Origin of the sequence: Flavobacterium sp. XN-5 (assembly GCF_008033395.2) — a bacterium.
Lineage (GTDB): Bacteria > Bacteroidota > Bacteroidia > Flavobacteriales > Flavobacteriaceae > Flavobacterium > Flavobacterium hiemivividum.
The window spans coordinates 1-57,671 of the sequence record NZ_VOGZ02000003.1 but is presented as its reverse complement, the minus strand read 5'-3'; the positions used below and the strand labels follow the sequence as shown (position 1 = coordinate 57,671).

Below are 57,671 nucleotides of genomic sequence, written 5' to 3'. Positions count from 1 at the left end.
TTAATACACGTAACATCACTAACGCGCATTGGTCAGAAATGTACAGAGACGTAATTCTAGATTTAGCTACTGCTAAAGAAAACACGGAGGCAACTCCCGTAACTGCTAGTTTTACTCAAGAAACTAAAGACACAAGAAAAGCTCAAATAGAGATTTTAAGTGTTTATGCTTGGGCTAATTTAGTTGAGACATTCGGAGACGTACCCTATTCTCAAGCGTTAGACCCAGGGAAATACGTTTTACCTGTATACGACGATGCGGCTACAGTTTATGCTGATCTATTTACACGTTTAAATGCTGCTATTCCAGCTATAACTAACGACGGTTTCGGTTCTGCAGATCCAATTTATGGCGGAACAGCTAGTGCTTGGAAAAAATTTGGTAACTCATTAAAATTAAGAATGGGTATTCGCGTGATCGATGTTGCTGCAATGTCTACAACAGCACGAGCTGCAATTACAACAGCAATTAGTGGTGGTGTATTTACTTCAAATGCAGATAATGCTTCAATGGCGTACTCAAACGCATCTCCTAATACGAACCCTGTATGGGTAGATTTAGTGCAATCAGGAAGATCTGATTTCGTTGCTGCTAATACATTAGTAGATTTCATGAACAATCTTGCTGACCCTAGAAGAGAGGTTTTCTTTAAACAAAATTTAGGAGCAGGAGTATACAAAGGTGGAACCTATGGCGCAGTAAGTAGTTTTACTACGAACACTCAACTAGGAGATAAAGTATATGACCCTACAAATCCAGCATCTTTGATTGACTATGCAGAAGTAAGTTTTTACCTAGCAGATGCTGCTGAACGTTCTATTTCAGGAACTCCAGCATTAGCAGCTGGATTTTACAACAATGGTGTTACAGCTTCATTCGACGATTGGGGAGCTACTGGAGTTATCGCTTACTTAGCTAATCCTAACGTAAACTATCTTACAGCACCTGGATCATGGAAAGTAAAAATTGGTAATCAACTTTGGTTAGCTATGCACAATAGAGGTTACGAGGCTTGGACAGCTTGGAGAACTTATGACATGCCAGGTTTTAACCTACCGGCTGTATCTGGACTTCCAGTTCCTACAAGATATACGTATCCTATTAGTGAGCAAAACTTGAACAAAACCAACTATACTGCAGCTTCTACTGCAATAGGTGGTGACAAGCAAACAACTAAAGTTTTCTGGGATAAATTCTAAAAATCCAATAAATATTATTAAAACCACCACCTTTAAAAGTGGTGGTTTTTTTTATATCTTTGCACCATGGAAAAAGAACATCAAATATTTGGGATTAGAGCTATAATCGAAGCGATTCAAGCCGGTACAACAGTAGATAAAGTCTATATTCAAAAAGAAGCGAGCAGCGAACTGATGAAAGACTTAATGAAAGTGATGAAGCGCGCCAATGTAAACTTCTCTTACGTTCCTGTAGAAAAACTAAACAGATTAACGCCTAACAATCACCAAGGTGCGGTAGCTAGCATATCCCCTATTTCCTTTTTTGACTTAGAAACCTTGATTGACACAGTAGTTGAAAACGGAAAAAAACCATTATTCCTTATACTAGATCAAATTTCTGACGCCCGTAACTTTGGAGCTATCATCAGAACTGCCGAATGTACTGGAGTAAACGGTATTATAGTTCAAAAAGCTGGCTCAGCGCCTGTAAATGGCGACACAGTAAAAACATCAGCAGGAGCAGTATTTAATATCCCTATTTGTAAAGTAGAACATATTAAGGATGCAATCTTTCTTTTGCAAGCAAGCGGAATTAAAACAATTGCCGCAACAGAAAAAACAGAACAAACCATTTATGATATTTCTCTAAATGAAGGAGTAGCCATCATTATGGGTTCTGAAGATCGCGGAGTAAACCCATCGGTTTTGAAGATCGTCGATGAAAAAGCTAAACTACCCATGTTTGGAACTATCGGTTCCCTAAATGTATCAGTTGCTTGTGGAGCTTTTTTATATGAAGCGTTGAGACAAAGAATATAATTCCCCCATAGCCCGCGAACCGGGAACTAGCCTTCAGTGGAATAAAATAGAAAACGAATCAAGACTCTGGCCTTGATTCGTTTTTTTCGTTTACTACGATATCATAATCGACAGTGAAATTTGAAGTGAAATAACTTGACAGTGGCTCAGCTTCCTCCTCTTCTATTTCTACAACTGGTAAATTCACAAAATTACCATTCGCATCAAACCGTTGCATGAACTTATCTTCCGCGGGATCAAATTCAGGCCGTTCCCATTCATATTTAATCGGTTTTTTAAATTCTGGAGTCTTATACATTATAGATAGCACCAACCCGCTAATCAATCCTGCTAAATGTCCTTCCCAAGAAATAGTATCATCTACTTCTGGAAAAATATACCAAAGCATTCCTCCATACAACATTATAACAGCGAGTGACAATGCTACCAAACGATAGTAGCGCGTCAATATTCCTTTAATAAAGATAAACGACACTAATACATAAATCAAACCGCTCGCTCCAATATGGTAATTAGATCTTCCTATAAACCAAGTCAAAATCCCCGACATTAAAATTCCAAATCCTATTACCGCATAAGACTGTTTTGCATAAAAGAATTGTAAAGCAGCTAACAGGACTAATAAAGGCAAGGAGTTATTATAGAGGTGCTTCAAATCAGAATGGATAAACGGACTAAATAACACGCCTTGCAATCCTGAAAATGTTCTTGGATAAATTCCATTTCGAACAAAATCAAAATCAAAACGAATTTCCAGCCAATAGATGAACCAAAGCATCAACACAAAGAAAAGTGGCCCTCCTAAAACAGAATTGGTAAATTTAAATTGATTATCCATCTAGTAATTTTTATTTTAAAAGCTAAATCAAATATTTATCCAAAAGCAATTTAATGCTATTTTGTCAGATAAACGAGAATCCAATCTAAAAATGAAGCATAAAACCAATTAGCGCCTAAGAAATGGAGAAAAAAGCGAACTTATCGCATGGTTTCCTTTCGAAACAAAAGATATAATACAGACCCGGAATAGCTAAAATAAAAATAGTAATTTTGTAAAATGGAAGCACCACTTGCAGAACGCATTCGACCTCAAAAACTAGAAGAATACATCAGTCAATCCCACCTTATAGGAGAAAACGGATCGTTGACTCAACAAATAGCCAAAGGAATTATTCCCTCCTTAATTTTATGGGGACCACCAGGAACAGGTAAAACTACCTTAGCACAAATTATTGCTCAGGAATCAAAACGTCCTTTTTACATATTAAGCGCCATCAATTCGGGTGTGAAAGACATTCGGGATGTTATCGAAAAAGCCAAACAAAGCGGCGGTCTCTTTACCACTAAGAATCCTATTTTGTTCATAGATGAAATTCATCGTTTTAGTAAATCACAACAGGATTCCTTGCTTGCTGCAGTCGAAAAAGGATGGATCACTTTAATAGGTGCCACAACAGAAAACCCAAGTTTTGAAGTTATTCCCGCCTTATTGTCCCGTTGCCAAGTTTACATATTAAACGCTTTTACAAAAGACGATTTAGAATCTTTATTACAACGCGCTTTGAAAACTGATACCTATATGGCATCTAAAAACATCGAGCTACGAGAAACAGAAGCGCTATTGCGACTTTCTGGGGGTGATGGACGAAAGCTATTGAATATATTTGAATTGGTCGTAAACGCATCCGCTGAAGACCAAATAATCATCACTAACGACCGTGTGTTTGAACTAGTACAGCAAAACACCGTTTTGTATGACAAAACTGGCGAACAGCATTATGACATTGTTTCTGCATTTATAAAATCGATTCGTGGAAGCGATCCTAATGGAGCCGTTTATTGGTTGGCTCGAATGATTGAAGGTGGAGAAGATGTCAAATTTATCGCCAGACGAATGCTCATTCTATCGAGTGAAGATATAGGAAATGCAAACCCTACAGCTTTTATAATGGCCAACAATACATTTCAAGCCGTGGCAACCATTGGTTATCCAGAAAGCCGAATCATACTAAGTCAATGTGCCATTTATCTAGCAACTTCTCCAAAAAGCAATGCTTCTTATCTTGCCATTGGAACTGCGCAGCAACTTGTAAAACAAACTGGAGATCTCCCCGTTCCTATTCATTTGCGAAATGCTCCAACTAAACTAATGAAGGAATTAGGTTATGGAGACGAATATAAATATTCACATGATTACGCCAACAATTTTGCCGATCAGGAGTTTCTACCTGATGCAGTAAAAAACACTCCTTTATATGTTCCCGGAACGAACTCCAGAGAAACAACAACCAGAGAATTCTTGAAAAACCGCTGGAAAGGTAAATACGGCTATTAAATAAAAAGGTTCTAAAAAGCATCATTTAACTGTACTTCTTAGAACCTTTTTATTTTATCATAAATTGCATTAAAACTTAACCGCTATTTTTTCTGAAATAAGATTTTCATTTTTATAGTATTGAAAAATCCAACCTTCTTCAGTCCCAAGTAAAACACCCTCGTTATCTCCTTTTATTGCGATGAAACAACTAGGATTGGCCGTTTTAAACAATTTCATCACCACTTTTGGAGTTGTATCGATCAATTGAAATCCATTAGCAACTGGCTGCGCATATAAGTATTTAACTGATGTATCTGTATTGCTTACGGCATTTGCTACAGCAGCTTTCTCAACTGCCACCGCTCTTACTTCAATTACTTCCTGCTTGACTGGCTTAGCGTCCACTTTAGCTTCAGCATTTGCACCACTGTATTTATAATTTAAGGCGTCTATAGAAGCAAAAGCCTGATTTAGACATTCATTATAAGCAGTTTCATAGTCTTTCTCCTTACTTTTCCCAGTAACCGATTGATAGATGATTTTCCCATTACAATCTTTTAAGGTTATGAAAAGCTTAGTAATCAAAAAACCGCTTTCTTTTTGCAAATCAAAATACAGTAAATCGCACCTTTCGCTAAAACCCTGTGGAGTCGTTTCATTGCTATAGAAAGCTTCAAAACCAGCTTTCTTCAAATTGAATTTGGACAAGGTAGTAAGACGGTATTGATTTTCCTCTTTTTGGAAATCAAATTTCACGGGAACAATTACTGCTTTGTAATCATTTACAGACTGTGCATAACTCTTTCCTGCAACAACTAATAGGAGTAATAAAATATATTTTTTCATAATTTAAAGGTAATTTTTAAGTTCTAATAAATGATTTATTTGTTTGATATTATTGCCCACTTGGGTCTTGTTTTCATTAAAATATATGGCATCTAATCCCATGTCTAACGCTCCTTGCACATCAGCATCTAGAGAATCACCTATCATAATACTGTTTTCTTTTTTGGCTTTGGCCAAATCTAAAGCATATTCAAAAATAATCGGATTGGGTTTCTTCACACCTGCCATTTCTGAATTAGTTATAGTTTGAAAATAGTCATGTAGCTTAGAATTTTCAATTTTTCTCTTTTGGACATCAGCAAAACCATTAGTGATAATGTGCAGCTTATAATTTTTATTTAAATAATCTAAAATCTCAAATGTCCCATCAAAAAGATGATTATTATCTGGTAACAAATGAATATACTCATTAGAAATACTATCAATCTGTTCATCTGAAACAGCGTAATTAATAGCATCAAATGAATCTTTCAACCTGTTGTATCGCAACTCCTCATGAGAAATCTTATCGTACTGATACAACTTCCAGCACGCCTGATTTATGGGTACGTATTTTTCGATGAATGTTTCAATTTCAATTTCGGGATGATTATTTTGAAAGATTCGTGCAAAGGTCATCTCTGAATTTTTATCAAAATCCCAAAGCGTATGATCTAAGTCAAAAAAAACATCTGTAATATTGGTAATCTTCATTATAATTCTCTTTTAAAATATTCCTTCGTCAACAAAACTAAAATAACCAAATTCGGTCACAATTAAATGATCCAATACTTTTACTTCTAAGCTGTCACCAGCCGTTTTTAACTTCTTCGTGATTTGCTTGTCGGCATCACTTGGCACTAAGGTTCCCGAAGGATGATTGTGACATAGAATCAAAGCAGTAGCACCTATTTCAAGCGCGTTTTTAAACACGATTCGTACATCTACTAAAGTTCCCGTTATACCACCTTTGCTCAATTGCAATTTGGATAGAATCTTATTCGAATTATTCAAATAAATAATCCAAAATTCTTCATGTGGCAATTCTCCAATGATGGGTTGCATAATTTCGAAAATCATTTTGCTAGACGTAATTTTGATTAATTCGACTGCATCTTCAGACCTTCTGCGCCTTCCTAATTCTAAAGCCGCAATAATAGAAATCGCTTTGGCTTCTCCTATGCCTTTAAAATTCATCAACTGAGCAATCGACAACTTACCTAAAGCATTTAGATTGTTCTCCACGCTTTTCAAGATCCTTCTACTCAAATCCACTGCCGATTCACTTCGACTACCTGAACCAATTAAAATAGCGATTAACTCGGCATCACTCAAAGCACTTTTACCTTTCAGCATTAGTTTTTCTCGAGGCTTATCGTCTTCGGACCAATTGGTAATAGGAAAAAAAGCATTTTCATCCATACTGTCGTCTTAAAATTAGTCCATCTTAAAAATATTTATTTCTCAATCATTCCTTTTACCTCATCAAAATTTAATCCACCATAATTTCCTGAACTCATCAACAGTAATGCCGAACTATCCAAATTTAAATTAAACAAATACTCTTTGAAGTCTTTTGGATTGGTGTAAATAACCAAGTCTTTTCTATTAAAAGCAGTTGCAATTTGGTCGTAGGTAACTTCTTCTAGTTGCTTAATTTTTACTGCGTCTGGCGAATAGAAAACTACAGCAACATCTGCATGTTCTAAGGCGCCTTCGTATTCTTTCAAAAACTCTGAATTTAAACTACTATAAGTATGCAATTCTAAACAGGCCACGAGTGTTCTATTTGGATATTGTTCTTTTACTGCCTTTGTGGTAGCAGCCACCTTACTTGGGGAATGCGCAAAATCTTTGTAAGCTACTGTAGTTTTACTTTCAGCAATTTTTTCTAATCGTTTAGAGGCTCCTTTAAAACTAGCAATCGCTTCATAAAAATCAGCTTCATCCACGCCCATGTTTTGGCAGATCCATTTGGCTCCAGCCAAATTATTTAGATTATGCGCTCCAAATACTTCGATAGGCATATCACCTTCTGGAGTTTCTAACAAGGTCGTTCCGTTTTCTACTTTATAATTTGGAGTTGTATAACCTAATTTACGAGTTGGATTTACAGCTGCTTCCGATACACGTTTCACTTCGGCATCGTCTTCATTATACACTAGAATTCCTCCACGGGTAATTTTTTCGACGAAAATCTCAAATTGTTCTACATAATTTTCATAGGTAGGAAAAACATTGATATGATCCCATGCAATTCCAGATATCAAAGCAATATTAGGTTGATATAAATGGAATTTTGGTCTTCTGTCAATTGGTGAGGACAAGTATTCATCCCCTTCTAAGACAATAAAATCATTTTCCTCAGTAAGATGAACCATAGTATCAAAACCTTCTAACTGCGCTCCCACCATATAATCCACCGCGATATCATTGTAGTGCATAACATGCAAAATCATTGAGGTGATTGTAGTTTTCCCATGAGACCCGCCTATAACGACACGTGTTTTATTTTTAGACTGCTCATATAAAAACTCAGGATACGAATATATTTTCAGTCCTAATTCTTGTGCTTTTAAAAGCTCTGGGTTATCTGCCTTAGCATGCATCCCTAAAATTACGGCCTCAATGTCGTTTGTAATTTTTTCTGGAAACCAACCTAATTCTGCAGGTAAAATTCCTTTTTTATCCAATCTTGATTTAGAGGGCTCAAAGATTGCATCGTCACTTCCAGTTACCTTGTATCCTTTATTATGTAATGCTAATGCTAGGTTGTGCATAGCGCTTCCCCCTATGGCGATGAAATGTGTTCTCATTTATATTTATTCAATTGTGCGTTTGTATGTTATATTAATCAACTTAATTATCAGTTAATCTCTTGACTTCTTTTCTTGTATTCCGCTAAGGTTATTCTCGCTCTTTCAGGATCATTCATCTTGTTTTTATATAAATCAGCAAGCTTTTTATAGCTTTTTGCAGAATCCCCTATTTCAATGGCTTTCTTATATTGCACCTCTGCTGCTTTATATCTTTTATAATATTCTTCGATGCGAGCTCTTGACATATAACCATCAACAGCTGACAATTTTAGCAATTCATTCGAATATCGTATCGCCTTACCTTCGCTTCCGCCCACAATCCTTGGCAACTGAATATTTAGCTCAATCAAAGCCCACCTAGCATCAACATGTTTTGGGTCTAGTTGAATTGCTTTTTCGAATGAAGTTCGAATATCATCTATCATACCAAGCGCTTTAAATTTATTTACCTCCAAAGCACGCATACCTGTCGCACCTCCATATTTATAAAAATAATCAGCCTCCGAAGGCTTTAAGTTTTTCAATTTTTCATAATAGCTTATCGCTTCTTCCCATGACTTACGACTCCCGGCAATGTCGCCTAAATACTCCAGCACCTCAAGGTTAGACGGATTAGTTTTTAGAAGCGCTTCAAAAACAGGTTGCGCCTGATCGTACTTTTCAGCTTTGAAGAGTTTTTCAGCTTTTTCGAAATTAGATTGCGACCAAATCATCATTGGTAAAAATAAAAAGAGGATTACAATGTGTTTCATTCTTCAAAAATAAGGAATTTCTAATTGTAATACCGATTGTACATTCAATATAGTCCAATTGTATTGCACTATTTTCATATTACATTGGCATTATACCAGAGAACTTTAGTATCAAAAAAAAAAATGTTTGGTATAAACTATTATCTCGTCCAAAAGCTTTTACAATAAAAAACCTCTTAACTTGATTTAAACACAAGATAAGAGGTTTTTCTGAAAATTAAAACAGTGTGTTATTTCACAATTGTCATTTCATCAACAATATGCTTAGCACCAGCATACTTATCAATTATCCAAAGTACGTAACGAATATCTACACTAATTGTTCTTTGCAATTTGGCATCAAAAATAACGTCTCCCGCCATTGCTTCAATGTTTCCATCAAATGCGATACCAACTAGTTCCCCTTTACCATTCAACACCGGAGAACCAGAGTTTCCACCTGTAATATCATTGTCAGTTAAAAAATTAACTGGCATATACCCATCTTTATCAGCATATTGTCCAAAATCCTTTGCCTCGTTCAATTCCAATACTCGAGCTGGCAAATCAAATTCTGGATCACCTGCTTTATACTTTTTAACCAAACCGGTCATAGTCGTATAATTATTTACTTTTGCATCATTGCGCTTGTCAGCAGGCAAAGCACGTACTTTTCCGTAAGTCAATCTCAAAGTTGAGTTAGCATCAGGATACTTAATTGAATTCATTTTAGATTCACGTAAACCTTCTACTAATGAACGGAATGCTTTCGCAAAATCATCATCTGCTTTTAATTGCGCATCCGATTTAGCTCTAATTTTAGTCATTAAATCATTCGACACTACATACAAAGGATCATTTGCGATATATTCTGGTTTTGGATCTTTCATGAATGCCAAAACACTTTCTTTAGTGGCAAAAATACTTTTGGCAACAGCGTCATTTACATAAGCAGTAAAATCACCCTTATTTTCTTCTTTTAATTTTGCAATACTTTCAGGAAGTCCGTAAGCAGCCGCTTTTGTAGCGTATAAATTTAATTGTGCTGTAAAAACATCTTTCTCTAATGGAGCGTGAAATTTCCCGTAAACACCATCAATATATTGAGTAACTCGAGGTAACATCTCTTGTCTCTTAGCTTCATTCTCTTTGTAATAAGCGATTAAGGTATTTCCTATATTAGCAGGAGCAGCTCCATAAGTAGCCGTTCTTATTAGTTGAGTTAAATAATTATCATGCGTTGTTTTTAAGTTATTTTGAGAATAGTAGTTGTTAATCGTAGCGATTACATTACCATATTTCGCTTTATTTGCTTTCTTGTTAGCCCAAGCATTGAATTTAGTTTCTTCTTTTGTCTTAGTAGCTGAAGTTCCCGCTTTTGTCAAAGCATCAATCATTCCTTGACGGTTTTTCCAGTAGTTAGCAGTTGAAGCGTACTTAGAAGCGTAATCTAAATTAACTTTTTCATTCGCATCCATATATACCTTCATTCTATCCATTCCGGTTTTTGCACCTTCAACCCAAGCAGGATAAGCAAACTTTACGTTTTGTTCAATTCCCCCCGCTGGCATCCAACGATTTGTGCGCCCTGGATAACCTAAAATCATAGCAAAATCATTTTCCTCCACGCCTTTTAAACTTACAGGCAAATGGTGTTTTGGTTGCAATGGTACATTATCTTTAGAATACTCGGCTGGGTTTCCATTTGCATCAGCATACACTCTAAACATAGAGAAATCTGCGGTATGTCTTGGCCATTCCCAGTTATCAGTATCACCACCAAATTTCCCTAAACTTTCAGGTGGTGTTCCCACTAGACGAACGTCTTTGTAGTCTTGGTAAACAAAATAGTAATATTCATTTCCTTCAAAGAAAGGACGAACAGAAACAGTATATTTTCCGCCTTCGTTATTCTCTTTTTCGATCAAAGCCATTTCTTGCTGAATCGCTTTGTTACGTTCAGTTTCTGTCATTTTATCATTTACTTTCGATAAAATTCTTTTAGAAACGTCATCCATGCGCACAAAAAAGCGAACGTATAACGATTTTGGTTTCATCTCTTCACTCTTGTCTTTTGCCCAAAAACCATTTTTTAAATAATTTTGTTCTTCAGACGAAAGCTCAGCGATCGCACCGTAACCACAATGATGATTTGTTAAAACAAGTCCTTCTCTTGAAACGATTTCGGCAGTACACCCACCGTTAAATTGAACAACTGCGTCTTTCAAACTGTGGTTATTAATACTATAGATTTCCTCAGCTGTAAGTTGCAATCCCATTTTCTCCATATCTCTATGGTTCAATCTTTCGATAAACATCAAAAACCACATTCCTTCGTCTGCTTTCACCGGAAAAGTCATCAGACACATGGTCAAGAATAAAATTATTTTTTTCATAATTTAAATATTTTTTTGTGCTGCGAATATAAATCATTTTCGCAATTTTAAGCATTATCTGTCTTAAAAAACAACAACTACACATCTGGTTTTAACTTAATTTTATGGATTTAATAATTGTTTAAATAAAAAACCGTTTCAATTGCTTGAAACGGTTTTTCTTATATCAGTAAAATGATTACTTAATCATTCAACATTTTCCATAATTTGTCTTTCAACTCTGTCAATCCTTGTTGAGCAACCGAAGAAATAAACATATAAGGAATCCCCTTGAAGGAAACATCTAATTCTGCTTTCAGTTCTGCTTTTAGATCATCGTCTAGCATATCACATTTAGAAATAACAACCATACGCTCCTTATCAAGCATTTCTGGGTTGTATTTTGTCAATTCGTTTACCAAAATATCATATTCTCCTTTAATATCTGGTGTATCAACAGGAACTAAGAATAATAGTGTTGAATTTCTTTCGATATGTCTCAAGAAATAATGACCTAGGCCTTTTCCTTCTGCTGCACCTTCTATAATTCCAGGAATATCTGCAATTACAAAAGATTGAAAATCCCTGTAAGCTACAATTCCAAGATTTGGCTTTAAAGTAGTAAACGGGTAGTCTGCAATTTTTGGCTTAGCCGATGTTAAGACAGACAATAGTGTTGATTTTCCAGCATTTGGAAAACCTACTAAGCCTACATCTGCCAAAACTTTAAGTTCTAAGATAACATCCATTTCCGTTCCTGGTAATCCAGGTTGAGAATATCTAGGAGTTTGATTTGTAGCACTTCTAAAGTGCCAGTTTCCTAAACCACCTTTACCACCTCTAGACAATACTTGTTTTTCACCATCTTCGGTAATTTCAAACAAGGTTTCACCAGTTTCTTTATCTTTTACAACAGTTCCTAAAGGAACTTCGATAAACTTGTCATCACCATCGGCGCCAGTACTTCTGTCCCCACTACCGTCACCACCGTTTCCAGCTTTGATATGACGAGCAAATTTAAGGTGAAACAAAGTCCAAAGTCCTTTGTTCCCTACAAGATATACATGACCTCCACGTCCTCCATCACCTCCATCAGGACCACCCTTTTCAATAAATTTTTCTCTATGCAAATGCGTAGATCCTTTTCCTCCTTTACCGGATGAAACAAATATTTTTACGTAATCTACAAAATTCCCCTCTGTCATTTTTTCTACTATTCAATTTTCAACTCTATCAATAAAACTCATTTCTTATTGATACAAAGCTATTATTATATACGTAATGCTTTCACCATTACTTTATCAATCTTCACGCCATCCATATCAATTACTTCCAACTCAAACTTTTGCCAAATCAACTTCTCTCCTTGTTTTGGAATATGCGAAAGTTCTGTCATTATTAATCCGCTCACCGTAGTAACTTCATAATCATTGATTAATTCGTCCAAATCAAAGTACGTTAGAAAATCATGTAGTGAATAATGTCCGTCTACCATCCATGTTCCATCTTCTCTTTTAACCAATTGGAATTCTTCTCTATAAAAATCAGACACATTTCCGACTAAGGCTTCCAGAATATCATTTAAGGTGATCACTCCTTGAAAAATACCGTATTCATCAGCGACCATGGTATAATGAACACCTGTTTTCTTGAAACGTTCTAAAGCCTTATAAGCAGTCGTTTGTTCCATCATGAACGGAGCTTCTGTCATTAAATTTGCCAAATTGAAATTTTCATCATCAATATGTGCAAAAATATTTTTCAAATTTACCACTCCCACAATATCGTCGTAATTCTGATTGTAAACTGGGTAAACAGAATGCAACTCAAGTCTCATTAACGCCTTCACCTCTTCTTTATTCGAATGTAACGGCAAATAAACCACAGATTTTCTATGGGTCATTAACGAATTTATTTTCCTGTCTCCAATGTAAAAAACGCGCTCTACAATGTCTTGTTCAATCTCTTGAACTTCTCCAGTTTCCGTTCCTTCTTTTATAATTGCCTTAATTTCTTCTTCGGTAATTTTTCCGTCAGATGAAGGTCTAATTTGAAGAATATCTAATAAAAACTCTGTAGAAGTTGTCAGTAACCAAATAAATGGAGCAGTTACCACAGAAATTATTTTCATAGGCATCGCAAAAGTTTTTGCGATCGCTTCAGGATGATTTAAACCAATTCTTTTGGGCAGTAACTCCCCTAAAACCAAGGAGAAAAAAGTCAATATTACGACAACAATACCTACTGCAATCGTCTCAGCATAAGGTTTTAAAATCTCGAATCCCACAACGAATGTTTCAACATCAGTCGTGATCTTATCCCCACTGTAAATACCAGTAAGAATACCTATCAAGGTAATTCCTATTTGAACTGTCGACAGGAATTTATTTGGCGAATTAGCCAAATTAAGTGCAATTTGAGCACTTTTATTCCCCTTCTTCGCCGAAGATTCTAATCTGCTTTTTCTAGCCGAAATTAATGCGATTTCAGACATGGAGAAAACTCCATTTAATAAAATCAGAAAAAGTATTATTAATATTTCCATTTACACTATTTAAAGCCAAAAGTCAATTGATACGATATCTAACTTCGACTTTTAAAAAAACCTAATTTCACTACAAATTATCGATAACTGCACTTAAACGTTCTGTAATTTCTTGAACACTTCCTATTCCGTTTACAGCGTGAAATTTCCCTTGATCGTTATAATACTGCATTAAAGGAGCCGTTTTTTGATTGTATTCCTCGTACCTGTTTCTAATTTTATCTTCATCTTGATCATCAATTCTACCACTGGTTTTTCCTCTTTCGAGTAAGCGTTTAATCAAAATTTCATCATCAGCTTCTAAGGCTACTGTAGCAGTCACTTTAGAACCAATCGACGACAAAAACTCATCTAAAGCAACCGCTTGTGAAATCGTTCTTGGATAGCCGTCAAATAAAACACCGTTAGTATCTGTATGTTTATTTACCTCATCAATAAGCATCTTAGTAGTCAATTCATCAGGTACTAAATCTCCAGCATCCATATAAACCCTCACTTGTTTACCTAGCTCTGTATCGTTTTTTAGATTAAAACGAAAAACATCACCTGTAGATATGTGTGTTAATTTATATTTTTCTTTCAAAAATTCCGCTTGAGTTCCTTTTCCTGCTCCTGGTTTTCCAAATAAAACAATGTTGATCATAATGTGTGTTGCCTAGTTATTCTTTTAGTTTATATACTTCTGGTAAGTTTCTTCCTAACCCGTCATAATCAAGACCAAAACCGACTATGAATTTATTTGGAATCCTGATTCCTACATAATCTATTTTAATGTCTTTTTGATATGCTTCTGGTTTAAAGAAGAGGGTAGCTATTTTAAAATGCTTTACGTTTTGCGCTTTGAATAATTGTTTCAATTCAACCAATGTATTTCCGGTATCAATGATATCTTCGAGAACAATAACGGAGCGCCCGGTTAAATCCTGATTCAATCCTATCAATTGCCTTACTTCATTTGTAGAAGAAGTTCCTTCATAGGAAGACATTTTTATAAAACTAACTTCACATGGCTTTTTATACGCTTTCATAAAGTCAGAAACGACCATAAAAGCACCATTTAAAACTCCCACAAACACAGGAATATCATCGGCAAAATCGGCTTCTATCTGTTCGGCCATTTTTGTTATCGCAAACTGTATTTCTTTGGCAGAAATAAACGGAACAAATTCTTTATCGTGAAGTTGAATCATGATTATTCTATTTAAAATAATTGGCAAATATAGGAATTTCTGAATTGAGAACTCCGTTTTAAACCCATAAGAATACCGTACATTTGAAAATAATATGTTTTTTTAGCCTTAGATGAATAACGACCTTTATAAAAATATCGCAAACAGCACTGCATATAGATCTAGTAGAGACGAAAACGCCCAGCATATTTTAACCAATTCCAACTTATTTCCTGATTTACTGCAAATTGCTTTAACAATCGAGGATAAAAACCATCACAAAGCCTGTTGGATCTTAGAATTAGTTCTAGAAAAACAACTCCATTTACTTACAAATCATCTTCCAGTCTTCTGTACTAGTCTTTCAACATTTACAAATGAAAGCGCCTTGCGCTCTATTTCGAAAATTTGTATGTTCTTAAACCAACACCTCAGCTTAACCAACATACAAGAACAACAAATTACCGAAAGCTGCTTTGATTGGCTCATTAACGAAAACGGGAAGGTAGCCACAAAAGCCTACGCCATTCGAGCTTTGTATGAATTGGGTAAAAAATACGATTGGATATACCCTGAATTGAAGCGTATTCTTAGCGATGATTACCATAAACATTCAGCAGCTTACAAAGCCGTTGCAAGAGAAATATTGAAGAAAATAAAATAGCATTTTCCTATTCAATCATTATAAAGTATCTTTGTCCTGAACAAACTTTCAATACAATGAATTATTTTTCTTCCGATTTTAAACTAGGAATATTAGGTGGCGGACAACTGGGTAAAATGCTTTTGTTTGACACTAGAAAATTTGACATACAAACCTATGTTCTGGATCCAAGCGATGAAGCACCTTGCAAAATCGCCTGCGATCAGTTCTTCAAAGGAGATTTGATGGATTTTGACACCGTTTACAATTTTGGGAAAAAAGTCGATGTTTTGACTTTCGAAATTGAGCTTGTCAATTTGAGCGCCTTAGAAAAATTAGAAAACGAAGGTGTAAAAGTTTTCCCTTCGCCAAAAACACTAAAACTAATTCAGAACAAGGGAGTTCAGAAAGATTTTTATACAAAACATAATTTACCAACAGCAGCTTACAAGCGTTTTAACGACTTAAAAAGTTTAGTAGTTCAAATATTAGATTCTAAGTTAAGAATGCCTTTTGTATGGAAATGCACTGAATTTGGTTATGACGGAAATGGGGTAAAAGTTATTAGAGACATTTCAGATTTAGAGAATCTACCAAACGTTGAATGCATTGCAGAGGAAATGGTACCATTCAAAAATGAATTGGCAGTTATCGTTTGTCGTAATCCTACTGGCGAAATTAGAACGTATCCTGTAGTCGAAATGGAATTTCATCCAGAGGCTAACCAAGTAGAATATGTAATTTGTCCTGCAAGAATTGATAATCTAGTTGCCGAAAAAGCGAGAGCAATCGCCCTGGAAGTTTCTGAAAAATTCAATCACGTTGGATTATTAGCTGTCGAAATGTTCCAAACGGAAGATGATGAAATTTTAATAAACGAAGTAGCGCCAAGACCACATAATTCAGGACATTACTCCATTGAAAGTAGTTATACTTCTCAATTTGAAAACCACCTTAGAGCCATTCTAAATTTACCTTTGGGTAACACAGATAGTAAAGCAGCTGGAATTATGGTTAATTTAGTAGGTGCTGAAGGTCATTCAGGAAACGTTATTTACGAAAATATCGAAAAAATATTAGGCTGGAATGGTGTTACACCACATATTTACGGAAAAAAACAAACACGACCTTTCAGAAAAATGGGACATGTTACTATTGTAAACTCCGACATTAAAGAAGCACGAAGAATTGCCGAAGAGGTTAAAAACACAATAAGAGTAATCAGTTTGCAGTAAATAGTTTACAGTTACAATCCATAACTTTAAACCTTAAACTTTATACAAAAAAAAACAATGAGCAAAGTAGCTATAATAATGGGAAGCATCTCAGACATGCCTGTAATGCAAGAAGCCATAGAAGTATTGAAAGGCTTCGGAATAGAGATCGAAGTGGATATCGTTTCGGCACACAGAACTCCTGAAAAATTATTCGATTTCAGTCAAAACGCACATACTCGTGGAATTTCGGTCGTTATCGCTGGTGCTGGCGGAGCAGCTCATTTACCAGGAATGGTCGCTTCCATGTCTCCACTTCCAGTAATTGGAGTTCCTGTAAAGTCAAGTAATTCAATCGATGGCTGGGATAGTATTTTATCAATCTTACAAATGCCAGGCGGAGTTCCTGTAGCCACTGTTGCTTTAAACGGTGCTAAAAACGCAGGAATCTTGGCAGCTCAAATTATTGGTAGCCATGACAAAAACATATTAGACAAAGTAATCCAATATAAATTAGGTCTGAAAGAATCTGTAATTATTGCTTCTGAAAGTCTTCTTAAAAATAATTAATAAACTAAAAAAAGCTTCTCATCACGAGAAGCTTTTTTAATTTTAAAGACTTTATTTTTTATTCAGAAATTAGTCCTACGCTTCAATTTCTTCAAGAAGACTCTCAAATTCAGATGCAGTTACATCTTCATTATTAATCCAATTTTCAGAAGTAACCAAACTGAAATTTATATTATCGGCTGTATTTAACTCCCAAATAATTCCTTCTGCTTCTGGAAATGGAATATTCTGAGTCATTTGGTCTTCAAATAATCTCTTAATCAAATTTCGATCAGACAATCCATTATTCAATAATTTCAATATATCTTCAGCCCTTAGCTCTTTCACTTCGCCATTAGTTGGCGTCATTGAGAAATGAACCACTGATGCTTTGGTATTAGGAAATTTTCCGTTATAGGCTTTAAAAAGCAACTGATTTACATGAAACAATCTTCCCTGCATATGAATTTCAGGATATTCCTCACATACTTTATCAATTAACATATTGTGCGAAATTTGCTCAATTTGTCCTGCATTTAATTCTTCACCTAGCTTATAAGCAAGTACAATTTCGGCAGCTTCATTTGGCTCATAATCTGATATAGCCATTTCTAGTAATTCAGGCAAATTCTTTTTTTCTGCTGTAGCTGCATCTGGAAAATTAAATTTTTCCAATAATTGAATATAATCTTCGTCTGACCAATATCCTTCTACTTCATTTACAGTATCAATACGTTTTATTATAATTTGATAATTCATTTTTTTTTATTTTAAAATTGTTTACGATTAGCTCTTATATAAAACTCTAATCGGATTTTTTACAATTTAAGGCTTTTAAAAACTCCCACGAAATAAATAACATTTAAATAACAGAATCATTCACACTCCTATACAAATTGAATCAATTCTATAGGAGTTGCTAAATTTTTATAAATTACTACCTTTACACATCTAAAAAAATTTGATTTCTAACACTGAAAATAATTATATACTAATGAATGTTATAACTTCAAAGTTTGCCACAAAACACGATACCGCTCCTTTTTCGAAAATAAAAAACGAGGATTTCCTTCCTGCTTTCATCGAAGGAATAGCATTGGCAAAAGCCGAAATTGACGTGATTGTAAAAAATGAAGCTGCTCCCACTTTCGAAAATACCATTGAAGCTTTAGATTTTAGCGGTTACACACTAGATCGTATTTCGAGTATTTTCTTCAATTTAAATTCAGCAGAAACGAACGACGAAATTCAAAAAATCGCTCAGGAAGTTTCTCCTTTGTTATCTGAGTTTGGAAACGATGTGCGTTTGAATACCAAATTGTTTGCGAAAGTAAAAACGGTCTACGAGCAAAAAGCAGCTTTGAACCTCAACGCAGAGCAAACTACTTTATTAGATGAAAAATACAAGAGTTTTTCTCGAAATGGAGCAAATCTCGCAGAAGCCAAAAAGAGTATACTTCGCGAAATTGACAAAGAATTATCAAAAACCAGTTTACTCTTTGGCGAAAATGTATTAGCCGAAACTCAAGCTTTTCAATTGCATCTTACCGATGAAAAAGATTTATCTGGTTTACCGGAAGGTACAATCGAAGCCGCTCGTTCTTTGGCGAAAAGCCAAGAAAAAGAAGGTTGGATTTTTACTTTAGATCACCCAAGCTATGTTCCGTTTGTGACTTATGCTGACAATCGCGAACTGCGCAAGAAGATGGCAATTGCTTTTGGAGCCAAAGGTTTTCAGAACAATGAATTAGACAACCAGCAAAATGTTTTTAAAATAGCCAAACTGCGTTTTGAAAGAGCGCAACTTTTAGGATATGCAACTCATGCGCATTTTGTGCTGGAAGAAAGAATGGCTGAGAGTCCAGAAAAGGTTATGACATTCGCAAAAAATTTATTGGAAAAAGCAAAACCAGCTGCCCTAAAAGAATTTGCTGATTTAACGGCTTTCGCCAAAAAACTAGACGGCTTAGATCAACTAGAAAAATGGGATGGCGCCTATTACTCCGAAAAATTGAAACAGGAATTATTCAATTTAGACGACGAGAAATTAAAGCCTTATTTTCAACTTGAAAAAGTATTAGAAGGTGCATTTAACATCGCTGGTAAACTATACGGCTTGACTTTTACCGAAGTTTTTGATATTGATAAGTACCATGAAGAAGTGACTACTTATGAAGTAAAAGATCATAAAAATGAATTGGTTGCGATTTTTTACGCCGATTTTTTTCCTCGAAAAGGAAAACGCAATGGCGCTTGGATGACTTCGTACAAATCACAATTTGTAAAAAACGGAATCAACGAAAGACCGCATATCTCTAACGTATGTAATTTCACTAAACCTACAGAGACAAAACCTTCCTTATTAACTTTTAATGAGGTGCTCACTTTGTTCCATGAATTCGGACATGGATTACATGGTATGTTAGCAGATACTACTTATCCAAGTTTGTCTGGAACTTCGGTATATTGGGATTTTGTAGAATTACCAAGCCAGATTATGGAAAACTGGTGTTACGAACCTGAAGCATTGGCTATGTTTGCCACACATTACCAAACAGGAGAAATCATACCTATTGAATTTGTCCAAAAAATTAAAGAAAGCTCTAATTTTCAAGAAGGAATGGCAACCATGCGTCAGTTGAGTTTTGGGATGTTAGACATGGGATGGCATGGACAGGATCCTTCTAACATAAAGGACATAAAAACATTTGAAACAGAGCAATTTGCCGAAACGCAATTGTATCCTGATGTGAAAGAAAATGCTATGAGTACCGCTTTCTCTCATATTTTTCAAGGCGGATATTCCGCTGGCTATTACAGCTACAAATGGGCCGAAGTATTAGATGCAGATGCTTTCGAGTTTTTCCAAGAAAAAGGAATTTTCAATAAAGAAGTCGCTGATAAATTTAAAGACAATATCCTTTCTAAAGGCGGAACAGAACATCCTATGATTTTATACAAACGTTTTAGAGGACACGAACCAAGTCCAGATGCTTTATTAAAAAGAGCAGGATTATTATAGATAACTGAAAAACCGAAGTAACAATGCTTCGGTTTTTTTTTATGAAAAGAATAGTTCACTAATCATTCTATTCACCAATTTTATAGTGTTTTCGGTGAACGTATTCACCAAAATTGACTTTTTTAATAGAAAACCACCATCAACCACCAGAAAACAGGAATGCTTTCAACCCAAAAAGAAGTATAATACCTGGACCTTTTTTCATTGGCAAAAATTAAAAAAAGAGAAAGAACTACAACTAAAACCAAGTTTACTATCAATTGTTTTTCGATAAAATTAGTTTTAAAGAACTCTAAAAGATAAAACGGAATCAATAATAACAAACCAACTATTTTGGTTTTTTTTACTCCTATTTGTTGCGGTACGGTTTGTAAATGCGGATCATCATTAGCCAAATCAATAATTTCGAAAATTAAAATCAATACAAAAACTAAAATAAACCGTTGAACGAATTTGAGATAAAAATCAAGCCCTAATGAAATGCCTGCATTAACTAACGGCAATACCAATGTCACTCCCACCCAACACAAAGCAACAATATAAATTTTTACACCAGCCCAATTTCTAGCATTCTTTCTATTTGGGAAAAACGGCAACGTATAAAGTAATGTTAATGCTAAAACACCAACGGAAACTAGTTGTGTAATTGACTGCAATTGGAAAAAATAATAACCCACGCCCACTAATGAAAAAAGACTCAATGCCGAAATAATTTTCAATTCGTTTCGCATTTTATTTTTTTGAAATCTGGCTAACGTATCATACTTCACAAAATTATAACCTACTATTGTTCCAAAAAAAGCAAAACTGGCGATAGCTTGATCATCAGAAATGTCGAACATAAAATGCGTCATTCGAACCAGCGCATAAACGGACAAAGCCACATGAATGCTACTTCTAATGTAAAAATCGAATACTTTTTTAAAACTAACCATTAAACAAAATTAATCAATTGTGAGTAATTACATCCTCTTGCTGAAAATTTGATAAAAAATCAATCGAAAAACACGAAATAGATTGTTTATAATACTTATTTTTGCACCACTAAAAAAACACAACATTACTAAACATACATGAAAACAGACTCATTTGCTTTAAGACACTTAGGACCAAGAGATAATGATTTACCGAAAATGCTTGAAACTATAGGTGTTGAAACTTTAGATCAACTAATAGACGAAACAATTCCAACTGATATTCGTTTGAAAAAACCGTTGGAATTAGAGCATATAATGACAGAATACGAATATGCAAATCACATTCGAATATTAGGTCGTACTAACAAAGTTTTTAAATCTTACATAGGATTGGGTTATCACCCAACAATTGTTCCACCAGCGATTCAAAGAAATATTTTTGAAAACCCAGGATGGTACACTGCTTACACACCATACCAAGCAGAAATTGCTCAAGGTCGTTTAGAAGCAATATTGAATTTCCAAACAACAGTTATCGAGTTAACTGGAATGGAAATTGCCAATGCCTCACTATTAGACGAAAGTACTGCTGCTGCTGAAGCAATGGCTTTATTATTTGATGTTCGAACTAGAGATCAAAAGAAAAACACTGTGAATAAATTCTTCGTTTCTGAAGAAATATTACCACAAACATTATCTGTTCTACAAACGCGCTCTACTCCAGTGGGTATCGAATTAGTTGTAGGAAACCACCAAGAATTTGATTTTTCGAATGAATATTTCGGAGCAATACTTCAATATCCTGGAAAATACGGTCAGGTTTACGATTATGCTGACTTTATAAAACAAGCTGCTGAGAACGATATAAAAGTAGCTGTAGCCGCTGACATTTTATCATTAGTAAAATTAACGCCTCCAGGAGAAATGGGAGCTGCAGTAGTTGTGGGAACTACACAACGTTTTGGAATCCCAATGGGGTATGGTGGTCCACACGCTGCTTATTTTGCTACAAAAGAAGAATACAAACGTTCTATGCCAGGAAGAATCATTGGAGTCTCACAAGACGCTAATGGAAATCGTGCCCTGCGTATGGCGTTACAAACACGTGAGCAACATATTAAGCGTGAAAAAGCAACGTCTAACATTTGTACTGCTCAGGTTTTACTATCTGTAATGGCAGGAATGTATGCCGTTTATCACGGTCCAAAAGGATTGCGATACATTGCAAATAAAGTACACTCGATGGCAGCGACTTTAGCAGATGCCTTGAATAAATTAGGGGTTCAGCAAACAAACACCTCTTTCTTCGACACCATTGTAGTAAAAGCTGACGCTAAAAAAGTGAGAGCTATCGCAGAGAAAAACGAAATCAATTTCTTTTATATCGATGACGAAACTATTTCAATTTCGTTAAACGAAACTATTTTGTTTAAAGATGTGAACGAAGTAATTGCAGTTTTTGCTGAAGTAGTAGGAAAAGAAGCTTTTGAAGTAAGTGAATATACTTTGGAAAATAACTATCCAACGAATTTAAACAGAACAACTGAGTTTTTAACTCACGACGTATTTAACAACTATCATTCTGAAACTAGTTTGATGCGTTACATCAAGAAATTAGAGCGTAAAGATTTATCATTAAACCATTCGATGATTGCCTTAGGTTCTTGTACAATGAAATTAAATGCAGCAGCTGAAATGTTGCCTTTAAGCATGCCTTATTGGAATACTATCCACCCATTTGCTCCTTTAGACCAAGTGCAAGGATACACTACAATGCTTAAAAAATTAGAGCATCAGTTAAACGTAATTACTGGTTTTGCCGGAACAACATTACAACCAAACTCTGGTGCACAAGGAGAATATGCTGGTTTAATGACTATTCGCGCTTATCACCAATCAAGAGGTGACGACCAAAGAACGGTATGTTTAATTCCTGCATCGGCACACGGAACAAATCCTGCTTCGGCGGCGATGGCTGGAATGAAAATTATCGTGACCAAAACAATGGAAAACGGTAATATCGATGTGGAAGATGTAAGAGAGAAAGCCCTTAAATACAAAGATGAATTGTCATGTTTAATGGTAACTTACCCATCTACACATGGTGTTTTTGAAAGCGCTATTAGAGAGATCACTCAAATAATTCACGATAACGGTGGATTAGTTTATATGGATGGCGCAAATATGAATGCTCAAGTAGGATTAACAAATCCTGCAACTATTGGTGCTGACGTATGTCACTTAAATCTACATAAAACATTCGCTATTCCTCATGGTGGTGGTGGACCAGGTGTAGGACCAATTTGTGTAAACGAAAAATTAGTTCCGTTTTTACCAAGTAATCCATTAGTTCAAGTAGGTGGTGAAAAAGCAATTACAGCTATTTCAGGTGCTCCTTATGGATCAGCTTTAGTATGTTTAATTTCTTACGGATATATTTGCATGCTAGGATCGGAAGGAATTACAAACGCAACCAAATATGCTATCCTAAATGCAAACTACATGAAAGCGCGTTTAGAAACTCATTATCCAATTTTATATTCTGGAGAAAAAGGAAGAGCAGCTCACGAAATGATCTTAGACTGTAGAGGTTTTAAAGAAAAAGGAATTGAAGTATCTGATATTGCAAAACGTTTGATGGATTATGGCTTCCATGCGCCCACTGTTTCTTTCCCAGTAGCAGGAACTTTAATGATTGAGCCTACAGAATCTGAAGATGTTGCTGAATTAGACCGTTTTTGTGACGCTATGATTTCGATTCGACAAGAAATTGAAGAATCAACAATTGACGAACCTAACAACGTATTAAAAAATGCACCTCATACTTTGGCGATGCTAACTGACGATTTCTGGGCATTACCCTACTCAAGAGAAAAAGCAGCGTATCCATTAGACTATGTTGCTGACAATAAATTCTGGCCAAGTGTTCGTCGTGTAGATGAAACCTATGGTGACAGAAATTTAATATGCAGCTGTGCTCCTATTGAAGCTTACATGTAATATTTACTATTACAATTATATAAAATGCCTCGAAAATATCGAGGCATTTTTTTTGATCCATTTCCAAGCCCTAACACTTTGTAAATAGGAATACATAAAAGAAATAGCTTTCTATTGACACAATAACACAATGAAAAAAACTATCGCTTTTTCGAATAATTATTAAAAAATCATCAGTAAATTAGCCAAATAATTATTATTCTATAATTATATGCACGCATAGTAAATAACATGGCTATAATTATTATTTTATCATTAAATTAGCCTAAATTTTTTGGAAAACAAACCGATGAAAATAAAAATAACTGGAATAGGAAGTTACATTCCTGAGAAAAAAGTAAGTAATACAGACTTTAGTAATCACGTTTTTTTGAATGAAGATGGTACAACCTTTGGCTATCCGAATGATGTGGTCATCAAAAAATTTAAAAGCATAACCGGAATTGAGCAAAGGCGCTACGCTGATGACAATTTAAACTCATCTGACTTAGCCTTTATGGCATCAAAAAAAGCGATCGAAAACGCTAATATTGATCCAGAGACTATCGATTATATTATTTTTGCGCATAATTTTGGAGATGTTAAATGTGGAACTACTCAATCTGACATGCTTCCTAGCTTAGCTACTCGTGTAAAAAATAAATTACAAATAAAGAACCCAAAATGTGTTGCCTATGATATCCTTTTTGGATGCCCTGGATGGATTGAAGGAGTGCTTCAAGCCAATGCTTATATCAAATCCGGAATGGCTAAACGCTGTTTAGTTATTGGCTCTGAAACTTTATCAAGAGTGGTGGACGATCACGATAGAGATTCAATGATCTACTCAGATGGAGCTGGCGCTTCTATTATTGAAGCTTCTGATGACGAAACAGGACTGCTTTCTTACGAAAGTGGTACTTATGCCATGGACGAAGCTAACTATTTGTTTTTTGGAAAATCATACAACCCAGACTTAGATCCTGATACACGCTACATAAAAATGCACGGTCGTAAAATATACGAATTTGCATTAACTACCGTTCCTGCGGCAATGAAAAGCTGTTTAGACAAAAGTGGGATTAACATAGATGATGTCAAAAAAATCCTTATTCATCAAGCGAATGAGAAAATGGATGAAGCGATTATACAACGTTTTTATAAATTACACGACAGACCCGTTCCTCAGGATATTATGCCAATGAGTATTCATGAATTAGGAAACAGCAGTGTCGCAACCGTACCTACTTTATTTGACTTATTAATAAGAGGAGAAATAAAAGATCAAGAAATTAACAAAGGTGATATTCTACTTTTTGCTTCTGTAGGAGCAGGAATGAATGTCAATGCCTTTATTTATAGATATTAGTAGCAAATTCCGCAACTATACAAAACAAAACCACGATCTAAAAATTAACTTTTTAAGTCGTGGTTTTTTCGTTTCCATCTACACTAAAAATCTGCAAAATAAGAACCATATGTTTGTATCTTTGCACTATTATCAACTAAAACGAACGAAATATTGCTTCGTTCCGCACAATGACTATGTACGAAAAAACGTTTCCCAATAAAAGATTCAAACACACTTTAGAATTTTTAAATAAACACATTGCCACTTCTGAAACTATTTTAGATTTAGGGGTCGAAAATCCCTTTTCTAAAATCATGAAAGAAGAAGGTTTTTCGGTTACTAATACAACTGGTGAAGATTTAGACCTCAATCAAAGTGTTTTTTCTACAACCCAAACTGATGTAGTTACTGCTTTTGAAATCTTCGAACACTTATTGAATCCCTACACTATTTTAAGCGAAATAAAATCGGATAAACTTTTTATTTCTATACCAATGCGCTTGTGGTTCTCTCCTGCTTATCGCAGTAAAACAGACATGTGGGACAGACATTATCATGAATTTGAAGATTGGCAACTAGACTGGTTACTGGAAAAAACAGGTTGGAAAATTATAGATCGCCAAAAATGGACAAATCCTGTGAAGAAATTTGGATTCCGCCCTTTATTGCGTTATTTTACCAATCGATATTATATCGTTTATGCTGAGAGATTTAAAGAGTAAAGAATTTATTTCAGCAAATTATGATATTGCACTTAACAATTTATAATTCATAATTACTATCATGAACTACTACATAGTTATTCCGGCACACAACGAGGAAGCATTTATTGCTTTAACCTTACAGTCCTTGATTTCGCAGACTCACTTACCTTCAAAAGTAGTGGTAGTCAACGATAATTCTACTGATAAAACTGCCGAAATTGTTCTGGCTTTCGCCAAAGACAATCCGTATATCTCATTAGTAGAAAAAAAATCAAGTGCCATTCATTTGCCCGGAAGCAAGGTCATTCAGGCTTTCCAAAAAGGATTTGAAACACTAGACGACAATTATGATATCATTGTAAAACTAGACGCTGATTTAATCCTACCCAAGAATTATTTTGAAACGATTGTTAAGCATTTCGAAGAAAATCCCACAACAGGAATGGCCGGTGGATTTGCTTATATCGAAAAAAACGGAGGTTGGATCTTAGAAAACTTAACCGATAAGGACCATATTCGTGGCGCTTTTAAAGCATATCGCAAAGCTTGTTTCAAACAAATGGGCGGCTTAAAAGCAGCAATGGGCTGGGATACCGTGGACGAGTTGTTGTCTAAATTCTACGGTTGGAAAGTAGTTACCGATGATTCTCTTATCGTAAAACACCTAAAACCAACGGGAGCTAATTACAATAAAACAGCACGATACAAACAAGGCGAAGCCTTTTACACCCTTGGCTACGGTTTTACTATTACAGCGATAGCTTCGGCTAAATTGTCTTTCATGAAAAAGAAACCACTTTTGTTTTTTGACTATATCCACGGTTTTCTAAAAGCTAAATCGGCCAAAACACCTTTATTAGTTACTGAATCACAAGCTAAATTTATAAGGGATTATCGCATTGAAAAAATGAAAGAGAAGATTTTTAAATAATGTGATTTTTTGTTTTTCTTAAAAAACTCCAAACTCTAAACCGTAAACTGGCTACTAATTATTAATTTAGCCCATATTTGAAAAATATATGATGCTCATTAGATACATATCGCAAATAGGAAGATACTTTCTAATGCTTAGAGAAGTCTTTATCAAACAAACCAAATGGTCTGTGATGAAAAATTTGATCTTTAAAGAAATTGACGACTTAATCATAAATTCCCTCGGAATTGTAGCTTTCATTTCTTTCTTCGTTGGTGGAGTTGTTGCTATTCAAACTGCACTTAACTTGACCAATCCATTAATCCCGAAATACCTTATTGGTTTCGCCACAAGACAATCAGTAATCTTAGAGTTTGCCCCTACTTTTATCTCGGTAATTATGGCGGGAAAAATGGGGTCTTTTATCACATCAAGCATTGGTACAATGCGTGTAACAGAGCAAATTGATGCTCTAGAAGTGATGGGTGTTAACTCAGTAAATTACTTAGTTTTTCCAAAAATCATTGCCTTATTATTGTATCCGTTTGTAATTGGTATCAGTATGTTTCTAGGGATTTTAGGAGGATGGATGGCTGGTGTTTACGGAGGATTTACTTCGAGCACTGAATTTATAACAGGTGCACAAATGGATTTTATTCCTTTTCATATTGCTTACGCATTTTTAAAGACTTTAATTTTCGCAATGCTACTAGCAACTATACCTTCTTTTCATGGCTACTACATGAAAGGTGGTGCTCTAGAAGTGGGTAAAGCTAGTACCGTTGCCTTTGTTTGGACATCGGTTTCTATAATACTATTCAATTATATATTAACGCAATTGTTACTGGGATCATGATAGAAATAAAAAACATAGAAAAATCATTTGGAGACGCGATGATTCTCAAAGGCATTTCAACTGTTTTTGAAACTGGAAAAACCAATCTTATCATTGGCCAAAGTGGTTCCGGTAAAACGGTCTTACTAAAAAGCCTTTTAGGAATCCACATTCCAGAGTCGGGGAAAATTTGCTTTGATGGCAGAGTTTATTCTGAACTCGAAGCGGATGAAAAAAGAGAGCTGCGAACAGAAATCGGAATGGTTTTTCAAGGCAGTGCTTTATTCGATTCTATGACCGTAGCCGAAAACGTGGCATTCCCATTAAAGATGTTCACCAGAGACAACAGAGCTAAAATTAAGGAGCGTGTTGACTTTGTATTAGAAAGAGTTGCGTTAACTGATGCGCATGACAAACTTCCTTCTGAGATTTCAGGAGGAATGCAAAAACGTGTCGCTATTGCCCGCGCCATTGTTAACAAACCAAAATACTTGTTTTGTGATGAGCCAAATTCTGGTTTAGATCCAAATACTGCTATATTGATTGATAACTTAATTAAAGAAATCACGGAAGAGTACGATATAACGACCGTAATTAACACCCACGATATGAACTCCGTAATGGAAATCGGGGAACGCATTTTATTTCTTAAAGACGGATTAAAAGCCTGGGAAGGAACTAAAGAAGAGATTTTTATAACTGACAATGAAGCCGTAGTAGATTTTGTTTATTCTTCTAATTTATTCAAGAAAGTAAGAGAAGCTTATTTGAAAGAGTAAATTAAGGAGCAAAACGTTCTTTAACTCATAACAACTCACCTCCCGCTATTCGTTACAATCTTTTATCGGGATTATTTTTCAATTCGGAACACTGTCAGGATAAAAGGATTTTCACTGCTATCGGGGCTACAAATAAAATTCCATTTCCATAATAAGACACAAAAAGCACAGCCTCTTGATGACTGTGCTTTTTGGTTTTTAATTCAGCAGCAGTTCTACCTCTGCATTTGGATTAAAAAGATACAATTTTCCAGAGCTCACTTCGAGACATTCAAAACGCTTGGTTCTAATAGCTATTTTTTTGAAAATTTTCCCGTTTTCAATTCTGAAAACACTGCCGTAAGGAATCTCAAAAACATAGTTCTTATCATTTTGAGCGTCGAACTGTTTTAACGCTAGCGATAAAGTCGCATCAGTATCACTGCTGGCCGTGGGGTTTTTAAAGTGACGAGCTAATAATGGCAACAATTGACTTGGGAATATTTCTGGACGAATAAATGGAATCATCAGCCGTTGAAAGGAATATTTCCATTCATTACCATGGGGTTTTATTTTTCGACCAAATTTCTCAAAAGCCACTAAATGCGAAATTTCATGAATCAGTGTAATCAAAAACTTATATTTATTGAGACTTGAATTAACCGTTATTTCGTGTTTTCCGTTGAGCCCTTTTCGATAATCACCATGACGGGTTTGCCTCTCATTTACAATCTTAAGATGGACTTGATTGACAACGATGAGTTCAAAAACTGGTTTTACCGCGTGTTCTGGAATATATCTTGCTAGGGTTTCGCTCAAAATGAAATGTAATATGAGTTAGGAATTATAACTATTTAAGGATTCGTAGAAGACACCTGCATTACTTTTCCGTTGTAATATTTACTCGCCGTTAACGTAAAATCGTAGATATAATCAGCCATTTCATTTGCTTTAACTGGTGCTTGATATCCTGGAAAAGCCTCTTCTAACATCTCTGTCTGAACTGCCCCCAAAGCCAATACATTAAACGAGATACCTCTTTCTTTATACTCTTCGGCTAACAACTCTGACAAAGTGATTACAGCTCCTTTACTCGAACTATAAGCTGCAAGTCCAGGGAATTTCAAGCTTCCTTGAATTCCTCCCATAGAGCTTATAGTAACTACATGACTTCCTTTTTGTAAAAACGGCAAACAGATGCGTGTTAGATTAGCAACTGCAAAAACATTCACTTTATAGACATTCTCAAAATCTTCTTGCGTAGTTTCTGCAAATGGCTTCGACAAGAAACTTCCTGCATTGTGCACAATCGCATCTACTGATTTCCAGGAAGCAGAAAGCACCTTCTCCACTTTCGCTAAATCTGATTCGCTTGACAAATCGACAGCGATGCAAGTTATATTTTCATGCTCAATAAGTATTCTTGGCGTTTTTCTCGAAATGGCCAGCACTTGATGTCCGGCATTAGCAAACTTCAATGCTAACTCATATCCTATTCCGCGACTTGTTCCTGTAATAATAATCTTTTTCATATAGCAAAAATAAACAAAACCTTTAAAACATCAGTTTGGATCCTCCAAAAAACAATTTAATTCATGCGAATTTCTTGGCTAGAAGAATTGGCCATTTTTGTCATCGCAGGCAACATTTCTTGAATAAATTGGGTCATATGTACTATGTCCATTTTTTCAAATTCATCTGAAACATGATGGTAATAGCCAAAATTCTCGAAGTCAAACGTACTAACAGACTGACAAGGAACCTTGAAAATATCATAAAATGGATAATTATCTGATCTGTAAAATAACTTGTATTCTTCGGCTTTTGGCAAAAAGCCAATACTATTCTTTCCAGTATATTCGTTTATTTTTGATGCCATATTCGATTTTTCAAAACCGGTCAGGTACGCCAGATAATCTCTTTTCATTGGCAGGCCTATCATCTCAATATTGAATTGTGCGTAGAGATTAAAGTTTTGCTGTTTTAGCTTTTTGGCCAAATGCTTAGAGCCTAGCAATCCTTTTTCTTCGGCTACAAAGAGAACAAAAAGAATACTTCTTTTATTTGATTTAGAAATGCTAAAGTACTTAGCCATTTCGGCAACTGCAGTAGTTCCTGAGGCATCATCATTAGCTCCATTATTTATGAAATCGCCATTAACGGCCTCTTTTGATAAACCAATGTGATCATAATGCGCACTAATTATTAAAAACTCATTCTTTAGAACAGGATCAGTTCCCTCAAGATAACCCACAACATTATAAGCCGACCCTTTAAAGTTAGACAATGTGTCTTTATAAGAATTAAAATAGGGCTTTACATTATTAGTCTTAAAAAATTCCTCTAAATAATCTGCGGCTTTTTCCATTCCTTTTGTCCCACTATCTCGTCCTTCTAATTCATCTGAAGCAAGATATTTCAAGGTTGCAGCAACTTCGTTTTCTTTGACTTTATATAGAATTTCAATGGGTTTATCAATTGTCGCGGTTACTGGTTTTGAAACCAAATCTGCATTGGATTTACATCCTAATAGAACAAAAGGAAGCAGCATCAGTATTTTCTTCATGTTTTAAGTTTATGGTTATTTAATGTGTTTTTTAAAGACTTAGCATCCTTGAAGGCAAGCCAAAACTATGAAAAATAACGGAATTATTATAGCGAATCGGTATTTTGAAAAACATTATCCTGAATAAACATGAAATTAAGAATTCAATTCCCGAAACAAAAAAATCCCGACTCAATATTTTGAGCCGGGATTTATATCTAATTGTAAACCTAATTGATTATGAAACTAAAGTTCTCGAAATTACGATTCTTTGTATCTCTGAAGTTCCCTCATATATTTGCGTGATTTTAGCATCACGCATCATACGTTCTACATGATATTCTGCAACGTACCCATTTCCACCGTGAATTTGAACCGCTTCAATTGTGGTATCCATCGCTGTTTGAGATGCAAACAATTTGGCCATAGCACCAGATTGAGAAATATCCATTCCTTGATCTTTTTCAGATGCCGCTTTCAAAACTAGCATTTTTGCTGCCATGATTTGAGTCGCCATATCCGCTAATTTAAATGCAATAGCTTGGTGTTTGAAAATTTCTTTTCCAAAAGCTTTACGCTCCTGCGAATATTTCAATGATAATTCATAAGATCCGGTTGCTATTCCTAAAGCCTGTGAAGCAATACCAATTCTACCGCCGTTTAATACTGCCATAGCAAATGCAAAACCGAAACCGTCAACTCCAATTCTATTTTCCTTTGGCACTTTTACGTCAGAAAACATTAAAGAATGCGTATCTGATCCACGAATTCCCATTTTCTTTTCTTTTATCCCAATATCAAAACCAGCCCAACCTTTTTCAACTATAAAAGCATTAATTCCTTTATGCCCTTTTTCAACATCCGTTTGTGCAATTACAATATAAGTAGATGCTGACGAACCATTAGTGATCCAGTTTTTTGTACCGTTTAATAAATAATGGTCTCCTTTATCGATCGCAGTCGTTTTTTGAGAAGTGGCATCAGATCCTGCTTCAGGTTCTGACAAACAGAATGCACCTATTACATCACCTTTTGCAAGCGGCACTAAATATTTTAGTTTTTGCTCTTCATTGCAATATTTTTCTATTCCTGCACAAACTAATGAATTGTTGACAGACATAATCACAGCAGCAGAAGCATCCACTTTAGCTATTTCAGTTATTGCTAACACATAAGAAACACTATCTAATCCAGAACCCCCATATTTAGGATCAACCATCATCCCCATAAACCCAAGTTCAGCCATTTTTTTGACTTGCTCTGCAGGGAATTTTGAAAATTCATCTCTTTCAATAACCCCTGGCAACAATTCACTTTGAGCAAAATCTCTAGCGGCTTGTTGAATCATTAATTGTTCTTCTGTTAGATTAAAATCCATAACTGTATTTCTTTTTATTAATTTTTTTAATTCTAGAAACAAAACAAAATGTATAAAGCATTGACTTTAAAACTAAAATTAGCTTTGTTTTTACACTACTTCTGAGTTTAGAATTGAATATTATTACACGTTGTTTAATTTACCCTGCTTTTTATTTAAAAAAAGTAGTCAAAGATACTTTTTTCTTGTGAAATTATCAATTTTGATTTGTAATTTTGGATTATGAAATTAGAAAACTATAACGTTATCGGTGTGATGTCAGGAACTTCATTAGACGGAGTTGATTTGGCACATATTCAATTTCGAATAAAAGGCAAGAAATGGGACTTTACTATCCTTGAAAGTGAGACTATTCCATACAATTTAACTTGGGTACAAACTTTAAAAACAGCAGTAGATTTTTCGCAAATTGAGCTTGAAAAATTAAATCAGGAATATACTTCGCTACTTGCTTCCATTATTTCTGATTTTATAACGCGCCATAAAATCGAAAATCTCGATGCCATTTGTTCACATGGACACACGATATTACACCAACCTCATAACGGATTTACACTCCAAATTGGCAATTTACCGGAGATGGCAGATTTAGTACAGCAAACCGTAGTCTGTGATTTTAGAGTACAAGATGTTCAGTTAGGAGGACAAGGTGCTCCTTTAGTCCCTATCGGTGATCGCATCCTATTTCCAGAGTATGATTATTGCATGAATCTAGGAGGTTTTTCGAATGTATCATTCGAAGAAAACGGCACTAGAATTGCCTTTGACATTTCGCCAGTCAACACCGTTTTGAATTTCTACGCAAATCAGTTGGGATTCGATTACGATGATAAAGGCCAAATTTCGGCAAGCGGTGAAATTAACGAAATATTATTCAATGAATTAAATAATTTGGATTTCTACCAACAAAAGTACCCGAAATCTCTTGGATTCGAATTTGTAAAAGAAACAGTCCTACCTATTATAGAAAGCTTCGAAATAGACATTACGGACAAAATGAGAACCTTTACGGAACATGTAGCGTTACAAATTGCCAAAGCTTTACCTAATAAAAATGGAAGACTTCTTATAACTGGTGGCGGTGCTTACAACGATTTTCTTATCGAGCGCATACAATTTCACTTAGCGTCTATCCAAATCATCATTCCGGGCAACAAAATTCTGGAATTTAAAGAAGCAGTTATATTTGCTCTACTGGGCGTGCTGAAATTACGCGGAGAAATTAACGTATTATCAAGTGTAACGGGAGCGGAAACAGATCATAGTAGCGGAAATATCTATAAACCAAAATAATACCTCAAATACACAATTCACATTATTCTATTTTTTACATTTGTCAAAATTAAACATATCGCAGTAAATGAAAGATTTATTAAAGAAATTCGAAAATAAAGAGCCTGAAATAATTTTTAACTGGAAAGATGCTGAAACTGAAGCAGAAGGCTGGACAGTTATCAACTCTCTTCGAGGTGGTGCTGCAGGTGGCGGAACAAGAATGAGAAAAGGCCTAGATAGCAATGAAGTTTTGTCATTGGCAAAAACAATGGAAGTAAAATTTACGGTTTCTGGACCAGCCATTGGTGGTGCAAAATCGGGTATTAATTTCGATCCAAATGATCCTAGAAAAAAAGGCGTTTTACAACGTTGGTACAAAGCGGTATCACCATTATTGAAAAGTTATTATGGAACGGGTGGCGATTTAAACGTTGATGAAATCCATGAAGTGATCCCTATGACAGAAGAATGTGGTGTTTGGCATCCACAAGAAGGAGTTTTTAATGGTCATTTCAAACCTACTGAAGCTGATAAAATCAACAGAATTGGTCAGTTGCGTCAAGGTGTCGTTAAAGTAATCGAAAACCCAAAATTCTCTCCAGATGTTTCTAGAAAATATACCATTGCAGATATGATTACCGGTTATGGTGTTGCAGAAGCGGTGCGTCATTATTACTCAACTTATGGAGGTGATGTAAAAGGTAAGAAAGCTATTGTACAAGGTTTTGGAAATGTAGGTTCAGCTGCTGCTTTCTATTTAGCCGAAATGGGTGCAAAAGTTATAGGAATAATCGACAGAGATGGAGGTTTAATCAATGAGAATGGTTTTACTTTCGAAGAAATAAAAACTTTATTCCTTAACAAAGACGGAAACAAATTAGTTGCTGAAAACATGATTCCTTTTGAAGAAATCAATGAAAAAATATGGACTATAGGTGCTGAAATTTTCACTCCTTGTGCCGCATCAAGATTAGTTGCTCAATCCCAGATTGATAGTTTGATTGCTAATGGACTTGAAGTAATTTCTTGTGGTGCCAATGTTCCTTTTGCTGACAAAGAAATATTCTTTGGCCCTATTATGGAAGATGTAGATCACAAAGTAAGTTTGATTCCAGATTTTATATCTAATTGCGGAATGGCTCGTGTGTTTGCTTATTTCATGGAGAAAAAAGTACAAATGACCGATGAGGCTATTTTTCTTGACACCTCAGAAACCATTAAAAACGCCATTGAAAAAGCGCACGCTTTAAACAGCGGTAAAACTAATATTAGTGCTACTGCTTTTGAAATTGCCTTAAAACAACTAGTGTAGATTTAATATAAATTCGCAAGCTTTCATTCTAACTAGTTTGAAATTGCATAATATAATCAGTTCGACAATCTCACCCAAAAAGTGAATTTGTCGAACTGATTTTTTTTACCCAGTATTAAATACTTCTTTTTAGTATCGAATTACTGTCTTCCGTTTTTAATATATTAATCGAAAAAAATAACAATTTTTATAATATATTAGCGTTTCCATAATAAAGAAAATTTCTATGAGTATATTGTTACAAGCAGATACCCTATCTGTTGCACAAGAAAGTTTAGCCGATGCGGTTCCAGTTGAAAAAACATTATCTATTATCGAATTACTAACAAGCGGAGGATTAGCGGGTCAGATCATAATGACGGCACTATTTCTAATGTTTTTTGTAGCGCTTTATCTTTACTTCGAACGTTTGATGGCGATCAATGAAGCATCAAAAATTGATGGTAATTTCATGGGACAAATTAGAGATAATATTAGAAATGGGCGCATAGATAACGCTAAAATGGCTTGCGCCCATTCAAAATCTCCTGTTGCACGATTAATTGAGAAAGGAATTTCAAGAATTGGCAAGCCTCTTGATGATATTAATACGGCAATTGAAAACGCCGGAAAACTTGAAATTTACAAACTTGAAAAAAATGTAAGTATGCTAGCTACCATTTCTGGAGCTGGACCTATGACCGGTTTCTTAGGAACAGTAGTCGGGATGATTCAAGCTTTTCATAAAATGGCAAGTTCTGGCGGACAAATAGAAGTTGGCGCACTTTCAGAAGGAATTTACACCGCAATGACAACAACCGTTGTTGGTCTGGTAGTTGGAATTATAGCTTACGTAGGTTACAATCATTTAGTTGTAAAAACTGACAAAATTGTTCACCAGATGGAAGCAAATGCAGTTGACTTTTTGGACTTATTAAACGACCCAGCATAATTATGAATTTAAGAGGAAGAAATAAAGTTAGTGCTGAATTCAATATGTCATCTATGACTGATATTGTTTTTCTATTGCTGATATTCTTTATGCTAACATCAACCATGGTTACCACCAACGCTTTAGACTTGGTGCTTCCAAAAGCAAAAGGAAAAACTGACAGTAATAAAAATATCGCGGTGAGTATCAATAAGAAACTAGAGTTTTTTATTGACAAAGAACCCGTTTCAGAAACCGAATTAGAGGCAAAATTATTATCACTTTTTACTGCAGATAAGGATAGAGCAATCATTTTAAGAGCTGAAGAAGGAGTCCCAATTGAAAAAGCAGTGAATGTTTTGGATATTGCAAACCGAAACCAAATCAAAGTTGTTTTAGCAGTAAGACCTAAATAACGGTAGCTAGCCTTCAATAAAAGATTTATTCTACATGAAATATTTAGAAACAAAAGAAGAACAAAAATCATTTGCAATCACATCAATTATTTTTGTGATTCTCTTAGTATTGTTCTTTTATTTAGGATTGACTTCACTGGACCCACCTCCTGAAAACGGGATTGCCATCAACTTTGGAACAACCGAATTTGGATCTGGAACCGTTCAACCCACAGAACCAATCCAATCTGCACCAAAAGCTACAGCGGCAAAACAAGCAGCATCGAGCGATGAAGATATTCTCTCACAAGATATTGAAGAAGCAGTTGTGATGAAGCAAACAAAAAAAATCCAACCTTCTAAGCAAATAGCAAAAGAAGAGGTCAAACCAAAACCGAAAGAAAATCCGACACCTTCAAAAAGCACATCTGATGCACTTTCAAGCATCTTAAACGGGCCAAAGTCTGACGGAAAAGCTAAAGGCGGAGAAGGAAATGATAAAGTCGCTGGCGATAAAGGTAGTTTAAATGGCGATCCTTATGCAAACAGTTACTATGGATCCGGAAGCGGCACTGGTAATGGAAGCGGATGGGGTTTAAATGGGCGAAGCATCGCCTCAAGAGGGAAAGAAGTGCAGAAATGTAATGAATTTGGTACTGTCGTTGTACAAATAACAGTAAACAGAAGCGGGAATGTTATTGCGGCCAAATACACTAAAGGAACAACAAACACAAACCCTTGCCTAGTCGAACCTGCATTGGCAACAGCCAGAAAATACAGATGGCAACCAGACTCAAATGCACCTGAAACGCAAATTGGTTTTATTACCGTAAATTTCAAATTAGGAGAATAATTTCATTTCGCAACTTGCTATCCTTAAGTACGAAAAAAACAATATACACTACAAACAAAATGAATTATCAAGAAACTACGGATTGGATGTTTAACCAACTCCCTATGTATCAGCTTCAGGGCGCCTCTGCCTATAAAAAAGACTTGACAAACACGCACTTGCTGACTAATCATCTTGACAATCCACATAAAAAGGTACGTTGTCTTCATGTTGCCGGAACTAACGGCAAAGGATCTACTTCCCACATGTTAGCCTCAATAATTCAAGAGGCTGGATACAAAGTAGGCTTATACACTTCTCCGCATTTAAAACATTTTAGAGAACGCATTAAAATAAATGGTGTTGATATCGCAGAAGAATTTGTATGTGCTTTTATCAATGAAAACAAACCATTTTTTGAATCGAATGACATCAGTTTTTTCGAAATGAGCGTAGGTATGGCCTTCGATTACTTTGCCAAAGAAAAAGTAGATATGGCTATTATCGAAGTTGGTATGGGCGGTCGCTTAGACGCAACAAATATCATCACTCCGCTAGTATCAGTAATTACAAATATTGGCTTAGATCACACTCAGTTTCTCGGAAACACTATCGAAGCTATCGCTGGCGAGAAAGCCGGTATAATCAAACCACATATTCCTGTAGTCATTGGAGAATATACTCCAGAAACTAAAGCTGTTTTTTTGGCTACAGCCAAAGAAAACAACTCAGAAATCTATTTCGCTTCCGACTTAATTTCAGAAAATCTCCCTTCAGATTTAATAGGTGACTACCAAGTACACAATAAAAAAGCTGTTTTACAGACGATCGAGATTCTAAACTCACAAGCAGAATTTAAATTTACCGAAGAGATAATAAGAATTGGCCTTAAAAATGTGGTAAAAAATACCGGACTTCAAGGAAGATGGCAACAACTAGGTGATAATCCAAAAGTAATTTGCGACACTGCGCACAACAAAAACGGACTGGAGACTGTCTTGAATCAAATTCAAAAAGAGACATTTAAAAAACTACATATTGTTTTAGGAGTGGTTAATGATAAAGACTTAGATCAAATCCTGCCACTTTTCCCGAAAAATGCAATTTACTATTTCTCAAAGCCAAATAATCCACGCGGTTTAGACGCAACAATTTTAGCAACCAAAGCAAGTGAACATGGTTTAACAGGAACAGTATTTAATTCAATTACAACAGCTTACGAAAAAGCACTGGAAGCAGCCGAAGACACTGACTTTATATACATTGGCGGAAGCACATTTGTGGTTGCAGAAATTTTATAATTTTTTCTCTTTTTTGCTTGCGTATTCAAAAAACAGCCTTATATTTGCACTCGCAATAAGGAAATGAAAATTATCGAATTGTACTAGGGCGATTAGCTCAGCTGGTTCAGAGCACCTCGTTTACACCGAGGGGGTCGGGGGTTCGAACCCCTCATCGCCCACAAAAACTCCTTAAGAAATTAAGGAGTTTTTTTTTTATAACCATAAAAAAAATACACTATCTGATATAATGTGATGGTGTATTTTTATTTTATAACATTCACTAAACTATAAAAAATCCAATGTTCGTTCTAAAGCCATTCCACGCGAACCTTTTATAAGAATAGTATAGTTTTCAATACCAACATCCTTTAACGAAGTAGAGAAAGAGTCAAATGATTCATAAAATTTAAACTGAGGATTATCAACTCTACTTAAATAAAACGCCCCACCTACAAAATAGCATTGCAGTTTTTTTTCTTTCAAAAGCGAATCAACAATTTCCTGATGTTCTTTCTTACTTTCGGCCCCTAATTCAAACATATCACCCAAGATCATTATTTTATTTGGACTATCTAACTGAAGGAAGTTTTCAATTGCTACAGCCATACTACTGGGATTAGCGTTGTACGCATCAAGGATAATCTGATTTGTTCCTTTCGTCAACAGTTGAGACCTGTTATTTTCCGGGATATAATTCTCCAAAGCCTCCTTAATAGATAAATCCTCTACTCCAAAGAACTTTCCTATCGAGATTGCCGCATTTAGATTATTGGCGTTGTAAAGCCCTATTAAATGAGAAGAAATCACAACGTCTGAATAACAAATAACCACAAAAGGATTCGCTTTAATAGATGTAATACATACATCCGCATTATTCCTATTTACACCAAAAGAAAATATTTTTAGACCTTTAGTTCTCTCCACTTGAATTGGATCTTCTAAGTTTACAAAGGCTAACTTATCATTTTGTGACAAATACTTGTACATTTCGCTTTTACCCTCTATAACACCTGCAACACCTCCAAATCCTTCTAAATGTGCTTTACCAAAATTCGTAATATATCCATAATCAGGTTTTGCAATTTCACAAAGAAATTCAATTTCCTTTTTATGATTGGCTCCCATTTCGACAATACCTATTTCCGTTTCTTTATTAAAAGACAACAAAGTCAAAGGAACCCCAATATGATTGTTAAGGTTGCCAACGGTCGCTTTTGTTCTATATTTTTTAGCCAAAACGACCTGAATTAACTCTTTGGTAGTTGTTTTCCCGTTACTTCCCGTAAGTGCTATAATAGGCAGATTTAGATACGTCCTATGGAATTTTGCTAATTCTTGCAAAGTAACCAAGCTATCTTTTACCAGAATAGTTCTTTCATCAATATAATAACTTTCATTATCAATTATCACGTAAGACGCACCCTTTGCCAAAGCTTCAACAGCAAATGTATTGGCATCAAATCGATCTCCTTTTATGGCAACAAATAATGAATTTGACTTTATTTTACGAGTGTCTATTGAAACTGATTTACAAATCAAAAATAAACTATGAATTTTAGCTATATCCATTTTAAAAACGATTAAAAAAAAAGCCCTAATGAAAGGGCTTTTATTATTATTTTATATTTTATTTAAATTAATTTCTTGCAGATTTTCTCTTTTCTGCTTTTGGACCAACTCTTGACATCGCACATCTAAATCCGATATAATCAGTAGCCATATCTTGTGGGAAATACCTTCTTTGAGCAGGGTCTAACCAATATGCTCTATCTCTCCAAGAACCACCTTTATAAACTCGTACATCATCATTTATCAAAGTAGTTCTCTTACTTGATTTATCATATTTTCTAACCATCAAACCTAAACTATCTGTTGTCACATTGTGTTTAGGTGAATTATACATTGCTTTATCCTCTTTCAAATTATCTGTCTCAGATGATCCAAAATCATAGTATATAGAAGACTGCTTATCACCATCTCTATAATTTATATTATTACTCTTGTCAAAATTTTGTCTTAAGTAAGTTTCATTTTCGTCCACCGGAACTTGTGCAATTTCTCCTGGAAAACTTCTTACAATAATTTTACCATTACTTAAGGTGTCTCTCTTCATCGTCTCTAAAGTGACTATTTCCACTTTACCGTCCTCACCAATTTTATTTTTCGTGTAACGGTTTCCTCTAAAGTAATTGAAATCATTTGCTTCCTTATCTACAATAGGTCTATAAACATCAGCTACCCATTCAGCCACATTTCCAGCCATATCATACAAGCCAAAATCATTTGCTGGATATTTTTTAACAGCATTCGTTATATCAGCTCCATCATCAGACCAACCTGCGATACCACCATAATCTCCATTACCTTGCTTAAAGTTAGCCAACTGATCTCCCCTGTTCTGTCTCTTCCCAGAACGGGTATAACTACCAGACCAAGGATATTTTTTCTGTCCTTTATAAATATTATATTCTCTTTGCCCCACATCGGCTGCAGCTGCATACTCCCATTCTGCCTCAGTAGGAAGTCTATACTCCGGTAAAATAATCCCTGAAGAACGTTGCGCATAAACATTCTTTTGTTCCGTCCCTTTCGCTTGTCGTCCATTTGACTTTTTAAGCACTACAGTCTCATTCTTGCCTCCGTAAGAACTTGTAGGGGAATTAATATAAGTTTCTGTATCGAAAACACTTTCAGCATCAACCTCATCCGTTTTGGCATTCTTTTTCAAATATCCGTTTTTCTCTAAGATTGCTTCGTTTACACGGTTTGTTCTCCATTTACTAAACTCTTGAGCTTGAATCCAGTTTACACCAACCACAGGATAATCAGCATAAGAAGGATGTCTCAAATAATTATTAGTCATAGTTTCATTATAACCCAATCTGTTTCTCCACACTAAAGTGTCTGGAGAAGCTCCTTCATAGATATGCTTATAATTATCTTCGCTTGGAGGGAACACACTTTTTAACCAATCCAAATACTCCAAATACATGAAGTTAGTCACCTCGGTTTCATCCATATAAAAGGATTGCACGTGCTGTTGCGTTGGAGTATTGTTCCAATCATGCATAACATCGTCCTGTACTTTACCCATAGTAAAAGTTCCACCTTCAACAAAAACTAATCCAGGTCCAGCGATTTGCTTTTTACCATCCGAAGCTTTTTTACGATCTACGTTCCAACCAGTAGCTCTTGATGAATTTTTTGAACTTGATTTTTTACTACAACTCGCCAAACCAATAATCATTGTTATTGACAGCATCAATCGTAAGGCTGTAATTTTATTTACTTTCATACTCTTTTAAAGGTAATAATTTAGGTCTTGCAATATAATAATTAACAATTAACTCACAATGCCGTTTGAAATAATTTTATCCAGATGATTTGTATCAAACGTATTATACAAATCAAACGCAAATTTATACTATTTATTATTTGTTTTTATACTAAAAGATATATTTTTACTTTATACATCTACTAACCTTTTATGCAGTTTAAGTAAAAAAATGCAAAAACTACTACTTTATAGTTTATTACTACTTTCTTATATAACCTTTGGACAAACCGCTGGTGACGTAACTATTGAATGGACAGAAAAAACATCAACTTCTTTTGAAACTTATACAATCAACATCCCGCAATTTAATGGTAGCAGTTATCAGTATGATGCAGCTGAAAAAAAACTTATATATACCTTAGAATTAACAGCACCGATACTTTCTCCCAACGCTGATATCCAAATCAGCAATTTAATTTTCGAATCTATCACCCCAGCTCAAATTGGAGATTTATCAGCTAAAAATATTCCGAAAGAAATATCATCTTCACTAAGAAATACGGAGTCTAGAGGCATTACACAATCCTTCCTCAGCGTATCTCCTATAATTAATGACGAAAATGGCTATAAAAGGATTAAATCTTTTTCGTACAAGATAAACAACACCACTACGGCAACAGCAAAAACGTCAAACTCAAATAAAGCAACAAACTCAATCTCCAATTCTGTATTAGCTTCCGGAGATTGGTATCGCTTTTATGTTGAAAAATCTGGCGTTTATAAAATATCAAAAAGCTTTCTGCAAGAATTAGGCATAGACTTGAACACCGTCAATCCTAAAAAACTTAAAATCTTTGGAAACGGTGGGAGAATGCTGCCCATGTCAAACGCCATTGATTATCCTTTTGATTTAACCGAAAACGCAATCGAACTTATTGGAGAAAACGACGGCAAATTCGATAACGAAGATTATATTTTATTTTATGCTGAAGGCGTTGACACCTATAATACAGAAAGCCAGACTAACATTAATCTCTATGACACTAAATCGTATTACTACATCACCACTTCAAGTGAGGATGGAAAAAGAATTAAGGAAATAAATCAACCTTCTGGCAACAGTACGATAAACATAAACACTTTTGATGATCACCAGTTCCATGAATTGGATTTAGTAAATATTGCAAAACTGGGCCGACAATGGTTTGGCGAAGCTTTTGACATTAACCAAGATCAGGAATTTGAATTTAATTTTCCAAACATAGACCTTTCGACACCAATAAAAATTAAAACGACTGCAGCTTCTGCAGCTTACACTCCAACATCTTTTAAAATTACTTCCGATGAACAACTCATTAATATGATATTCTTTCCAGCATTAAACACCAATTCCGACGTTGAATTTAATGTTGGTTCTTTACAGAATAACACTATTCTTACTGCATCAGAAAATGTGAAAATAAAATTAAGTTATAATAATAACGGCGTTCCGGGCTCAAAAGGTTTTTTAGACAACATTCAATTAATAGCCAAAAGGAAACTTCAAGGATATGGTAAACAATTTCACTTTCAATACGACGCCTCAATTGCTAGTCTAGGAACAGCAAACTACAGCTTTTCTAACTCAGCAACGATTAACCAAGTTTGGGATGTTACAGACCTATATAATGTAACGACAATTACAAACAACAATCAACAAGACTTTTCCTTTAAAGCAACTCTAGGAGAACTCCGTAAATATATAGCAATTGACGCTGCTGACTATTACCTTCCTTTAAAAGACAATAGACCTAAAGTCCAAAATCAAAACATTAAGGGCACTGTATTCAAAAGCAATCAAGGTCAATTTGAAGATATTGATTATGTAATTATTACTCCAAATTCTTTACTATCACAAGCCGAAAAACTAGCTATTTTCCATCGAAACTATTCTAAGCTGAACGTAAAAGTCATTACAACGGAGTCAATATATCCTGAATTTTCCTCAGGAAAACAAGATATAGCAGCAATTAGAAACTGTATCAAATATATTTATGACAACGCCTCGACTCCTGCAAAAAGGATAAGGTACGTCAATCTTTTTGGAGACGCTTCCTTTGATTATAAAAACCGAACCATCAACAATACAAACATCGTTCCTATATATCATGCGCTTAACAGCAACACAACGGGAGAACGCTCCTTTTCATCTGATGATTTTTTCGGCTTGATGGATAGTAATGAAGGAAATATAGTTTCTTTTTTTGGCGGTATTGATATTGCTGTTGGAAGAATGATTGTAAACAACCCACAGCAGGCCGAGGAAATGGTCAATAAAGTAATCGAGTACCATGACGCGAAATCATACGGAAGCTGGAGAAACAATTTTGTAATGATTAGCGATGACTCAGATGCAACTTCGGACGCCTCTTTGCAAAGCAGGCAAAATAAATTGGCCGAAAAAATCACATCCGAAAAGCCCTTTTTTAACATCAATAAGATTTTTTTGGATTCCTATACTCAAGAAGCATCTGCAGGAGGTTTTAGGTATCCAAAAGCAAGAACAGATATATTTAATGCATTCGAAAAAGGAGCATTAGTATTCAATTATTTAGGCCATGGAGGAGAAGACGGATTAGCTGCAGAAAGAATTTGGGAGAAATCTGACGGGCAAAATTTAAGTAACCAATACAAATACCCGCTATTCATAACGCTTACGTGTGAATTCTCCCGTTTTGACAATCCATTAAGACCCACAGCTGGCGAATATACTTACTGGAATCCAAAAGGTGGAGCCATCGCCATGATCACCACCGTTCGTGCTATCGGACAATTTAGCGCTGAAAATTTCAACGATCTGCTTTCTGAAAAACTATTCTCTTTTGGCTCCAGCCAATACATCTCAATTGCTGAAGCCTTACGAATTGCAAAAAATAGCAATCCAAACAGTGCCACAAATGTGGTTTTTTATTTAGGTGATCCCGCGTTAATCCTAGCAATACCGAAGCCAAAAATAAAACTCACAAAAGTAAATGATGTTCCTATTACACAAAGTACAGACGACTTTAAATCGTTAGCCCGCATGAAAGTGAGTGGAGAAATTACTGACGAAAATGACCAACTGCTAAACAATTATAATGGCGAGGTTTCCACTACAATATTTGACAAAACAATTCAAAGGGCTACATTTAATAATGACAACAATAGTCCTCCTATGAATTTTAATACACTAGGCGAAACGATTTTTAGAGGAAATGCTTCCGTTACAAATGGATTATTTGAATTTGATTTCGTGGTCCCTAGAGACATTCGCATTCCTTTAGGGAATGGAAAAATCAGTTTTTATGCTAAAAAAAGTCAGGCATTAGAAAATGAAAGTGGATTTGAAACCAATATCCAGATAGGAGGCGTTAATGAAAATGCCATCGAAGACAATAATAGTCCAAAAGTTAAGTTATATATGAATGACGAATCTTTTGTTTCTGGCGGTATAACAAACGCATCCCCATTCCTACTGGCTTTTCTCGAAGATGAAAATGGTATCAATACTGCTAGCGGTATTGGACATGATATTGTGGCTATTTTAGACGGAGACGTAAGTAATCCTTATTTATTAAATGATTATTATCAAACGAATCTGGATGATTATACTAAAGGAAGTTTGCGATTTCCGCTACGCAATTTAGCGATTGGCTTACATACTATTACATTCAAGGCCTGGGACGTATACAACAATCCCATAACCACTGAAATCCAGTTTTTAGTAGTTGGAGATGAAACGATAACTTTGACACATGTATTAAATTATCCAAATCCTTTTGTTAATTATACACAATTTTGGTTCACCCATAACAGACCCTACGAACCATTGGTAGTACAAGTTCAAGTGATGACAATAACGGGAAAGGTGGTCTGGACAACAAACCAAATTATTTCAACCGAAGGTTTTTTATCGAAAGAGATTACATGGGATGGTAAAGATGATTTTGGCAATAAGATAGGAAAAGGAGTATATATCTACAAACTAACTGTCAAATCAACCTTAACCAATAAAAGAGCAGAAAAGTTTGAAAAGCTTGTACTGCTTTAATAAAACACTATATTTGTTTAATGAATTTTTATAAAAAAATGAGGAAATTAATACTCTTTACAAGCTGTATACTCGCCGTTTCTTTTGCAAGCGCACAAGATAGAGTAATCACCACTGCAGTCCCTTTCTTATTAGTTTCTGCAGACGCCAGAGCTGCGGGTATGGCAGACATAGGAGTCGCTACATCAGCAGATGCTTTTTCACAACAATGGAATCCTGCAAAATATGCTTTTGCAATTGACAAACAAGGATTTTCCATGAGTTACACTCCGTATCTTACGGATTTAGCTAATGATATTTCTTTGGGGCAATTAACCTATTACAATAAAATAAGCGAACGCAGTGCTTTTGCCACTAGCATTCGATATTTTGGTTTTGGTGAAATCGAATTGCGCGAAACCGGAGACCAGAACGAAGTACCAAGAAAAGTAGCTCCAAATGAGTTTGCTCTTGACGGCTCTTACTCGTTAAAATTAAGCGAACAATTCTCTATGGCTGTTGCCGGCCGATATATTCATTCGAATTTAAAAGTAGTTACTGATAATGGAGATGCATCTGCAGCTAATTCATTTGCAATCGATGTTGCAGGGTTTTACCAATCAGAAGAAATAGCATACAATGAATTTAACGGAAGATGGAGAGCGGGATTTAATATTCAGAATTTAGGACCAAAAATCAGTTATGACAACGACGAAATAAGCACCAACTTTTTACCTGCCAATTTAAAACTAGGAACAGGGTTTGATTTTATTTTGGACGATTATAATAAAATTGCATTAAATGTAGAGTTCAATAAACTACTAGTACCAACTCCTCAAGATCCCGATTTAAATGGCGACGGTACAATTACCCCCGAAGAAAGAGCGCAAAATTTAGATAATTATAGATCTATTGGCTGGGTATCTGGTGTATTTAAATCATTTGGTGATGCCCCAGATGGCTTTGGCGAAGAAGCAAAAGAAGTAACTTACTCTATAGGGGCTGAATATTCATACCAAGAGTCTTTTGCCTTGCGCTTAGGATACTTTAATGAAAGCTCTCAGAAAGGCGCTAGAAAATTCTTTACTATGGGAGCGGGCTTTAAATACAATATCGTTAAAGTAGACCTCTCCTATTTATTTTCGGCTTCGAAAGTTAAAAATCCTTTAGAGAATACCTTACGTTTCTCTCTTACTTTTAATTTTGGTGATAAATATGATGTATATTAGCCAACTGTAAAATCTAATTTACAATCCAAATTTCAATCCCGTAATGCGGGCATGAAATTTGGATTTTTTTTCTTTAAAAACAATTAAATAATTATGAAGGAAATATCTATTGTTAGCACATTCTCTGTCTATAATTCGATTTCTGAATTACCAACTGACATTCAGGATTTACTATCTCAAGCGGTTGAAGTTCGAAAAAATGCATACGCTCCCTATTCTAAATTTAGAGTAGGCGTGGCTCTATTTTTAGACAACGGAAAGGTCGTAGTAGGCTCAAATCAGGAAAATGCTGCATATCCGTCAGGACTTTGTGCAGAGCGCGTCGCTATTTTTTATGCAGGAGCCGCTTATCCTGAAGCAAAGATTTTAAAAATGGCTATCACAGCAGCTTCTGACTCGAATAAAACTATAGCTCCTATTCCCCCATGCGGCGCTTGCAGGCAATCAATAGCTGAATATGAAATCCGACAAGAGACTCCAATCGAAATTTATTTCATGGGAGAAATAGGCGATATCTATAAATCAGATTCGCTGAAAAACTTACTGCCATTTATGTTCGACAAAAAATTCTTGTAAAAATTCTAAAAATTACCTATTAAATTTTACTCCTTAGATGGAATGTCTTATTTTTGCCATTCGCAAACTTGTGTGAGGAGACTATTTTGCGGTATAGGTACTAGTTGACAACACAATAAAACTTTAGCAAAAGAACAATTGAGATGAAAGAAGTTACAAAAGAGGTATACTTAAAGTGGTATGAAGACATGCTACTTTGGAGAAAGTTTGAAGACAAACTTGCAGCATTATACATTCAACAAAAAGTCCGAGGATTTTTGCATTTATACAATGGTCAAGAAGCTGTACTTGCAGGTGCTCTGCATGCGATGGACTTGTCTAAAGATAAAATGATTACTGCTTATAGAAATCATGTTCAACCTATAGGAATGGGTGTAGACCCAAGACGCGTTATGGCTGAGCTTTTAGGAAAAGTTACCGGAACTTCTAAAGGAATGGGTGGTTCTATGCATATCTTCTCTAAAGAACACCGTTTTTATGGTGGACACGGTATTGTAGGTGGACAAATTCCTGTAGGAGCTGGACTGGCTTTTGCGGATAAATATTTTGAAACAGGTGGAGTAACTATGACCTATTTTGGTGATGGCGCAGCCCGTCAAGGTTCATTACACGAAGCTTTTAACATGGCTATGTTATGGAAATTACCAGTTGTTTTTATCGTTGAGAATAACGGTTATGCAATGGGAACTTCTGTAGAAAGAACAGCCAATCACACAGATATATGGAAACTAGGTTTAGGCTACGAAATGCCTTGCGGACCTGTTGATGGAATGAATCCTGTAAAAGTAGCAGAAGCTATGACAGAAGCAATCGATAGAGCAAGACGTGGAGACGGACCAACATTCCTAGAAATGAAAACGTATCGTTACAGAGGACACTCAATGTCTGACGCACAACTATACCGTTCTAAAGAAGAAGTAGAAGAGTACAAAAAAATAGATCCTATTACTCAAGTTTTAGACTTGATAAAAGATCAAAATTATGCTACCGAAGAAGAAATTGCAGCGATTGATCAAAGAGTAAAAGATTTAGTTCAAGAATGTGTAGTCTTTGCTGAAGAGTCTGATTACCCGCCAGTGCAACAACTTTACGACGTAGTATACGATCAAGAAAACTATCCATTCATACCTCATAAACTATAAATCAATTATGGCAACAATTATTACAATGCCTCGTTTGAGCGATACTATGACGGAAGGAACGGTAGCGACTTGGCTTAAAAAAGTAGGGGATAAAATTAGCGAAGGAGATATCCTAGCTGAAATTGAAACTGACAAAGCAACAATGGAATTTGAGTCCTTCAATGAAGGTACTCTATTACACATAGGAATTCCAGAAGGAGAAACTGCAGCAGTAGATTCTTTACTTGCTATTATTGGAGAAGAAGGTGAAGATATTGCTGCTTTGATAGCAGGAAAGTCTTCAACGACTACAGAGGCAGCTGAAACTGCTCCTACTCCATCTGAAACCACAAAAGAAGAAAAAACAACACCAGCTGCAGCAGCCACTTTACCAAAAGGAGTTGTTGTAGTTACTATGCCACGTTTAAGCGATACCATGACAGAAGGTACAGTAGCGACTTGGTTAAAAAAGGTAGGTGATAAAATTAGTGAAGGTGATATCCTAGCTGAAATCGAAACTGATAAAGCTACAATGGAATTTGAGTCTTTCAATGAAGGATCCTTATTATACATAGGTATCGAAGAAGGAAACGCAGCTCCTGTTGATAGTTTATTAGCTATTATAGGCCCTGCAGGAACAGACATTTCAGGTATTGCAGAAAATCACGGTACTGAAGGTTCAGCAAAACCTAATGGGTCAACTGAAGAAACTAAATCAGCACCAGCTGAAGCAGCAACACCAGTAACTCAAGAAGCTGCCGCTGACGGAAAACGAATTTTAGCTTCGCCATTAGCAAAGAAAATTGCAAGTGACAAGGGAATTCAATTGACACAAGTAAAAGGTTCAGGTGAAAACGGACGTATTGTAAAAAGCGATATAGAAAACTTCACTCCTGCAACTGCCGCTCCACAACAAGCTGCCACTACACCAGCTCCAAAAACTGACGTTGCTGCCGCTCCTGCTGCTGCACCAAAAGTATTTGTTCCGGCCGGAGAAGTATTTACAGAGGAAATCAAAAATTCGCAAATGCGTAAAATCATTGCAAAAAGATTGGCTGAGTCTTTATTCACTGCACCTCATTACAACTTAACTATTGAAGTTACGATGGATGACGCAATGAAATCTAGAACTATAATCAACAGCGTTCCTGATACAAAAGTTTCTTTTAATGATATGGTCATCAAAGCATGTGCTATGGCATTGAAGAAACATCCAAAAATTAACTCTCAGTGGAAAGAAGATGCAATTACAATCAATCATCATGTTAATATTGGTGTTGCTGTAGCTGTAGAAGATGGATTAGTTGTACCTGTATTGAAATTTACAGATGCAATGAGTTTATCTCAAATTGGCGGAAGCGTGAGAGATCTTGCTGGAAGAGCTAAAAACAAAAAACTACTACCAACAGAAATGGAAGGAAGTACGTTTACAGTTTCTAACCTAGGAATGTTTGGTATCGTAGAATTTAATTCTATTATCAATCAACCTAACTCTGCAATCCTATCTGTAGGAGCAATTGTAGAGAAACCAGTGGTTAAAAACGGCCAAATTGTTGTAGGGAATACCATGATGTTGTCTCTGGCATGCGACCACCGTACTATCGATGGAGCAACTGGGGCTCAGTTCTTACAAACATTAAAACAATACATTGAAAATCCAGTAACGATGCTTGCATAATTACTGATTCTGTATAAAAATAAAACCCGTCTTGAGTAGTCTTGGCGGGTTTTTTATTTGGGCATGATCCCGCTTCCGCTAAAGTTTCAGCGGTGTCGGGCTGTTCGCTATATCTTTTATTCCTCTCGTTAAAAAACGAGATCCATAAAAGGATGCCGCTTCCATCCCTCATGCAAAAAAAACATAATACTAAACAGAAAAATCCAATAATTAAGATTACTCCATCGTTAATGATTGGCATTTCAGCATCAACTAATGCGGAGAGCAGAATTCTAATACTATTAAAAATTTTCACCGAATTTTACAAAAATTAAATTTTCCATGCCATGATTGAAAAACAATATATCGAACCTAATGAAGGTTTTTCTCAAACAGTTGTTGTAAAAACGGGAACTTACAAAACAATTTATATTTCGGGCCAAATTGGACTTGGCGGTACTTTAGAATTACAAACTATTGCTACCTTCCAAAATTTAGAAAAACAACTGCACAATTGTGGCGCAACATTTAAAGATGTCGTTAAAATGACTACCTATATAGTGAATTTTAATCCAGAAATTGATTTACCCGTTTTTAGAAAAATTAGAAATGCTTTTCTAGGAAATGAAAATTATCCCGCTAGTACCTTGGTCGGTGTCACGATACTAGGAAACAGAGGCTGGTTAATAGAGATTGAGGCAATTGCCATAGTTTTATAAAGCAAAAACTCCACCATAGGACAGATGCTAAACATATTCTTAAATTAGCATAAATTGAAAGCAACTACACTTTATTCTTCCCCTCAATCCACATAGACATATACTTTGTACTTTTCAGAGTATGATGTTGCAGTAACGATCCCATAAAATTATTCAAACGATGTTGTTGCAAATTAGCTTGCAAATACTTTATCTTTTCCTTAAAATCAGTGTCAAATAATCGTCTTAAATATCGGTGATTAATTATTTCAATTCCGTTTTTTTGCGCTTTCTGCCAAAGCTCTTCAACCTGATACAACTGTACGGCGTGCTTTGTAAAAGCTTCCACATCATCAGATATACAACCATTCCAGTCCAAATTCCCATGCATCGATTCTGCTCCAATAGTAGTTGTAACACTAGGCGTTCCACAATACATAGCTTCTAATAGTTTTCCTTTCATTCCTGCTCCAAAACGCAAAGGCGCTAAAACCACACGCGCTCGCTGAACTACTTCATTTGCATCAGCGGCACGACCTCGTATCAAGAAACCTTCCTTGACATTATTCAGCTGTAAAACCTTTTGAGACGGATAAGCACCATAAACATTTAAAACCGCCTCTGGTAATTGCTTTTTTATTTTCGACCATATGGTTTCTTTCAAATATTGAACAGCATTCCAATTAGGTTCATGCAGAAAATTACCTATGAAAACAAAATTCTCTCTTTCTTCAAATGAAGGCAATAAATCTAAATCCACATTAGTTAAAGGTTCCAATAAAAAAGGCAAATAAAACAACAAACAACTATCAATTTTAAAAGTACCTGTAAGTAATTCCATTTCATATTCTGAAATCATCAAAGACAAATCGCAACGTAAAAGACTTGCAATTTCTCTTTTAGCGACTTCTTCCATCAACAAATCAGCGATTTTAAAATCCCTTTTCTCCTTAAATGCCTTTTGACGTGCCAATCGCAAACAGTGTAAATCTTCGGTATCTAGTAATCTTAATGCATTTGGACAATTTTCGCTAACCCGCCATCCAAATTGTTCTTCCATCATAAAACGATCAAACAATACTATTGATGGATTCAATTCTTTGACGAATACATCGAAACTAGTGCAATTTAGAGTAATCGACTTTTTCACTACTCCAACTATTTCAAGATCGATCATAAAATCACTATCCGTAGCGGGGCTGGCCAATGTAATCCCGAATCCCTCCTCTTTAAATAGAGAAATTAACTGTAGCATTCTGCTTCCCGCAGCCGAAGAATTAGGTTCTGGCCAGACGCTACCGATTATTAAAAGCTTTTTTAACTGATTCATATTGATATTTAAATTCGATTACAAAATAATACAATTTAGACCTCTAAACCATCATTAAAACTAAAAATCAGAAAGAAAACACTAATTTTGCTATAATTAAATAAAATGACATGTTAGGATTAAAATTAGTCACAGACCCAAGATGGGTAAATATAGTTGAATCAAATATTGAAGAAATTTTGACAGACCATGCCTGGTGTGAACAAAAAGCGGCGTCGAATGCTATAAGTCTTATCACGCAAAATTCGGAAAAAGAAGAATTAGTAACAGAATTGATGATTGTTGCCCGAGAAGAACTAGAACACCTACAAATGGTCCACGATTTAATAAAAAGCAAAGGACTGACTTTGGGCCGTGAACGAAAGGATCACTACGTAAATGAACTTTTTAAATTCATGAAAAAAGACGGTAGCCGCAGTGACGCTTTGTGTGAGCGTTTACTGTTTTCTGCTATGATTGAAGCTCGCAGCTGTGAACGATTTAAGGTGCTATCAGAAAACATTAAAGATCCAGTATTGGCTAAATTCTATCGCGACCTTATGATTTCCGAAGCTGGACATTATACGATGTTTTTAGGCTTTGCCAGAAAATATGCAGACAATGTTGATGTAGACAAAAGATGGCAAGAATGGATTGAATTTGAAACTTCCATCATTGTCAACTACGGAAAAAACGAAACAATTCACGGTTAATAAATCTATTATATAAAAAAAGGGATATCTTTCGATCATCCCTTCTTTATTTTTATTTAATTATCATAAATTCTGACCGTCTATTTACGGCGTGATCTTCATCACTACATTTCGAATGACAATCAATTTTTAATTCAGATTCTCCAAAACCTTTTCCTGAAATATTTTTAGGACTTACTCCCTTATAAACTAAATAGTTAACAGTTGACTCAGCTCTTCTCTCCGAAAGTTTCATGTTATAATCATCAGTACCTCTGCTATCAGTATGCGATTTAACATATATTTTTAAACTACTATTTTGTGACATCATATAAACCAATTTGTCTAACTCAGTAGCAGCTAATGTGGTAATATCACTTTTATCATAATCGAAATAAATTGGATTTAAAATAATCTCGCTTTCTGTCACAACAACATTAATAGGGTCAAGTTTAGCTTCAACTACAAACTCACCACCATTGATAACAGTTACAGGAAGTGATTTTGACACGTATCCATCTTTTCCGACCTCTACAACATAAGACCTATCATTTTTCGCACTATAAATCACCTCCCCTTTTGGATTACTTAATTGCCTATCCAATTGTTTTTTATCAGCATCGAAAATAGCTACTCTAGCATTGTCTAAAACATTTCCGTCAACAGAATTACTAACGATTGCACGTATTTGCCCATTTCCAATTACTACAACTGAAGAATAAATCTGATCTCTACCAGAACGGTTACTGGAAATATAACCCTTTTTATCTTTCTTATTAAAAGTGAAAGCAAAATCATCTTTTTCAGAATTGACTGGCTTTCCTAAGTTATTTGCTAGTTGCATTTTATCTGGACTAAACGAAAACACATCAAAACCACCTAAACCAGTTAGTCCTTTCGAAGAAAAATATAATACGCCTTCATCAGAAATAAATGGAAAACTCTCGTCTTCGGTAGTGTTAACTTTATCACCTAAATTTACAGGCGTCCCAAAGCTTCCATCTGTATTTACACTTGCTTTCCATATATCTAAGCCACCGATTGACCCAGGCATATTAGAAGCAAAATAAAGCGTGCTTCCATCTTTTGAAATCGAGGGATTACTAACTGAATAGGTTTTTCCATTAAATGGCAATGGCATAATATTTATCCATATCCCATTATCATTACTCGCCTTAAACAAGTTTACTTGTCCGTATTTTACTTTTCTAGCCTTATTTTTCTCGAACATCTTTTCGTTAAAACTTTCACTGGAAAAATAAACTATTTTTCCATCCCTGGTCATTGTTAAAGGCCCTTCATGATAAACTGAATTAAGCCCAGACATAAGAGTAGGTTTTGAATAAGTCGCCCCTTGTTCGTCAAAATTTGATTGATATAAATCTAAGAAAGGCTCGTTGTTCCAACCATAAATTTTTCGACTTTCATTCCTAGAACTCGCAAAATAAACAACATTGTTATATTGTATAGCACCAAAATCAGATTTATCTGAATTAAATTCTAATTTATTTAGATCGAATAATTTCTCTTGCGCTGATATCTTAGATAAATAATCTGGATTCTTAATAAATTCAATTGCCCTTGGATCGTTTGGTTTCATAGCGGCAAATACTTTCATCTGGCGATCAGCCTCTGCATACTTCCCATTTGACTTCAACAGTTGCGCATACCTGTAATAAGTATCTGCATCCTGTTTAGAGGTGAAGGCTTGCGCATACCACTTTTCAGCTTCAGTTGTATTATTCATGTAATAATAACAGGCTCCAAGTTGTTTTAAAACGTAAGAATCATTGTTCCCTTTTTCGACTAACAACTTATAAGCATTCGCCGCTTTAACATAATCGTATCTATCAAACAAATTATCCGCAGATTTAGTTTGTTTACTTTGTGCCAAAATAGCCATGCTACTAAAAACAAAAAATAAAATGGTAGTATATTTTTTCATTAATTAAAATTTTGCATTAGAAAAATCGAGGTGAACGTGAAGCTTTTTTTGCTGTAAACAAATCATATAAGATTATAAACTCGTGCGATGATGGCGTCGAAATTTTTAAATCCGAAACAATATGATCATAAGCATATCCAATTCTTAATTCAGGAGTAATCGCAAAATTTACCATAGCGCCAAAACTATCTTCTAATCGATATGTCGCTCCAAGCTCTATTTTCTCCATGTACAAAAAATTCGCAGATACATCTAGAGACGGCGTAACATTAAACGCAGATTTCAACATGAAAGACGGCTTGAACTTTAATTCATAACTAAGGTCAAAAACATATCCTCCTGTTAAAAAATAATGAGAAACATCTGAACCATACTCACGTCCATTGTAATCCAAATGAGCAGATTTTGCCATATTAGGTACTGACAAAGCCACATAATATTTATCAGAGTAATAAAAAATACCCGCTCCTATATTTAAAGTAGCATCATTTATATCCTCCCCAAAAACTCCATCAGAAGGATCCGGTAAAGTAGATTGAATATCTCTTAAACCAACTTGATGAAACGACACACCCGCTTTTATTCCGAATGCCAATCGGTGCGTCTCATTTAATTTTAATGTGTACGAAAAATCCCCGAAAACATTTTGCTCTGTTACTGGTCCAATTTTATCTGAAATAACAGACAATCCAAGTCCAACATTACTTCCTACAGGAGCGTGTCCCGAAAAAGTAAAAGTTGTAGGAGCATCATCGATATTGACCCACTGCTTTCTATACAGCGCTCCAAAAGAAATACTTTCTTTTGAACCTGCGTAAGCAGGATTAACAACATTCATATTATACATATACTGAGTATAATGGGGGTTCTGTTGTGCATATGAATCCATATAGGCAATAAGAACTATAATAGAGGTCAAAAATATTTTATTCATATCTATTTGTTTTTTGTTTTGTTCGTCCAAATCGTAATTGTGGAGATACAAAATAAATTAATCTATTATTTTTCTCTGATTAAATAAATCCAACCTGTTTTTATTTCGCCTTTATCAAGTTCCATTACATAGTAATACGTTGCGCTAGGAAGATTTTCGCCTTTATTTGACTGTCCTTTCCATTGGTCCGTATAATTTGCTTGCTCATAAACTTTAATTCCATATCTATTAAATATTTCCAGTTTTTTCACATCCATTAATGTTAAATCAAAATAGTCATTTAACCCATTACCATCTGGCGAAATTCCTTTTTGTATATTACAATAAATGGTCTCCACTGTAATCGTTTTATTTGTTTCACAACCCGTTGCTGTTGATGTTACCGTTAAACTATAGTTTAAAGGAAATACTTCCTTTACAGTGGTTGAAGCTATCAGATCTGAAACATTTAAAATATTTGAATTTGTTCCAACTGGAGAACCGGAACTATCTTTCCATTGGTAATCTACATTATTGGGGTCATATGAACTAGACAACGGATTAGCTGTAATAACATAATCTTTATCTATACAGCCAGCGATGATTTCAAATTGAATTTGTGGAGGTATTGGATTAACTGTAATACTTGCTGAAGCAGAACATGTTCCAAAAGTAGCTGTCACAACATAATTCCCTGAAGGCGCAGTTACTAAATCCACGGACCTTACAACCCCTGTTGATGGACTTATCGTGTATGAATAAGCAGCATTATAATTGGAAATTTTAAAGCTTCCCGAAGAAGAAATACAACTTGGCTGGGCATTAATACTTAATATAGGTTGAACTGGTAATGAAAGCACTGAATTAGTGATTACTGAGCTTGTAGAAATACAACCTGAAGCATTAGTAACAACCACATCTACATTTTGACCATTTGTTAAACTTGATGTTACATAAGTTGCCGAAGTTCCATTTTGAACACTTGAATTATTTACTCTAAAATTATAATTAACACCACCCCCTGCAGTGAAGGTTACTGAAGTACCTGAGCAAAATGAATTATCAGAATCATTACTTGACAAAGTAGCGATTGGCAAAGGATTTACAGTAAATGTTTGTGTTATTTCGCATCCATTATTATTGGTATAGGTTATTAGACTCGTACCAACTGCAACTCCCGTTACAACTCCTGAACTATTTATGGTAGCAATAGTCGGGGAAGCAGACACCCATGGATTTGTATCGTTTGGTGTAGCCGAAGCTGTTAATGTTGTTGTTAATCCAATACAAACGTTTAGAGTACCAGTTATGGTTGGCAAAGAATTCACAGTTACTGTTTGAGTAACGGTACAACCATTACTATTTGTATATGTAATTACACTTGTACCAGTTGAAACTCCTGTTACAACTCCAGAATTACTAACCGTAGCTATAGATGGATTAGCAGACACCCAAGGATTGGAAGCATTGGGAGTAGCCGAAGCTGTTAATGTTGTTGTAGAACCAACACAAAGAGTCGAAGTACCTGTTATCGTTGGCAAAGGATTTACAGTTATTGTTTGCGTAATTGTACAACCATTAATATCAGTATATCTTATCAAACTAGTACC

General features: G+C 35.3%; 49 protein-coding genes and 1 tRNA gene (1 of these 50 running past the window's edge). 27 read left to right on the top strand and 23 right to left on the bottom strand.

The window, feature by feature from the left end:
- Positions 1-1,199: the 3' portion of a SusD/RagB family nutrient-binding outer membrane lipoprotein gene (locus FQU23_RS07405; RefSeq protein WP_147673322.1), read on the top strand. It extends 247 nt beyond the left edge of the window; only the last 1,199 of its 1,446 coding nucleotides appear in the window; the start codon falls outside the window, past its left edge; the stop codon is at positions 1,197-1,199.
- A 66-nt stretch (positions 1,200-1,265) separates the two neighbouring features.
- The gene (gene rlmB, locus FQU23_RS07400; protein WP_132110100.1) at positions 1,266-2,000 is read left to right on the top strand and encodes a 23S rRNA (guanosine(2251)-2'-O)-methyltransferase RlmB; all 735 of its coding nucleotides are present in this window, start codon (positions 1,266-1,268) and stop codon (positions 1,998-2,000) included.
- A 58-nt stretch (positions 2,001-2,058) separates the two neighbouring features.
- Here rlmB and FQU23_RS07395 read toward each other — a convergent pair whose 3' ends face one another.
- Positions 2,059-2,838 carry a rhomboid family intramembrane serine protease gene (locus tag FQU23_RS07395; RefSeq protein ID WP_147673321.1) on the bottom strand — a complete coding sequence of 260 codons (780 nt, stop codon included), beginning with the start codon at positions 2,836-2,838 and terminating at the stop codon, positions 2,059-2,061.
- A gap of 219 nt (positions 2,839-3,057) precedes the next feature.
- Here FQU23_RS07395 and FQU23_RS07390 point away from each other — a divergent pair, with 219 nt between their 5' ends.
- Positions 3,058-4,335, top strand: a complete 1,278-nt coding sequence (locus FQU23_RS07390; protein WP_147673320.1) for a replication-associated recombination protein A — start codon at positions 3,058-3,060, stop codon at positions 4,333-4,335.
- A 69-nt stretch (positions 4,336-4,404) separates the two neighbouring features.
- On the opposite strand, the gene FQU23_RS07385 is transcribed toward FQU23_RS07390, so the two are convergent.
- The 10 genes from FQU23_RS07385 to hpt form a co-directional block, all read right to left on the bottom strand.
- Positions 4,405-5,163: a hypothetical protein gene (locus FQU23_RS07385; protein WP_147673319.1), complete on the bottom strand. Its 759-nt coding sequence runs from the start codon at positions 5,161-5,163 to the stop codon at positions 4,405-4,407.
- A 3-nt stretch (positions 5,164-5,166) separates the two neighbouring features.
- Entirely contained in the window at positions 5,167-5,856 is a 690-nt protein-coding gene (locus tag FQU23_RS07380; RefSeq protein WP_147673318.1) for a YjjG family noncanonical pyrimidine nucleotidase, read from the bottom strand.
- A 12-nt stretch (positions 5,857-5,868) separates the two neighbouring features.
- A complete protein-coding gene (gene radC, locus FQU23_RS07375) occupies positions 5,869-6,564 on the bottom strand; it encodes a RadC family protein (protein WP_147673317.1) in 696 nt (231 codons plus the stop codon).
- A gap of 35 nt (positions 6,565-6,599) precedes the next feature.
- Positions 6,600-7,958, bottom strand: coding sequence for a UDP-N-acetylmuramate--L-alanine ligase (locus FQU23_RS07370; RefSeq protein WP_147673316.1), 1,359 nt, complete (start codon positions 7,956-7,958; stop codon positions 6,600-6,602).
- Positions 7,959-8,008: 50 nt separating this feature from the next.
- The gene (locus FQU23_RS07365; protein ID WP_147673315.1) at positions 8,009-8,713 is read right to left on the bottom strand and encodes a tetratricopeptide repeat protein; all 705 of its coding nucleotides are present in this window, start codon (positions 8,711-8,713) and stop codon (positions 8,009-8,011) included.
- A gap of 230 nt (positions 8,714-8,943) precedes the next feature.
- Positions 8,944-11,088, bottom strand: coding sequence for a S46 family peptidase (locus FQU23_RS07360; protein ID WP_147673314.1), 2,145 nt, complete (start codon positions 11,086-11,088; stop codon positions 8,944-8,946).
- Between the two features lie 182 nt (positions 11,089-11,270).
- The gene (gene obgE, locus FQU23_RS07355) at positions 11,271-12,272 is read right to left on the bottom strand and encodes a GTPase ObgE (protein WP_147673313.1); all 1,002 of its coding nucleotides are present in this window, start codon (positions 12,270-12,272) and stop codon (positions 11,271-11,273) included.
- Between the two features lie 65 nt (positions 12,273-12,337).
- Positions 12,338-13,561: a hemolysin family protein gene (locus tag FQU23_RS07350; protein ID WP_245181089.1), complete on the bottom strand. Its 1,224-nt coding sequence runs from the start codon at positions 13,559-13,561 to the stop codon at positions 12,338-12,340.
- Positions 13,562-13,682: 121 nt separating this feature from the next.
- A complete protein-coding gene (locus FQU23_RS07345) occupies positions 13,683-14,255 on the bottom strand; it encodes an adenylate kinase (protein ID WP_147673311.1) in 573 nt (190 codons plus the stop codon).
- A gap of 16 nt (positions 14,256-14,271) precedes the next feature.
- A complete protein-coding gene (gene hpt / locus FQU23_RS07340; protein WP_147673310.1) occupies positions 14,272-14,802 on the bottom strand; it encodes a hypoxanthine phosphoribosyltransferase in 531 nt (176 codons plus the stop codon).
- Between the two features lie 112 nt (positions 14,803-14,914).
- Here hpt and FQU23_RS07335 point away from each other — a divergent pair, with 112 nt between their 5' ends.
- Genes FQU23_RS07335 through purE form a run of 3 tightly spaced genes read left to right on the top strand, consistent with a single transcriptional unit; the run spans position 14,915 to position 17,208 of the window.
- Complete coding sequence (locus FQU23_RS07335) at positions 14,915-15,445, top strand: hypothetical protein (RefSeq protein ID WP_147673309.1); 531 nt, start codon at positions 14,915-14,917, stop codon at positions 15,443-15,445.
- Positions 15,446-15,501: 56 nt separating this feature from the next.
- Positions 15,502-16,659: a 5-(carboxyamino)imidazole ribonucleotide synthase gene (locus FQU23_RS07330; protein WP_147673308.1), complete on the top strand. Its 1,158-nt coding sequence runs from the start codon at positions 15,502-15,504 to the stop codon at positions 16,657-16,659.
- Positions 16,660-16,716: 57 nt separating this feature from the next.
- On the top strand, positions 16,717-17,208 hold the full coding sequence (gene purE / locus FQU23_RS07325; RefSeq protein ID WP_147673307.1) for a 5-(carboxyamino)imidazole ribonucleotide mutase: 492 nt from the start codon (positions 16,717-16,719) through the stop codon (positions 17,206-17,208).
- Positions 17,209-17,283: 75 nt separating this feature from the next.
- Here the strand turns inward: purE and FQU23_RS07320 are convergent, their stop codons facing one another.
- On the bottom strand, positions 17,284-17,946 hold the full coding sequence (locus FQU23_RS07320; RefSeq protein ID WP_147673306.1) for a hypothetical protein: 663 nt from the start codon (positions 17,944-17,946) through the stop codon (positions 17,284-17,286).
- 235 nt (positions 17,947-18,181) lie between these two features.
- On the opposite strand from FQU23_RS07320, the gene FQU23_RS07315 reads away from it, so the two are divergent.
- Complete coding sequence (locus FQU23_RS07315) at positions 18,182-20,209, top strand: M3 family metallopeptidase (RefSeq protein WP_147673305.1); 2,028 nt, start codon at positions 18,182-18,184, stop codon at positions 20,207-20,209.
- A gap of 122 nt (positions 20,210-20,331) precedes the next feature.
- Here the strand turns inward: FQU23_RS07315 and FQU23_RS07310 are convergent, their stop codons facing one another.
- Positions 20,332-21,144 (bottom strand): hypothetical protein, encoded by an 813-nt coding sequence (locus FQU23_RS07310; RefSeq protein WP_147673304.1) that lies wholly within the window; start codon positions 21,142-21,144, stop codon positions 20,332-20,334.
- A gap of 138 nt (positions 21,145-21,282) precedes the next feature.
- Between FQU23_RS07310 and gcvP the strand changes: the two genes are divergently transcribed.
- The 6 genes from gcvP to FQU23_RS07280 all read left to right on the top strand — a co-directional run bounded on the left by gcvP (position 21,283) and on the right by FQU23_RS07280 (position 28,687).
- Complete coding sequence (gcvP, locus tag FQU23_RS07305; RefSeq protein ID WP_147673303.1) at positions 21,283-24,126, top strand: aminomethyl-transferring glycine dehydrogenase; 2,844 nt, start codon at positions 21,283-21,285, stop codon at positions 24,124-24,126.
- Between the two features lie 289 nt (positions 24,127-24,415).
- On the top strand, positions 24,416-25,474 hold the full coding sequence (locus FQU23_RS07300; RefSeq protein WP_147673302.1) for a 3-oxoacyl-ACP synthase III family protein: 1,059 nt from the start codon (positions 24,416-24,418) through the stop codon (positions 25,472-25,474).
- Between the two features lie 176 nt (positions 25,475-25,650).
- Positions 25,651-26,178, top strand: a complete 528-nt coding sequence (locus tag FQU23_RS07295) for a class I SAM-dependent methyltransferase (protein WP_147673501.1) — start codon at positions 25,651-25,653, stop codon at positions 26,176-26,178.
- Between the two features lie 61 nt (positions 26,179-26,239).
- A complete protein-coding gene (locus FQU23_RS07290; protein ID WP_147673301.1) occupies positions 26,240-27,091 on the top strand; it encodes a glycosyltransferase in 852 nt (283 codons plus the stop codon).
- Between the two features lie 88 nt (positions 27,092-27,179).
- Positions 27,180-27,929, top strand: a complete 750-nt coding sequence (locus tag FQU23_RS07285; protein ID WP_132110054.1) for an MlaE family ABC transporter permease — start codon at positions 27,180-27,182, stop codon at positions 27,927-27,929.
- Complete coding sequence (locus tag FQU23_RS07280; RefSeq protein ID WP_147673300.1) at positions 27,926-28,687, top strand: ABC transporter ATP-binding protein; 762 nt, start codon at positions 27,926-27,928, stop codon at positions 28,685-28,687. The genes FQU23_RS07285 and FQU23_RS07280 overlap by 4 nt, the downstream gene beginning before the upstream one ends.
- Positions 28,688-28,885: 198 nt before the next feature.
- On the opposite strand, the gene FQU23_RS07275 is transcribed toward FQU23_RS07280, so the two are convergent.
- The 4 genes from FQU23_RS07275 to FQU23_RS07260 all read right to left on the bottom strand — a co-directional run bounded on the left by FQU23_RS07275 (position 28,886) and on the right by FQU23_RS07260 (position 32,589).
- A complete protein-coding gene (locus FQU23_RS07275; protein ID WP_147673299.1) occupies positions 28,886-29,485 on the bottom strand; it encodes a SprT-like domain-containing protein in 600 nt (199 codons plus the stop codon).
- A gap of 35 nt (positions 29,486-29,520) precedes the next feature.
- On the bottom strand, positions 29,521-30,198 hold the full coding sequence (locus tag FQU23_RS07270; protein ID WP_132110048.1) for an SDR family NAD(P)-dependent oxidoreductase: 678 nt from the start codon (positions 30,196-30,198) through the stop codon (positions 29,521-29,523).
- A 56-nt stretch (positions 30,199-30,254) separates the two neighbouring features.
- Positions 30,255-31,232: a M28 family peptidase gene (locus FQU23_RS07265; protein ID WP_147673298.1), complete on the bottom strand. Its 978-nt coding sequence runs from the start codon at positions 31,230-31,232 to the stop codon at positions 30,255-30,257.
- Positions 31,233-31,449: 217 nt separating this feature from the next.
- Positions 31,450-32,589 (bottom strand): acyl-CoA dehydrogenase family protein, encoded by a 1,140-nt coding sequence (locus FQU23_RS07260; RefSeq protein WP_147673297.1) that lies wholly within the window; start codon positions 32,587-32,589, stop codon positions 31,450-31,452.
- Positions 32,590-32,811: 222 nt separating this feature from the next.
- Between FQU23_RS07260 and FQU23_RS07255 the strand changes: the two genes are divergently transcribed.
- From FQU23_RS07255 to FQU23_RS07225, 7 genes are all read left to right on the top strand, one after another.
- Entirely contained in the window at positions 32,812-33,882 is a 1,071-nt protein-coding gene (locus FQU23_RS07255; RefSeq protein WP_147673296.1) for an anhydro-N-acetylmuramic acid kinase, read from the top strand.
- Positions 33,883-33,949: 67 nt separating this feature from the next.
- Entirely contained in the window at positions 33,950-35,176 is a 1,227-nt protein-coding gene (locus FQU23_RS07250; protein ID WP_147673295.1) for a Glu/Leu/Phe/Val dehydrogenase dimerization domain-containing protein, read from the top strand.
- A gap of 226 nt (positions 35,177-35,402) precedes the next feature.
- Complete coding sequence (locus FQU23_RS07245) at positions 35,403-36,107, top strand: MotA/TolQ/ExbB proton channel family protein (RefSeq protein ID WP_132110038.1); 705 nt, start codon at positions 35,403-35,405, stop codon at positions 36,105-36,107.
- Positions 36,108-36,109: 2 nt separating this feature from the next.
- Positions 36,110-36,502 carry an ExbD/TolR family protein gene (locus tag FQU23_RS07240; protein ID WP_132110036.1) on the top strand — a complete coding sequence of 131 codons (393 nt, stop codon included), beginning with the start codon at positions 36,110-36,112 and terminating at the stop codon, positions 36,500-36,502.
- A gap of 34 nt (positions 36,503-36,536) precedes the next feature.
- Positions 36,537-37,334, top strand: a complete 798-nt coding sequence (locus FQU23_RS07235; protein ID WP_132110034.1) for an energy transducer TonB — start codon at positions 36,537-36,539, stop codon at positions 37,332-37,334.
- Positions 37,335-37,393: 59 nt separating this feature from the next.
- Entirely contained in the window at positions 37,394-38,614 is a 1,221-nt protein-coding gene (locus tag FQU23_RS07230) for a bifunctional folylpolyglutamate synthase/dihydrofolate synthase (RefSeq protein WP_147673294.1), read from the top strand.
- Positions 38,615-38,700: 86 nt separating this feature from the next.
- A tRNA-Val gene (locus tag FQU23_RS07225) sits at positions 38,701-38,775 on the top strand.
- Positions 38,776-38,881: 106 nt separating this feature from the next.
- On the opposite strand, the gene FQU23_RS07220 is transcribed toward FQU23_RS07225, so the two are convergent.
- Together FQU23_RS07220 and gldJ are read right to left on the bottom strand one after the other, a co-directional pair.
- The gene (locus FQU23_RS07220; RefSeq protein ID WP_147673293.1) at positions 38,882-40,165 is read right to left on the bottom strand and encodes a UDP-N-acetylmuramoyl-tripeptide--D-alanyl-D-alanine ligase; all 1,284 of its coding nucleotides are present in this window, start codon (positions 40,163-40,165) and stop codon (positions 38,882-38,884) included.
- Between the two features lie 67 nt (positions 40,166-40,232).
- Complete coding sequence (gene gldJ, locus FQU23_RS07215; RefSeq protein ID WP_147673292.1) at positions 40,233-41,891, bottom strand: gliding motility lipoprotein GldJ; 1,659 nt, start codon at positions 41,889-41,891, stop codon at positions 40,233-40,235.
- Positions 41,892-42,102: 211 nt separating this feature from the next.
- Here gldJ and porU point away from each other — a divergent pair, with 211 nt between their 5' ends.
- The 6 genes from porU (at position 42,103) to FQU23_RS07185 (ending at position 51,223) form a co-directional block, all read left to right on the top strand.
- Complete coding sequence (gene porU / locus FQU23_RS07210) at positions 42,103-45,942, top strand: type IX secretion system sortase PorU (protein WP_147673291.1); 3,840 nt, start codon at positions 42,103-42,105, stop codon at positions 45,940-45,942.
- Between the two features lie 38 nt (positions 45,943-45,980).
- Positions 45,981-47,150, top strand: coding sequence for a type IX secretion system outer membrane channel protein PorV (porV, locus tag FQU23_RS07205; protein WP_147673290.1), 1,170 nt, complete (start codon positions 45,981-45,983; stop codon positions 47,148-47,150).
- A gap of 93 nt (positions 47,151-47,243) precedes the next feature.
- On the top strand, positions 47,244-47,726 hold the full coding sequence (gene cdd / locus FQU23_RS07200; RefSeq protein WP_147673289.1) for a cytidine deaminase: 483 nt from the start codon (positions 47,244-47,246) through the stop codon (positions 47,724-47,726).
- A gap of 143 nt (positions 47,727-47,869) precedes the next feature.
- The gene (gene pdhA, locus FQU23_RS07195; protein WP_147673288.1) at positions 47,870-48,868 is read left to right on the top strand and encodes a pyruvate dehydrogenase (acetyl-transferring) E1 component subunit alpha; all 999 of its coding nucleotides are present in this window, start codon (positions 47,870-47,872) and stop codon (positions 48,866-48,868) included.
- A 7-nt stretch (positions 48,869-48,875) separates the two neighbouring features.
- Positions 48,876-50,525: a pyruvate dehydrogenase complex dihydrolipoamide acetyltransferase gene (locus FQU23_RS07190; RefSeq protein WP_147673287.1), complete on the top strand. Its 1,650-nt coding sequence runs from the start codon at positions 48,876-48,878 to the stop codon at positions 50,523-50,525.
- A 326-nt stretch (positions 50,526-50,851) separates the two neighbouring features.
- Positions 50,852-51,223: a RidA family protein gene (locus FQU23_RS07185; protein WP_132110010.1), complete on the top strand. Its 372-nt coding sequence runs from the start codon at positions 50,852-50,854 to the stop codon at positions 51,221-51,223.
- A gap of 64 nt (positions 51,224-51,287) precedes the next feature.
- Here FQU23_RS07185 and FQU23_RS07180 read toward each other — a convergent pair whose 3' ends face one another.
- Positions 51,288-52,532 (bottom strand): glycosyltransferase, encoded by a 1,245-nt coding sequence (locus FQU23_RS07180; protein WP_147673286.1) that lies wholly within the window; start codon positions 52,530-52,532, stop codon positions 51,288-51,290.
- A gap of 110 nt (positions 52,533-52,642) precedes the next feature.
- Between FQU23_RS07180 and FQU23_RS07175 the strand changes: the two genes are divergently transcribed.
- On the top strand, positions 52,643-53,224 hold the full coding sequence (locus tag FQU23_RS07175; RefSeq protein ID WP_147673285.1) for a tRNA-(ms[2]io[6]A)-hydroxylase: 582 nt from the start codon (positions 52,643-52,645) through the stop codon (positions 53,222-53,224).
- 52 nt (positions 53,225-53,276) lie between these two features.
- Here FQU23_RS07175 and FQU23_RS07170 read toward each other — a convergent pair whose 3' ends face one another.
- The 3 genes from FQU23_RS07170 to FQU23_RS07160 form a co-directional block, all read right to left on the bottom strand.
- The gene (locus tag FQU23_RS07170) at positions 53,277-55,148 is read right to left on the bottom strand and encodes an OmpA family protein (protein WP_147673284.1); all 1,872 of its coding nucleotides are present in this window, start codon (positions 55,146-55,148) and stop codon (positions 53,277-53,279) included.
- A 16-nt stretch (positions 55,149-55,164) separates the two neighbouring features.
- Positions 55,165-56,082, bottom strand: a complete 918-nt coding sequence (locus FQU23_RS07165; protein WP_147673283.1) for a type IX secretion system membrane protein PorP/SprF — start codon at positions 56,080-56,082, stop codon at positions 55,165-55,167.
- Positions 56,083-56,147: 65 nt separating this feature from the next.
- Positions 56,148-57,671, bottom strand: a 1,524-nt coding sequence (locus FQU23_RS07160; protein WP_147673282.1) for a gliding motility-associated C-terminal domain-containing protein, incomplete at its 5' end; no start/stop codon positions are given.

Excerpts from the sequence above, each read along its gene's own strand:
- hpt (WP_147673310.1), bottom strand. The coding sequence starts at position 14,802 with ATGATTCAACTTCACGATAAAGAATTTGTTCCGTTTATTTCTGCCAAA.
- rlmB (WP_132110100.1), top strand. The coding sequence starts at position 1,266 with ATGGAAAAAGAACATCAAATATTTGGGATTAGAGCTATAATCGAAGCG.
- FQU23_RS07260 (WP_147673297.1), bottom strand. The coding sequence starts at position 32,589 with ATGGATTTTAATCTAACAGAAGAACAATTAATGATTCAACAAGCCGCT.
- FQU23_RS07165 (WP_147673283.1), bottom strand. The coding sequence starts at position 56,082 with ATGAATAAAATATTTTTGACCTCTATTATAGTTCTTATTGCCTATATG.
- pdhA (WP_147673288.1), top strand. The coding sequence starts at position 47,870 with ATGAAAGAAGTTACAAAAGAGGTATACTTAAAGTGGTATGAAGACATG.
- purE (WP_147673307.1), top strand. The coding sequence starts at position 16,717 with ATGAGCAAAGTAGCTATAATAATGGGAAGCATCTCAGACATGCCTGTA.
- FQU23_RS07320 (WP_147673306.1), bottom strand. The coding sequence starts at position 17,946 with ATGAATTATCAAATTATAATAAAACGTATTGATACTGTAAATGAAGTA.
- FQU23_RS07170 (WP_147673284.1), bottom strand. The coding sequence starts at position 55,148 with ATGAAAAAATATACTACCATTTTATTTTTTGTTTTTAGTAGCATGGCT.
- gldJ (WP_147673292.1), bottom strand. The coding sequence starts at position 41,891 with ATGAAAGTAAATAAAATTACAGCCTTACGATTGATGCTGTCAATAACA.
- FQU23_RS07190 (WP_147673287.1), top strand. The coding sequence starts at position 48,876 with ATGGCAACAATTATTACAATGCCTCGTTTGAGCGATACTATGACGGAA.
- FQU23_RS07370 (WP_147673316.1), bottom strand. The coding sequence starts at position 7,958 with ATGAGAACACATTTCATCGCCATAGGGGGAAGCGCTATGCACAACCTA.
- gcvP (WP_147673303.1), top strand. The coding sequence starts at position 21,283 with ATGAAAACAGACTCATTTGCTTTAAGACACTTAGGACCAAGAGATAAT.
- FQU23_RS07270 (WP_132110048.1), bottom strand. The coding sequence starts at position 30,198 with ATGAAAAAGATTATTATTACAGGAACAAGTCGCGGAATAGGATATGAG.
- FQU23_RS07345 (WP_147673311.1), bottom strand. The coding sequence starts at position 14,255 with ATGATCAACATTGTTTTATTTGGAAAACCAGGAGCAGGAAAAGGAACT.
- FQU23_RS07290 (WP_147673301.1), top strand. The coding sequence starts at position 26,240 with ATGAACTACTACATAGTTATTCCGGCACACAACGAGGAAGCATTTATT.
- FQU23_RS07265 (WP_147673298.1), bottom strand. The coding sequence starts at position 31,232 with ATGAAGAAAATACTGATGCTGCTTCCTTTTGTTCTATTAGGATGTAAA.
- FQU23_RS07335 (WP_147673309.1), top strand. The coding sequence starts at position 14,915 with ATGAATAACGACCTTTATAAAAATATCGCAAACAGCACTGCATATAGA.
- FQU23_RS07250 (WP_147673295.1), top strand. The coding sequence starts at position 33,950 with ATGAAAGATTTATTAAAGAAATTCGAAAATAAAGAGCCTGAAATAATT.
- FQU23_RS07350 (WP_245181089.1), bottom strand. The coding sequence starts at position 13,561 with ATGTCTGAAATCGCATTAATTTCGGCTAGAAAAAGCAGATTAGAATCT.
- obgE (WP_147673313.1), bottom strand. The coding sequence starts at position 12,272 with ATGACAGAGGGGAATTTTGTAGATTACGTAAAAATATTTGTTTCATCC.
- cdd (WP_147673289.1), top strand. The coding sequence starts at position 47,244 with ATGAAGGAAATATCTATTGTTAGCACATTCTCTGTCTATAATTCGATT.
- FQU23_RS07280 (WP_147673300.1), top strand. The coding sequence starts at position 27,926 with ATGATAGAAATAAAAAACATAGAAAAATCATTTGGAGACGCGATGATT.
- FQU23_RS07220 (WP_147673293.1), bottom strand. The coding sequence starts at position 40,165 with ATGGATATAGCTAAAATTCATAGTTTATTTTTGATTTGTAAATCAGTT.
- FQU23_RS07300 (WP_147673302.1), top strand. The coding sequence starts at position 24,416 with ATGAAAATAAAAATAACTGGAATAGGAAGTTACATTCCTGAGAAAAAA.
- FQU23_RS07235 (WP_132110034.1), top strand. The coding sequence starts at position 36,537 with ATGAAATATTTAGAAACAAAAGAAGAACAAAAATCATTTGCAATCACA.
- FQU23_RS07380 (WP_147673318.1), bottom strand. The coding sequence starts at position 5,856 with ATGAAGATTACCAATATTACAGATGTTTTTTTTGACTTAGATCATACG.
- FQU23_RS07360 (WP_147673314.1), bottom strand. The coding sequence starts at position 11,088 with ATGAAAAAAATAATTTTATTCTTGACCATGTGTCTGATGACTTTTCCG.
- FQU23_RS07365 (WP_147673315.1), bottom strand. The coding sequence starts at position 8,713 with ATGAAACACATTGTAATCCTCTTTTTATTTTTACCAATGATGATTTGG.
- FQU23_RS07240 (WP_132110036.1), top strand. The coding sequence starts at position 36,110 with ATGAATTTAAGAGGAAGAAATAAAGTTAGTGCTGAATTCAATATGTCA.
- FQU23_RS07385 (WP_147673319.1), bottom strand. The coding sequence starts at position 5,163 with ATGAAAAAATATATTTTATTACTCCTATTAGTTGTTGCAGGAAAGAGT.
- FQU23_RS07310 (WP_147673304.1), bottom strand. The coding sequence starts at position 21,144 with ATGGTTAGTTTTAAAAAAGTATTCGATTTTTACATTAGAAGTAGCATT.
- FQU23_RS07255 (WP_147673296.1), top strand. The coding sequence starts at position 32,812 with ATGAAATTAGAAAACTATAACGTTATCGGTGTGATGTCAGGAACTTCA.
- FQU23_RS07330 (WP_147673308.1), top strand. The coding sequence starts at position 15,502 with ATGAATTATTTTTCTTCCGATTTTAAACTAGGAATATTAGGTGGCGGA.
- FQU23_RS07395 (WP_147673321.1), bottom strand. The coding sequence starts at position 2,838 with ATGGATAATCAATTTAAATTTACCAATTCTGTTTTAGGAGGGCCACTT.
- FQU23_RS07390 (WP_147673320.1), top strand. The coding sequence starts at position 3,058 with ATGGAAGCACCACTTGCAGAACGCATTCGACCTCAAAAACTAGAAGAA.
- porV (WP_147673290.1), top strand. The coding sequence starts at position 45,981 with ATGAGGAAATTAATACTCTTTACAAGCTGTATACTCGCCGTTTCTTTT.
- porU (WP_147673291.1), top strand. The coding sequence starts at position 42,103 with ATGCAAAAACTACTACTTTATAGTTTATTACTACTTTCTTATATAACC.
- FQU23_RS07230 (WP_147673294.1), top strand. The coding sequence starts at position 37,394 with ATGAATTATCAAGAAACTACGGATTGGATGTTTAACCAACTCCCTATG.
- FQU23_RS07185 (WP_132110010.1), top strand. The coding sequence starts at position 50,852 with ATGATTGAAAAACAATATATCGAACCTAATGAAGGTTTTTCTCAAACA.
- FQU23_RS07180 (WP_147673286.1), bottom strand. The coding sequence starts at position 52,532 with ATGAATCAGTTAAAAAAGCTTTTAATAATCGGTAGCGTCTGGCCAGAA.
- FQU23_RS07295 (WP_147673501.1), top strand. The coding sequence starts at position 25,651 with ATGTACGAAAAAACGTTTCCCAATAAAAGATTCAAACACACTTTAGAA.
- FQU23_RS07315 (WP_147673305.1), top strand. The coding sequence starts at position 18,182 with ATGAATGTTATAACTTCAAAGTTTGCCACAAAACACGATACCGCTCCT.
- FQU23_RS07175 (WP_147673285.1), top strand. The coding sequence starts at position 52,643 with ATGTTAGGATTAAAATTAGTCACAGACCCAAGATGGGTAAATATAGTT.
- radC (WP_147673317.1), bottom strand. The coding sequence starts at position 6,564 with ATGGATGAAAATGCTTTTTTTCCTATTACCAATTGGTCCGAAGACGAT.
- FQU23_RS07285 (WP_132110054.1), top strand. The coding sequence starts at position 27,180 with ATGATGCTCATTAGATACATATCGCAAATAGGAAGATACTTTCTAATG.
- FQU23_RS07245 (WP_132110038.1), top strand. The coding sequence starts at position 35,403 with ATGAGTATATTGTTACAAGCAGATACCCTATCTGTTGCACAAGAAAGT.